Below are 57,671 nucleotides of genomic sequence, written 5' to 3'. Positions count from 1 at the left end.
TAAACGTACTTCTTCATCAATCTCATAGGCTGTTTGTTCTGAAATTGATTTTTGAGGACTTTGTGCACCAAACATAGCATGATTACCTTCGTATTGAACTGGTCCTAGTTTTTCACTCATACCGTATTCAGTGACCATTGCACGGGCCATCTGAGTAGCTTGTTCAAAGTCATTTGAGGCCCCTGTAGTTTGAACATTAAAGATAATCTCTTCAGCTACACGACCACCCATCAAACCTGCCAATTGCTCTTTCATATCTTCTTTAGACAGAAGCATTTGATCTTCTTTAGGAAGTGCAATCATGTATCCGCCTGCACGTCCACGTGGTACGATGGTAACTTTATGAACAACACGGGCATTTGACAAGACTAAACCAACAATGGTATGTCCAGCCTCGTGGTAGGCAACCAATTCACGTTCCCTTTGTGATACTGTTTTATCCTTCTTAGATGGTCCAGCAATCACTCTGTCCTCTGCCTCATCAATATCTGAAGCATCAATGATTGATTTGTTGCGACGGGCTGCAACCAAGGCTGCCTCGTTTAGAACATTTTCTAAGTCAGCTCCCACAAAGCCTGGGGTTTGTTGGGCAACTAGTTTCAAATCAACATCGTCTGCCAGAGGTTTATTTTTAGCGTGAACTTTCAAGATTGCTTCACGACCTTTAACATCAGGGCGACCAACTAAAACTTTTCTATCAAAACGTCCTGGACGGAGAAGAGCTGGATCTAGAACATCTGAACGGTTCGTCGCAGCGATAACGATGATTCCTTCATTTCCCTCAAAACCATCCATTTCAATCAAGAGTTGGTTCAAGGTTTGTTCACGTTCATCATTTCCTCCACCAAGACCAACACCACGTTGGCGACCAACAGCATCAATTTCATCGATAAAGATGATGGCTGGCGCTGCTTTTTTTGCATCCTCAAAAAGAGAACGAACGCGGCTTGCACCAACTCCGACAAACATTTCTACAAAGTCAGAACCTGAGATACTAAAGAATGGAACACCTGCTTCCCCAGCAACTGCCTTAGCAAGTAAGGTCTTACCTGTTCCCGGAGGTCCCTCCAAAAGAACACCTGCAGGAATACGCGCACCAAGTTTGGTAAAGCGTTTTGGATCTTTTAGGAATTCAACAACTTCTACTAATTCTTGTTTTTCTTCCTCAGCACCTGCAACATCCGAGAAACGAACCTTAATATCTTCCTTGTTAGCAGCCTTGGCCTTGCTACGTCCAAAACTCATTGGATTTCTACTATTATTTCCTCCCATATTTCCCATCATAGAGAATAAGAAGAAGAAAAGAATAGCAAATGGCACAACAGAGACAAGGATATTGATCCACATACCGCTTGAACTCTCATGTTTGACTGCAACCTGTGTTTTATGATCTGCGGCTAATTTTTGCAAATCTGCTACTGTTGTATCAGATGGGAGGATAATACTTGAGAATCTCTCGACTTTTGTTGTAGCAGGTGAGAAAAACTGAATACCTGTTTCTTCTTTGGTATCTTTTGCTGTGTTATAAACACCTGAAACCTCAATCACACTACCATTTGGTTGATAAGTCAGTTCTTTTACATTATCATCTGTGATTTCTTTGACCAATTCCGTATAATTAATTTGCTGACTTCTCCCAGCAGTATTTCCAGAGTAAAAATACTGGAATCCTGTCACTAGGAAGAAGATAATTAACAAGTATAGAAATGGATTTCTAACTAAACCATTATTTTGTTTTTTCATTAAAGATAGATCTTTCTAATTTGAATAAACTTCTTCTTTCAATACTCCGACATAAGGAAGGTTACGATAATTTTCCTTATAATCCAGACCATAACCTACTACAAACTCATTTGGAATAGTAAAACAAGTATAATCCGCTTCAATTTCAACAACGCGTCCATCTGGTTTGTCCAACAAAGTCGCGATTTTAACAGAAGCTGCTTCTCTTGCAATAAACATATCTCTCAAACTCTTCAAAGTTTGACCTGTATCGATGATATCCTCTACAAATAAAACATGTCTTCCTTTGATATCTTGAGTCACATCTTGCTTAATATTGATAACACCACTACTTGCTGTTCCACCATGGTAACTAGATACCATCATGAAGTCCATCTCAATATGCGTATCAATATGTTTGACCAATTCAGCCATAAAAGGAATCGATCCTTTCAGAATTCCAATAAGAATTGGATTTTTCCCCTCATATTCTTTTGTTAGTTGTGCACCTAGCTTTTTAGCTGCTTCTGTAATTTCATCATGTGAAACGAGGATTTTTTTAATATCGTGTTCTAACATCTTTTTACCTATCTATTTTTTCTATATAAATTACAGTGTTCATTATATCATTTTTCGTGTTTTTACTCAAATCACTGGTCGCAATTCCTAAAATTGAGACAATTTCTCCAAATTGCTCAATAATAGGGGTTGTTTTTCGTTTTTCCATAGGAATTTTCAAATCTATAAATAAACGTCTCAGTTTCTTTCGATGCCCATTCAGGATAAGAACATCGCCAGGTTTTCGACATCTAATATGTACAGATGTTTCCCGTGAAACCGTTACTTTTTGAACAAAATCCCCTTCAATAGGAATACCAAAGGAAAATAAATAACCCATATATCGAACTTGATTTTGATAGTGTAACACAAGTTCATCTTCCTTTTCATCGGCCTGAGGACTGATTTTACAAATTTGAAACTGTTGATACTCTTTTATCAATTCGTAACCATTTTTAAGAGAATGACGATACTGGCTTTTCGTTGCTAAAATCTGTCGAACTTCATCAAACTGAGCCTTCGTCAGATTTAAGTCTGGAAATTGATTGAGATAGTTCTGAAGTAAGACCCCTTGAGTTTGTTGAGAGTATGAAAATAGCTCATTCAAATCTTCCACATCAATTTGTTTAGAAAGTTCCGTTATTGTTGCTTGGTAATCTGAAATTTCCCTTCCTAAATCTAAAAGGGCGGATTTAAGACGAGGATTTTCTTTTTCAAGTTCTGGTAAATACCTATTCCGAATGCGATTGCGAAAATAGGTATTTTCCTGATTTGTTTGATCTTCGAAATGAAAAATTTGTGGAAAAATTTTTTTATGAAAAGGCAGCAAGGGACGGATAATTTCAATATCATCAACTACTTGACTTTCTTTTATTCCTGTTAAATGGCGTAGCCGACTTCCTCGAATCAAGCGCATCAAAATCGTTTCAACCTGATCATCTGCATGGTGGGCAGTAACCAAGGCAGTCGCTCCAACCTCTTTCATGATTTTCCTAAAAAAATCATAACGAAACTCTCGAGCACGCGCTTCTGAAAAGTCTCCTGAAAAGCTTGTGACATAAATAGGAAGTTCAGCTGCATCAGCTAACTTCCTTAGTTCATTTTCCTCCCAGTCAGACTCACTTCTCTGCTTGTGATTTACATGTGCTAAAATCAATTCAATTCCCAACTCTTTTTGGTAAGTAGACAATAGCTGGAATAAAAACATTGAATCCAGTCCACCAGACAGAGCCAATAAAACTTTAGAATGTTCTTTGAAATACTCCTTTCGGAGAAAATGATTTAAAAAATCCTGTTCCCTCATTTTAGAACCTCATAGACATCCTTGGCTATCTTAGCAATAGTATCATAATCAGAATTTTTGGTAAAAATAGAAAGAACAAAAGGAGAATCCGTATAAACAATGGCAGTGTCATGTTTAAACTCGTCGGCATCTCCAATTTTATGAGCTACCTTAACCGAAACACCTTTTGCAATTCGTTGGTTGTCAAAATCGGTCTTACCTAGAGACTCTAAGACAAAACCATTCTGATTATAAATAGCTTCCATGACCTTTCCAGCCATTTTTGAAGAAGTCAATTTATCATTCACATCCCAATCTTCACCCATAATGATGGACATTTTTTCTTTGAAAGCCCCGTCAGATTGATTGGTCACGTAATAACCTAAAATATTATGAGCAACATTGTCAGACTCTTTTGTTACCTTGGTAATTAACTGTTGAAGACTGTATTCTTTGTTATCTTCTTTTTTAGGCAAGCTACCACTACCTTCTGGTTTATAGGACCCAGGAAAACTATTTACTTCTGGGATATACTTGAAGCTACTGTCTAGCGTATATTCCCCTTGATTTATCTTATCTTGAGCATAATAAAGGTAGGCTAGTTTCAAGATGCTAGCTGCATAGAGTTTGCTGTCTTCATTCACCCCAGCCTCTTTACCTGTACTCAGTTGTTTAACATAAATAGAATAATTTTCATTCTGATAGTTGTTTGATAAAACTTCTTGAACCTTCTGGATGCGATTGTCTTCTTCTGAGGTGAACTCTTTTGATACCCACCCAACTTGATCAATATGAAGAAATTCTTGTCCCTCAGCAAAGAGAGTTCTATCCACTGTTACGCGTTGATAGGGAGAGAGGGATGAAGAAATTTCTTTGGAGTCATAAGGGCTGTTATAGATAACAAACCCCGGCTCCAACCATACTTGTCTATTTTGAGTTTGAACTTGACTTTGATCATAGACCAAACGCTTATCTGCAAGGATAAACTGGTGATTATCTAATTTAAAAACAGGAACACCTTGTTTATTCAAACGCCATTCTACTATTTTAAAGGTGGTTCCAGAAGTTAATTTACCAGACTCCTTGACAAGGTCCTCATTAGCATAGACAGCTGTTTCTCCGTAAACCATTGGGGTTTCCAGAGTTTCTTTATAGTAGAATCCATAATCAGACTCGGTTAGATAATAAATTTCTTGCGAAGAGTAAGGAAGCTGTTTTTCTGTGCTAACTACTCTTGAGGTTATGATAAAAGCAGGTAGCAGTAAAACTACTAAGAACTTACGCATTCTTCTCTTCCCTTTCTTCTTGTAATCGTAATAAATGGTTTTTAGCTGCCAATTCCTCTAATTTTTCATCTGATAAACTTAAAAATTGCTCAACAACTTCCAATAAATTTTCCATGACATTACCTCGGAAGCAAATCTGGAATTGTGTAAATTGCTTCTCGTTTCTTTGAGTAATAGTACTTGGCGCGTGCATATTTTGCTACATAGTCTTCATCTTTCAACTTTGCAGCAAAGGCGGATTCCTTATCCTTTTCGTCACTAAGAGTTTGGTACTGCTCTTTCAACTCTGTCAATTGCTGACGGCGTTGCAGTAACTGATCATAGCTTTGGGCCAAGTTATAAGTTGGTAAAATAAACAACAAGATCATCAAAATAAGGATCCAACCCATAAAACGATTTCTTTTTTGTCTCTCCTTCATCAGGTAACGACGACGTTGATGTTCATTTTGAATAAAAGAATTATTCATCTGTACAATATTTTTAGACATTTTCTTCTACCCGTGTTTCACTGAGAATTTCATACATGCCTGCTGCATCTTCTTTTTTTGTACTATCTTTCATCTCCAGTACTTTTACAAGTAGCAACTTATTACCAAAACGAATTTCAACTTGGTCATCAACTTTCAAATCCGTTGAACTTTTGGCCAAGATTCCGTTCACCTTGATTCTACCTTTATCTGCTACTTCCTTTGCGACTGTGCGGCGCTTAATAATTCGTGATACTTTTAAATACTTGTCTAATCTCATTTTTATTACCTCAAATTATTATTGTACCATTTTTATCCTTTTTATAGAAGAAAAATGTTATAGGGAATTACCGTCTTTCAACTCTTTTATCTCTAATAAACTTTCTCCAAAAATCAGCAGACCTTCTAAAATTTCATAATCCTTCTTGTTTCGAACATCAAATACGACTTCCATTACTCCCTTATTCTCAGCTATGGCTGCTTTTAAGTTCGTTGCGGATAAGGCTTTAAAATAATCTTGAGCCAAGAATAGTCGTTGAGTGACTTTTTCAAATTGAACTGTAATCTTATTTTCTTTTCTTTCCACACGTTCCACAAAGACCTGATCCAAATATGACTTGACCAAACCAATTTCTAAAAGATAGGCTACTACATCTGGGTATTCTCCAAAGCGATCCATCAATTCTTCTTGTAGTTCTTCATAGTTGACACGGTTGTCAATTTGACGAATTTTCTTGTAAATTTCAATCTTATGTCGTTGATCAGAAATATAAGTATCAGGAAGATAAGCATCGATTTGTAAAATCAACTCAGCATTTCCTTTTGTTCTTGTGTTCCCATTGCCATTACGTTTAGCAATAGCTTCCTCTAGTAACTGAGAATACAATTCAAAACCAACAGAATCAATGAAACCTGATTGGGATTTTCCTAGGAGATTTCCTGCTCCACGAATCGAAAGATCTCGCATCGCAATCTTAAATCCTGAGCCTAATTCTGTAAATCCCTTAATCGCTTCTAATCTCTTTTCAGAGACTTCACTGATTGATTTTTCTGGACGATACATGAGATAAGCATAAGCAATACGATTGCTACGACCAACTCTTCCTCTTAATTGATACAAGGTTGACAAGCCCATATGATCTGCATTTTCAATAAATAAGGTATTGGCGTTTGGAATATCTACCCCTGTCTCAATAATAGTAGTTGTCACCAAAATATCATATTGTCCTTCAATAAAGTCCAGTAGAGTATTTTCTAACTGAATTTCACTCATTTGTCCGTGAACATACCCAATTGAAGCCTCTGGAATCAACTCCTGTAATTCTGAAACCTTCTGGTCAATCGTGTCAACTTTGTTGTAAAGATAGTAAACTTGACCTCCACGCTCCATTTCACGCAAGACAGCATCACGAATGACACTATCATTCTTCTCTAATACATAGGTTTGAACAGGATAGCGATTGGTTGGAGGAGTTTCAATAACAGACAAATCTCGGATTCCCAGCATAGACATGTGGAGAGTACGAGGGATTGGCGTTGCTGTCAAGGTTAGAACATCTACTTGTTTTTTCAGTTCTTTCAAAGTTTCCTTATGCTTGACACCAAATCGTTGTTCCTCATCAATAATCATCAATCCCAAATCTGAAAACACAACATCTTTTGATAAAACACGATGCGTTCCAATCAAAATATCGACTTGACCATTCTTTAGTTTTTCAAGTGTCTCTGCCTGCTCTTTTTTACTTCTAAAGCGACTCAACACATCAATATTAACTGCAAAATTTTGGAATCGTTCCTTAAAATTCGTATAGTGCTGTTGCGCTAAAACCGTCGTTGGAACTAGAACGACTACCTGTTTGTGATCATTGACCGCCTTAAAGGCAGCACGCATTGCAACCTCAGTCTTCCCAAAACCAACATCTCCAACCAGAAGTCGATCCATGGGATGAGAATCTTGCATATCTCTCTTGATTTCCTCAATACTACGAAGTTGATCATCCGTTTCAACATAAGGGAAGGTATCATCAAAAGCATGTTGATCTTCATCATCAGCTGAGAAAGCAAAACCCTTCAACTGACTACGCTCAGAATAGAGTTTTATTAAATCGTCAGCTATATCCTCTACCTGGTTCTTAACTTTTTGCTTGGCCTTTTTGAAATGACCGTCATTTAATTTATTGAGTTTTGGAGGTTTCCCATCACTTGAAACATATTTAGACAGTAACTGAATCTGCTCTACTGGGATAGAGATTTGGTCACCATTTTGATACTGTACACTGACATAATCACGATGAATACCTTGGATTTCAATTGTTTCGATTCCTAAATATTGACCAATTCCATGGATATGGTGAACAACGTAGTCCCCTTTTTCAAGTTCATTATAATCTTTTAATCGCTCTGCATTTGAAGCATGTTGTCTTCTAAACCGACGTTTTAATTTCTTTTGAAAAATCTCATGTTCAGTAATCAAGAGAATTTTTTCATCTACAAAATGAAAACCATGTCTTAGATTACCCTCAATCAAGTTTACAGATTCTTTACAGATACTTGACTTATCTCTGGAATCCAATTTGATCTGATATTCCTCTAAAACATCCTCCAATGTTTTACTTCCCATTGAATTGCTAGACTGCAAAACAATGGTGTAGTCCATTTTTTTGTATCGCTCTATTTCTTCTTTAAGAAAAGAAAACTGATTGAAGAATTCTTGCATGGGATATTGATTAAATTGATAAATGTGATCAAACTTGAAATTTCCTAAGCCCTTTTGCAGATTGGAGAAAAAGGTAACTGGACTTTGTTTTTTATAGGTTTGCTCTGTATCTGCAAAATACTGCATCCCAGAAAATGATTTACCATTCTGTAAATCTTCTGTAAAGTATTGTGCTAATTCTCTTTCAAAGGATTCATACTGATTCATCAATTTTTGATAGTCATCAAAAAATACTGGTGTATCTTTTTCAATATAATCAAATACAGTCCATGTTTTATCATAACATAAGGACAAAAACTTTCGACTATCTGAATGTACTTGTTTTTGATGAAAACTTGACAAAATTTCTTCTAGATAGGATTTCAAAATCGGCGATAGAGTCTTCGAAATTTGCTTTTCTAAAGCTAACTGTCCTCGTTGATAATCTTTTTCTCTCAAAAGTATGTCGCTAGCTGGAAAGATAGTGAGGTTTGTCTGATTTTCTTTTGATAATTGTGTTTCGACTTCAAAAGTACGAATACCATCTACTTCATCACCAAAAAACTCGATTCGGAAAGGTTCTAACTGAGACATCTCAAAAATATCTAAAATATCTCCTCGAATACTAAACTCACCTTGGGTCTGTACTTGTGTAACTTTGCGATAGCCTATTTCCTTTAATTTGTGAAGAAGGTCATGTTGATCATATTCTTCACCAACTGCAATTTTTATAGTACTTTCTTTAAATCTAGTCGGAGAGGGTAAAATTAACCGACTCGCTGCGATATTACAAACTAAAATCCCTTTCTTAGACGGATCACTCAAAAAACGCAAGGCCTCAACCCGCGAAATGATTTTTTCTTGTGAAGACATCAAAAACTCTACCATAGGAGAGTCATCAACCAAAAATGGATAGACAAGTTCCTCTCCTAAGAGAGAAAGAAGATCACTGATAATTCGTTCTGCTTCTCCATAAGTTGAAGTCAGTAACACAATCTTATTTTCTTTTTCTAGACTGCTTGCAATTGCAATAGCCTTGGTAGACGTTGATAAACCAAGTATTAGTTGTCTTTTCTTATCTATCAGATTTTGATGCCATTTTTTTATCTGGTCATTTTCTGAGAATAAATCTAATAAAGTTACCATTTAACCATTATACCTCTGCATTGTTTTCTCAAAGTTTTTCTCTTGTAAATAGTAGTTTACAGCATCGTCAACCTTGTCAATAGACTGTAAAATACCCACATAGTCATCCTGATCAAACTTACTTAAAACATGATGAACAACTGACATGCCTTTTTTAGGTCTTCCAATACCTATTTTAACACGGTTAAATACCTGAGTCCCTATATGTTGAATAATAGACTTGATACCATTATGACCACCTGCTGAGCCCTTTGCTCTTAAACGAAGTTTCCCAACTTCCATGTCAAGATCGTCGTAAATAACGAGTAAATCTTCAATATCCAAACCATAGTAAGTCAATAAAGCATGAACCGCTTTTCCACTTTCATTCATAAATGTTGTTGGTTTGACGAGATAAATTTTTTCTCCATTGAGGAAAAAAGATGCTAGGTCAGCTTGAAATATCTTGTCATGTGTAAAAGTGACGTTTTGCTTTTTAGCTAGTTGGTCAATCAACATAAATCCAACATTGTGTTTGGTTTCAAAATATTTATCCCCTGGATTTCCTAATCCAACAAGTAATTTAGTCATTTATTTTTCCTTTCAAAAGCCAAAAGGGTTGGAATTTTTTTCCAACCTAATTGACACTATTTATTAAATGTTATTAAACGTTAAAGCGGAATTCCATGATATCGCCATCTTGAACGATATATTCTTTTCCTTCTTCACGCAAACGTCCAGCTTCTTTTACAGCCTTTTCAGATCCATATTTCACTAAATCATCATATGACATGGTTACTGCACGAATAAACCCTTTTTCAAAGTCTGAGTGGATAATACCAGCTGCTTGAGGAGCTTTCACCCCTCGCTTAAAGGTCCAAGCACGGACTTCTTTTTCACCAGCTGTGAAGTAAGTTCCAAGTCCAAGCAAGTGATAGGCTGCACGAGTCAACTTGTCAACGCCTGATTCAGTCAAACCAAGTGCTTCAAGAAACTCTTGCTTATCCTCGTCGTCTAACTCAGAAATTTCTTCCTCAGCACGCGCAGAAATAACGACTACTTCAGCATTTTCTGTCGCTGCAAATTCTCGAATTTGTTTAACATAGTCGATAGAGTCTGGATCTGAAACTACATCCTCATCCACATTAGCAACATAAAGAACTGGTTTAGTGGTCAAAAGGAAGAGACCTTTGACAACCTTTTGTTCCTCATCTGTGAATTCAATGGTACGAGCTGATTTTCCATCTTCAAGGACTGGTTTAATCTTTTGAAGAACGTTAAACTCTGCTACTGATTCTTTATCTTTTTGCGTACGTGCCATCTTTTCTACACGCGCATAGCGTTTATTAACTGATTCTAAGTCAGCAAGAATCAACTCTAGGTTAATGGTATCAATATCTGCAAGTGGATCCACAAAGGCGTCTTCACGTCCTTGCTCGCGCATAACATTTTCGTCATCAAAAGCACGAACTACGTGAACAATCGCGTCTACTTCACGAATATTGGCCAAGAATTTATTCCCTAGCCCTTCTCCTTTTGAAGCTCCTTTTACAATCCCTGCAATATCTGTAAATTCAAATGTTGTTGGAACTGTCTTTTTAGGTGTAATCATTTCCGTTAGTTTTTGTAGGCGTTCATCTGGAACTTCAACCATTCCAACGTTTGGATCAATAGTCGCAAATGGGTAGTTTGCTGCCTCTGCTCCTGCTTTTGTAATTGCATTAAAAAGGGTTGATTTACCAACGTTTGGCAAACCAACGATACCTGCTGTTAAAGCCATAGTTTCTCATTCTCCGTTCTCATTTCAATCCCTAACATTATAACACAAAAAGGGAAAACTTGCTAACCCTCTAACTAAGGGTTCTTAGTCAATAATCTTATTCATTTTTCGTTCAAAATCATAGCGACTCATCATGACAAGGTGGTCACAATTGCTACATTTGATTTTGATATCTGCCCCTAAACGTGTAATTTCCCAACGATTGGCTTTTTTACCTGTTGATTTAATTGTGCAAGCATGTGGCTTTTTCATCTCAACAAAATTTCCAACTTGATACATACTACTCTCCTTTTCTTTTTTGATTATATCATAAAAGAGGCGAGCCAGGCTCAACCTCTTTCACTTAATTTGTACGAACTGGTGTGATAAGCTGCATAAAATCTTCGTCAGTATCTGTTGGCACAAGAGTAAATGGACGAACTGCTGAGATAAAGCTAATAGTCACCTTTTCGCTATTTAAAGCCTTGAGGGAATCAATCAAGTAAGTTGGGTTGAAACTAATAGTCAAATCATCCCCGGTCACCTGCTCCGTATCGATTTCTTCGTTTACTTTACCAACCTCTGGAGAGTGAACATGGGCGCTAACAACTCCACCTTTAATTTCAAGCTTCACAGTACCATTTTGAGTCGCACTTGATAAGAGACGTGCACGCTCCATAGATTGACGCAAATTAACCACATCAAAAGTAATTGTAGTGTTAAAGTCTGTTGGAATCAAACGATCTGTATCAGGATAATTACCTTCTAGGAGACGAGTGTAGAAGCTAATATTTTCGCTTCTAAAGAGGATTTGATTATTTGCAAAGAAAATCTCTACAGTTTCAATATCATCTGTAAATACCGCTGAAAATTCGCGGAGAGATCGACTAGGAATTACCACATCGAAATCATCTCCATTTTTTTCAAGAGTCAATTTCTTCTGGCTAAGTCGGTGTGAGTCTGTCGCAACTGTTTTTAGTTCTTTGTTTTGGCTTAATACAAAATGAACACCTGTTAAGATAGGACGACTCTCTTGCGTACTTGCAGCAAAAGCTGTTTCATTGATAATTTTCTTGAGTAGTTTGGTTTCAAGAACCAAAGGTGTGCTTGCTGAAATTTCTTGGATTCGTGGGTACTGTTCGCTATCTTTTCCTTTTAGAGTAATTTCTGACTTGCCACTAGTTAAGACAATTTGTTTTTGTTCAATCTCTTTGAAATCTAGCGTTACATCTGGAAGACTGGATACCACATTGATAAAGAAAGAAGCTTCAAGAAGAATCGAACCCAAAGAAGTAATCAAGAGACCAGCATCTTCATTCTTTTGAGAAATGAAATTTTCAATAGAAATTTGACCGTTTGATCCAATTAAAGTAATTCCTTCATTGGTAACGTCAATTTTGATTGTTGATAAAATTGGAATAGCATTTTTAGAGCTGATTGCTCGTTTTGTGGTATTTAAGGCTTGTAGAAATAAATTTTTATTGATTGAAAAATGAATCATGGATTCTCCTTTATTTATTTTTAGTATTAGAAAGTTAATAGTAATAATAGAGTGTGTGAATTCTGTGGAAAACTGGGTACTATTTAGTAAACTTAAGCTTCTAAGCTTGTTTAAAAAATGTGGATAAAAAAGATAAGAAAAGAAAAGTTATCCACAAGCTACTTAATTTTCTTTTTGATTGCTTCTATTTCTAAACGTAAATTATCGTCTTCGTCAATCAATGATTTGATTTTAGCATGGGCATGAATAACGGTGGTGTGATCCTTTCCGCCAAATTCTTTTCCGATTTTTGGAAGACTGTTATCTGTCAGTTCTCTAGCTAGATACATAGCAACCTGACGTGCCAAAACGATGTTCTGAACTCGTCTCGTCCCCTTCATTTCTTTGACGCTCACTCCATAAAAATTACCAACTTCAGTTTGGATTTTCTCAATTGGAATAACAAGTATCTGGCGGGCGTCTTGCTTACGTGCTCTAATAGCTTCTGCAGCAATATCAATGGTGATGTCTTTAATCTTCTTCACTCTGGCAATTAAAGTGATATCGTTGATTGCTCCTTCCAATTCTCGAACATTTGAATCAAATTGGCCAGCCAAGTATTCCAGAGTATCACTTTGGAAATGGTAATCCAAGTGCTCTGTTTTACTTTGAAGAATGGCGATACGTGTCTCAAAGTCAGGAGGAGTGATATTTTGCGTCAATCCCCAGCTAAAGCGCGTGACAAGTCTCTCTTCAAGTCCTTCTAGGTGTTTAGGACTTCGATCACTGGTTAGGACAATCTGTTTCTGCTTATCATGAAGAGCATTGAAGGTATTGAAAAATTCTTCCTGGGTCGCGACTTTTTTGCCACTGAGAGATTGGATATCATCGATCAACAAGAGATCAAGACTACGGTAAGTCTTTTTGAACTTTTCCATTTCCCCAAGTCGTAAGTGTTCAAGAAAGTCATTGATAAAGCTTTCGGCAGGAATGTACTTGACACGCGCATCAGGAATATTTTTCAAAATCTCATTTCCAATCGCATTGAGCAAGTGAGTCTTTCCAAGACCAGGTCCTCCATAGATGAAAAGAGGATTATAAGTCAGAGCTAAATCTTCAGATACAGCTAGTGCAGCAGACACCGCCCAAACATTCCCATCGCCTTGAATAAAGTTATCAAAGGTATATTTTTCTTTTAATCCTGTTTCAGAATAGGGAATCGTTGGTAGTATAGGTGTATAATCGTAAGTAGAGACACTACTCGTATCATTTACTTGAGGAGATTCTGTACTCTGAGGTTTAGTAAAAATATAGTGAGGTTTGATTTCAGAATCATAAATTTCAAAACCAGCAGCAATGATAATATCTTTTAATTGCTTTTCCCACACCATTTCCATCTCTGATCTCGGTAGAAATATAGTAGCTGTATTTTCTTCTACTTTGATGAGTTCAGCAGGTGTAGCATAGAAATCATACATAGATCGAGTCAATCTTTCTTGAGCAAATTCTAAAATACGATTCCAAAATTGCTTTTCTTTCAACTAGTTTTCCTCCTTTACTATGATTTTAGTAGTTTAGTGCTAGACTTATTTTACCATAGATAGTAGGATTTTTCCACAGATTGGGGAAAAGAATCCACAATGTTAGCAGTATTTATCCACAGGTTGGGGATAAATAGCTATTTCCTTGATTCAATAGGGTTTTTGATAAAAAAATTAGTGGATAAATTTGTGGGTTAAGAAAATAAAAGAACAGCCTTATTTCAGGCTGTTAATAATTCTATCGTATTCTTCTTGACTTGAAAAGGAGATAATAATCTTTCCGGTATCTCTTTTTGAAAGTTTAATTTCTACACTTAAACCGAGTAGTTTTTTTAATTGATCTTCTTCGTATTTGATGAAAGAATCACTTTTTTTCTGCTTCTTGTTTTTTTTTCTGTAAGAAGTGTTTCCAACTTTCTAACAGAGATGTCTTCATTTTTGATTAGTTGGAAGAAATAGTCTTGCTGCTCTTTGTCCAAACCAACTAGTGAACGTGCATGCGCTTGAGAAATTTTTCCATTTTCTACTTCAGCTAAGATATATTCTGGTAGGGAAAGTAAACGAATAAAATTAGTGATATAAGGACGAGATTTCCCCATTTTATCCGCTATCTCAGTGTGAGTAAATCCTTTTTCTACTAAAGATTCGTAGGCGCGTGCTTCTTCAACAGGATTTAAATTTTCTCTCTGCAAATTCTCAATGATTGACTGGATCATCATTTCCTGATCTGAGAGGTGCTTTACAACGGCTGGAATAGAGGTCAGACCAGCCAAGAGAGAAGCTCGATATCGTCTCTCTCCTGCAAGGATTTCATAACCAATTACAGGAGATTGACGAACGATGATTGGTTGGATGAGCCCATTTTCTTTGATTGACTGAGCTAATTCCTTTATTTTATCTGCATCAAATTCTTTCCGAGGTTGGTAAGGATTCTTTTGTATTTCAGAGATAGAAATCATTTCAAATTTTTCCATGATTCTACACTAACATATCTTTTACTTTCTGTAAAGTTTTCTTTACACTTATGTCAATTAAGACTCTAAATCTCCAGAATTCTTATCTAGTTTAATTGAGGTTGTTTCCTCCTTACCATTACGGTAGTAGGTTACTTTGATAGTATCTCCGATAGCATGATTGTAAAGAGCGTGTTGTAGGTCTGTTGATGAAGCAATCTCTTTATCGTCAACTTTGGTAATGACATCGTATTTTTGAAGATGTCCATTTGCTGGCATATTGTTTTGAACAGATCGAACAACTACACCTGAAGTGAGGCCACTTGGAATGTTAAGTTTTCTAAGATCACTAGCTCCAACATTTGATAGATTGACCATTTGAATTCCAAGAGCAGGACGAGTCACTTTACCATCACTTTCAAGCTGTTTAATGATATTTTGTGCATCGTTTGAAGGAATTGCAAAACCAAGACCTTCTACAGATGTTCCACCATTACTTGCAATTTTACTTGATGTAATACCAATTACTTGTCCTTGAATGTTTACAAGTGGACCACCAGAGTTACCAGGGTTAATGGCTGTATCTGTTTGAATGGCTTTTGTTGAAATAGCTTGACCATCTTCAGATTTTAGAGAAACATTTCGATTAAGACTTGAAATAATCCCCTGTGTAACTGTGTTAGCATATTCTGAACCTAGAGGACTACCGATAGCAATCGCTGTTTCTCCAACACTAAGTTGACTTGAATCCCCAAATTCTGCTACTGTTGTAACTTTTTCTGAAGAAATTTTAACGACAGCAATATCAGAGAAGGTATCAGATCCGACAATTTCACCAGGAACCTTGGTACCATCAGCCAAGCGTATATCAACTTTTGAAGCTCCATTAATAACGTGAGTATTAGTTACAAGATAGGCATCTTTATCATCCTTTTTATAGATAACACCTGATCCCTCACTTGCGATTTGTTGATTGTCTGAATCAGAATTAGTGTCGTCAGCATTAAATACACTACTTTGTCTACTGCTAGAAGAAGAATAAGTAATGACTGAGACAACAGCATCCTTAACTTTATTTACTGCTTGAGTGGTTGAATTTTCATTCTTATAGGATGTTTGAGTGACAGTGCCAGAATTATTATTTGTAGCTTGATTTCCTTGTTTTTGATAAAGTTGTAATGTTACGAAACTTCCTAATGCACCACTTAAAAATCCTATTAGAATGATTACAAGAACTTTAACTCCTTTTTTGTAAAATTTTTGTAAGTGTTTCATAAACGCCTCCGTTTGTTATTTATTTACTCAGATTATAAACCTATTAACTTAATCCAAACTTAAAAGTTTAAAGTTTTACACAAGTTGTGGATAACTCACTTTATTCTGTGAATTCACTAGTAATTTTGAATGATTTTTTTGTGTATAAGATGTGAAATGAAGTGTGGATATGATAGAATAGAAGAATGAAAATAAAAATTGTAACAGTAGGAAAATTAAAAGAAAAATACCTTAAAGATGGAATTGCTGAATATACCAAACGAATTTCACGTTTCGCCAAATTAGAAATGATTGAGCTCACTGATGAGAAGACACCTGACAAAGCCAGTGAATTAGAAAATCAAAAAATCTTGGAAACAGAAGGTGAAAGAATTCTTTCTAAGGTTGGAGAAAGAGACTTTGTCGTTGTACTAGCCATTGAAGGAAAAACATTCTCCTCAGAGGAATTTAGTAAGCAACTAGAGCAAGCTTCTATCAAAGGATATTCAACGCTTACTTTTATTATTGGAGGAAGTTTGGGTCTAGCTCCTATTGTAAAAAATAGGGCCAATCTTTCTGTCAGTTTTGGACGTCTGACATTACCACATCAGTTAATGAGATTGGTTTTAGTTGAACAAATTTACCGTGCTTTTACAATTCAGCAGGGTTCTCCTTACCATAAATAGAAGATTGACTTAGCTCTTGTTTTTTGATAGAATGGTCATGTTAGGTCTCATAGCTCAGCTGGATAGAGCATTCGCCTTCTAAGCGAACGGTCGCAGGTTCGAATCCTGCTGGGATCAATTTTAGATGCGAAGCTGGGATGAATCCCAGCTTTTTTCTTAAAAAAGTGCGTTTCAGGTTCAAAAATGTACAGTTGGGAAGAATTTTTTCTTACATGGTCTTCATTTTGTATAATAGGTGTGTAAGTTAACTTACAAAAAGAAAAAATAATACAGGAGATTTCATTATGAAAAATACAGTAAAGTTGGAACAATTTAAAGAGGTAACAGAGGCAGAATTGCAGGAGATTCGGGGTGGAGACTTGAGAATTTCAGAATCAATTCGTAATCTTATTTTTCCAAGAAAAAAGTAATAAAACAAAGGTGAAGAGTAATGGATTTATTTGGGTTAGGGATAGCTATTTTTTATTTTTTCATTATTAGCAAAAGTTATGAATGGATTTGTAAAGTAAATAGAAAAGAACAAATTATTTTTTTGTGCTACACATGTATATCAGTTTTTTTAATTGAAGAAGTTATCAGTCTAGTATATGTGGATGGTTTTTCTTTGTCTAAATTTTTCTTTCCTGTGGTTGTGTATGGCTATTTAAGAAAGTTGAAGAAGTATGAAAAATATAAAGGAATTTTTATCAGTTTACTACTATCCTTATCATATCATAGTACCCATACTTTTATATCCGTAACATTATCTTCTATAATTGGTGATGGTCTTGTATTACAATATAAAAGTATATTCTTTTTGGTAGTATTATTGTTGACTTATTTTATTATTATAAAAATAAGTCGTTATTTCCACTTGGAAATAACATATTTTGACAAAGATTACCTCTACCCTTTTTTAAAAAAAGTAATAGTTGCTTTCTTTGGTTTGCATATCTTATTGTTTATTTCAGATATAGTAAGTACAACTCATCATTTAAATAGCTTCGGAAGTATTTTATCAACCATTGTTTTTATTTGCTTGTTATTGATTTTCTTTGCAATGAATTCTCACAAGGTTCAAATTGAAAAAGAGATTGCTCTAAAACAAAAAAAATTTGAACAAAAACATTTACAGACTTATACTGATGAAATTGTGGAGTTGTATAATGAAATTCGCGGTTTTCGTCATGACTATGCAGGGATGCTTGTCAGCATGCAAATGGCGATTGACAGTGGAAATTTACAAGAAATTAACAGGGTTTACAATGAAGTCTTAGTAAAAGCAAATCAGAAATTGAGGTCAGAAAAATATACTTACTTTGATTTAAATAATATAGAAGATTCTGCTTTACGAAGTTTAATTGCTCAATCGATTGTCTATGCACGAAAAAATGATGTAGAGTTTACATTGGAAGTAAAGGATATTATTACTAGACTGTCAATAGATTTACTTGATCTTGTTCGTATCATGAGCATTTTATTAAACAATGCTGTTGAAGGTGCTGCAGATAGTTATTTGAAACAAATGGAAGTTGCAGTCATTAAGATGGATTTTGAAACAGTTATAGTTATCCAGAATTCATGCAAAATCACTATGACTCCTTCAGAGGACCTATTTGCCTTAGGTTTCTCTACCAAGGGAAGAAATAGAGGTCTAGGGCTTAATAATGTCAAAGAAATTTTAGATAAGTATGACAACATTATTTTAGAAACAGAGATGGAAGACAACACATTTAGACAAATTATTAGATTTAAGAGGGAATTCGAATGAAAGTATTAATTTTAGAAGATGTTATTGAGCATCAAGTGAGACTAGAGAGAATATTGAATGAAATCTCTGAGGAATCGAATATTCCTATTTCATATAAGACAACAGGAAAAGTTCGTGAGTTTAAGGAATATATTGAAAATGATGAAGTAAACCAGCTTTATTTCCTAGATATCGATATTCATGGAATCGAGAAAAAAGGCTTTGAAGTGGCTCAATTTATCCGTCATCACAATCCTTATGCTATTATTGTCTTTATTACCAGTCGATCTGAATTTGCTACCTTAACGTACAAATACCAGGTATCAGCCCTAGATTTTGTAGACAAAGACATCAATGATGAATTGTTCAAAAAACGTATCGAGCAGAGTATCTTCTATACCAAAAGCATGTTGCTTGAAAACGAAGATGTTGTAGACTATTTTGATTACAACTATAAGGGAAATGATTTGAAAATTCCTTACCATGATATTCTGTATATCGAAACAACAGGTGTTTCTCATAAATTGCGAATTATTGGTAAGAATTTTGCCAAAGAGTTTTATGGAACTATGACAGATATTCAGGAAAAGGACAAACATACTCAGCGATTTTATTGCTCCCATAAATCTTTCCTTGTCAATGTGGGAAATGTGAGAGAAATTGATCGAAAGAATCTAGAAGTTGTCTTTTATGAAGATCATCGTTGTCCCATCACTCGTTTAAAAGTCCGCAAACTGAGAGATATTCTGGAGAAAAAATCTAAAAAGTGATTGACAATTAGTAAGAAATTGATATAATGGTTATATCTGCTACAGATAGATGGTCCGTTGGTCAAGGGGTTAAGACACCGCCTTTTCACGGCGGTAACACGGGTTCGAATCCCGTACGGACTATTTTATCCGCCATAGCTCAGTTGGTAGTAGCGCATGACTGTTAATCATGATGTCGTAGGTTCGAGTCCTACTGGCGGAGTCAGATAAAAAGAACACCATTGGTGTTCTTTTTCTTTTAGTTGACATCACCTAACATTTTCATAAGGAAGTCTGTCATTTCTTGCGGACTTTCTTTTTTTCCGTGAGCAATCCAAGTCTGGCAAACACCAAATAGGGCATTTGTTAGATAAATGCTACTATATTCGAGTTCAATTGGATTTAGTTGTAGTTGCATAAAACGTTTCTGAAGATCAGTGCTAAGCATAATATGCAGTTTATTTCTTAAGAAATTTTGGATTTCTTTGGTACCATTTTCAGATAAAAGAGCAGCTAATAATGGTTCAGATTCTAAATAGTCAAATACTTCTAAAATGGCATCTTTTTTATGATGAGCATGTTTTTGGAAGATATATTCAAATGTATGAAATAACTTACTTTGATAGTGTTCAATCATATCATACTTATCCTTGTAATGGGTATAGAAGCTAGAACGACTAATTCCAGCTTTTTCTGCTAATTTAATTGTAGTAATTTGATCGAAGGGGTGATCCATCAATAATTGAACCATGGCATTTTCAATATTTCTCTTTGTTTTTAATCGTTTGTTACTTTCTTTCATAGTTTCTCCTTATGAACAATTTAGACTATATGTCTAAAAAAATATTTTTTATCTTGTAATTTAGATTTTTTAATGTATAATCTATTATATCAAAAATTTAGACAATATGTTTAAAAAAGGAGGAAATATGTTTAAAGAATGGAAAGCAATTTTAAAAAAACCGACCTTTATCATTGTAATGATAGGGATTTCTCTCATTCCAGCTTTATACAATATCATTTTTTTATCATCCATGTGGGATCCGTATGGTAAATTATCAGAGTTACCTGTGGCAGTTGTAAATAAAGATAAGGAAGCTTCTTATAATGGAAATACAATGGCTATAGGAAAAGACATGGTGTCTAATTTAAAAGAAAATAAAACTTTAGATTTTCATTTTGTCAATGAAGAAGAGGGGAAAAAGGGGCTAGAGGATGGCGAATACTATATGGTAGTGACTTTACCAAGTGATCTATCTGAAAAAGCTACTTCGATTCTAACAAATCACCCTGAACAGATGCAAATTGATTATCAAACTTCAAGCGGTCGTAGCTTTATTGCAAGTAAGATGAGTGATTCTGCAATGACACAATTAAAACAAACCGTCTCTACGAATGTAACTGAAACATATACCAAGGCACTATTTCAAAAAGTGAGTGACTTGAAGTCTGGGATAAATAAAGCAGCTGAAGGAAGTGAGCAATTGGCTAATGGAGCCGATCAGTTGGTGACGGGAAGTCAAACGTTGACGACAAATCTTAATACTCTAGCTAACTCCAGTGTAACTTTTTCAAATGGAGCGGATCAATTTACAAAAGGCTTATCTAGCTATGTGTCTGCTATAGAGCAATTACATATTGGTTTAGGAACTTTTAATAGTGGTTTACAAAGTTATACAAATTCTGTCTCACAAGTTGACACTGGACTTGGTCAATTAGCTTTAAAAACTCCTGAGTTGGTGACAGGTGTAAATCAGCTAAATACAGGTATAAAGTCCTATACAGGTGGCGTTTCACAACTGGATACAGGCCTCAATCAATTTTCAGTTGGTGTAAATACTTATACAAGTAGTGTGAAAGAACTTTCTAACGGAACAAGTCAATTATCCAATCAATCAGATACACTAAGAGATGGAATGGAGCAATTAAATACTGGTATTAAAGAAATTTCAAGCCAATTAGAGTCCTCATCTCAACAAAGTGAAGAAATAGCGCAATTGGCAACAAGCTTAGGAGAACTAAATAAAACACTACAAGCTCTTACAATATCAGATAATACTCAACTGAAAAGTACATTGTCAGAAGCTTTACCAAATCTAACAACTCTTGCTCAGGATATTGTGACCAAAAGTCAGACAGAACAAGAGAAAACTCTTGCAAACCTTCAATCAACAGCTACTTATCAATCTCTTACAGAGGAACAAAAGAAAGAACTGACAGAAGCTATTTCTAAAAATTCTAATTCTACTATTGAGTCAGCAAAAACAATTTTAACGACAGTAGGAGGATTAAAAGAAAGTATAGAGAATTCAGAACAACAAGTATCTAATCTATCTGATGTACAGACGAAAGCAAATCAACTCTTACCTATAGCATCTAGATCCTTGACAACATTGTCAAATGGATTTACAAAATTGCAAACTACTGTAGACAATCAGTTAGTTCCTGGAAGTCAGTCAATTGAAAAAGGAGTTGTAAACTACACTAAGGGACTGGATACTATTTCTATAGGTGCTAATCAACTAAGTGAAAAGAATGCAAGTTTAACAACTAGTCTAGATCAATTAGTTTCTGGATCAAGTAAGTTGACAGAAAACACATCAACCTTGACAGCTGGAGTAGATGCGTTAGCTGGAAAAACTCCAGAATTAGTATCAGGTATAGAAAGTTTGTCATCTGGTTCTGCTCAATTGAATAATAAGAGTTCAGAGCTGATAGCAGGTATTACTACATTACAATTTGGCTCTGGTCAATTAACAGATAAATCAACACAGTTACTTTCTGCAGCATCTCAACTAGGAAGTGGCGCTATGAAGATTGCAGATGGTGCTGGAAAACTAGCAGATGGTGGAACAACCTTAACCTCTAGTCTTGAAGATTTACAAACAGGAGTTGATTCATTAGGACAAGGATTAGGCAATGCTAATAATCAACTCAAATCAGCTTCGACAGAATCTAAAAATGCAGAAACATTATCTGATCCTCTAGTTCTCTCAAAAACAGACAATGACCAAGTTCCTGTGAATGGGATTGCCATGGCTCCTTATATGATATCAGTTGCTCTTTTTGTTGCTGCTATATCTACCAATATGATTTTTGCTAAGTTGCCTTCTGGACGTCATCCAGAGAGCCGTTGGGCTTGGTTGAAGTCTCGTTCTGAAATAAATGGGATTATAGCTGTCTTAGCAGGTGTTTTAGTTTATGGAGGTGTCCATCTTATTGGATTGACTGCGAACCATGAGATGAGGACCTTGATTCTAATTATAATCACAAGTTTAGCTTTCATGTCTATGGTGACAGCTTTAACAACTTGGAATAGCCGTATAGGAGCTTTCTTCTCTCTTATTTTACTTTTATTACAGTTAGCATCAAGTGCAGGGACCTATCCACTTGCTTTGACAAATGATTTCTTTAAGGGTGTCAATCCTTGGTTACCAATGAGTTACTCTGTATCAGGTTTACGGCAAACAATCTCTATGACAGGAAATATTCATCACCAAGTGATTTTCCTTATTATAACACTAGCTTTATTTACTGCTTTAGGTATGCTAGCTTATCAACCTAAGAAAATGGAAGAAGATTAAAAAGATTGACCAAGGAATTGGTCAATCTTTTTCTGTCTTAGATAAATTTCGTCTGTGATTATAGATCCCAAAAAGAAGAAGGGCAGTTAGTGAGCAGGCTGCTCCAATAACAAAACCATTGGGAATAAAGGAAAGTGTAATGGTGCCTTTTCCTTTTGGAACATCAACTTTCATAAAACCAGTTTGAGCCTGCTTGATTTCAAGTTTTTTCCCATCCTGGTATGCGGACCAACCTTTGTCATAAGGAATAGTGAAGAAAATAGAGGTATCTTGTTTTACTTCATATGTAGCAAAGACTTTATTTTTAGAGGTGGATACTTCTACAGGTTGTTCTTTAATCTTTTGAATTGCCTCAGTAAGAGCCTGAGTATCTAAACGATAGAAGGTTGGAGATTCAAATGACACCTGAGAATTTCCAGGGAAACTAACACTGATATTGAAAGTTTTTTGTTCTTCAGTATAACCTAAATTAAAGAAATTAAATGCATTGTCAGTTGTAAAAGTCTTTTTTTCTCCATTGACAATGATGTCAACTTTCTTTTGCTTATCATTTGTAAAATGAAGATTTGAAAAAGAGAGATAGACTTGGCTATTTTGAGGAACCTCAATTTGATAATCAATCTTTGCATCTTCATTCGCAGAACCTGTGATGCTCGTTAAACCATCTGAAGTATCTGTTTTATCATATGCTATTTGGGAGAAGTAATCTAAGTTGAGATTAGCAAGCTGGTTTATAAATAAGGCCTGATTATCCAGAGTATGATTGTTAAAGTTTACATCTTTGTAAATAGATTGAGTGGCAAAGGCAATGGGGAGGGAAAGTTGATTTTTATATAAGGTTAAATGATCCTTTTGATAAATATCTTGAAATCCATATTTATCAAGTGAAGTTTCAGAAATATTGTACTGGATTCCAAATAAACTGTCTGCTAAAAGACTGTTATTTGCATAACGGAGATTGAGGTTGGTTCCAGAGGATTTGAATCCCAGTTTATCTAAACTAGTGCTAGCTGAACGATTTCGTACAGACGAAAATTGAGAGATTCCATTGTAGTTAAATTTCATACTGTCATTTCCAGTCTGAATTTGCAGTTTTTCAGTACGTGTAAATGGATTGTCAACTTGGTTTAGAATGGATTCCATAGCGGTGATATCTCTATTATAGGCGCTACGAGAAGCAAAGGCCCATTCTTTAGCTATTCCTTCCATTTGAGATGAAGCATTTAAGCTTATCTCAAATGTTATAAATAAAGACAAAAGAATTGCAAATAGATTTATAGAGATAAATTTTCTAATGACTGCAAGAAGTAAAAGAGCATAAACTAGTAGAAATTCAAGAGTGAGTAGGATATTCAAATCAGTTAAAAAAGAATAGTGCGATTTAAAATAGATAGTAGCCAAAAATCCTGTTAGTACAAGAAAAAGTGAGACAAATAGATTCCAGAGCTTCAGTTCTTTCAGACGATTTAAGACTTCTGCTGCAGTATAAATTAACAGAGTGGAAAAAATCCAAGCATAGCGATGCAAAAACATATTTGGGGTATGCATCCCTTGCCAAAATAAATCAAGTGCTTCTATGTAAAAGCTTGTTATTAAAAAAATAAAGAAAATTGCATAGGTAAGTTTCACGTGAAACCTTATGGATTTTATTGTGAAAAATAGAATGGTCAAAATAAAAGGAAGCAATCCAACAAAAATCATTGGTATAGATCCATATTTAGTTGTATCAAAAGATCCAATGAATTGTTTTGCTAAAATATCCAGATACCAGCTACTGTCTGTTTTCAATTTTGTGATGGCAGTCAACTTCTCTCCATGAGTTTGTAAATCAAACAGTGTAGGAAGAGTCATAATCAAACTAGCCATTCCAGCTAAAAAGGAGATAACAACAAAATCAAGAAAAGATGATTTTCGAGTTTTAAAGTTCCAAGAAATTTGGCAGAGATACCAGAAAATAAGAAACAATACTGTCATATAGCCAAAATAATAATTTTGAATAAATAAGATTGACAAACTTGTAAAGTATAGTAGGCGCTTCTTTTGTGTTATAAGTAGGTGTAAACCAGTAATAATTAAAGGAATCAAGATAAAAACATCTAGCCAGGTTTTAATCTCTAACTGACTGACAGTGAAGCTCATTAAAGCATAGGAAGTAGATAAGGCAAGTTTTAAAAATTTTGGGATATCTTTAAATAATCTATTTAGACTAAAGAAGGTTGACAGACCAATCAATCCAAATTTTAAGATAGTGGTTAGATAGACAGCATCTGGCATATTCGACAGATTAAAAAAGTAAACTAGGGGTGAAAGAAAACTACCCAAGTAATAACTAGATAGAGCATAGAAATTCAGTCCGAGGCCACTTGTAAAGGTGTAAAACAAACTGCCATTTCCATGTAAAATATTTCGTAAAGCTACATCAAAAATAACGTATTGATGGAAACCATCTCCTAATAGTGGAGATGTATCGCTATTCCAGTAGATACCTTGAGTTAGGTATACTCCGGTCATAATTACTAAAGGAATGATGAAAGAAACAAAATAGGTCCAATATGTTTTAAAAAATGATTTCATGTTACCTCATAGAATGATAGAAAACTCAGTTGGTTACCCCAACTGAGTTTTGAAGTCTTATTTAATCTTTCCAAAGTTCTTTAACTTTTACTTGTACTTCTGCATTTTCTAGGAATTCATCATAGGTTTCATCGATACGATCAATGACGCCATTCTTAGACAAAACAATGATATGGTTTGCCAAAGTTTGGATAAACTCATGGTCATGACTAGCAAAGATGATTGATTCTTTAAAGTTTTTCAATCCATCGTTCAAGCTTGAGATAGATTCCAAGTCCAAGTGATTTGTTGGATCATCAAGTACAAGGACATTTGATTTCAAGAGCATGAGTTTTGAAAGCATGACACGTACTTTTTCTCCCCCTGACAAGACGTTTACAGGTTTGTTAACCTCATCTCCAGAAAAGAGCATACGACCAAGGAAACCACGTAGGAAGGTATTGTCATCTTCTTCTTTACTTGCAAATTGACGCAACCAGTCAAGGATTGATTCTCCTCCTGCAAAATCAGCCGAGTTGTCTTTTGGCAAGTAAGAACGGCTAGTAGTAACTCCCCACTTGACAGTTCCTTCATAGTCGATGTCACCCATAATTGCACGAATTAATGCAGTCGTTTGGATGTCATTTTGTCCAATAAGAGCTGTCTTATCACCTGGACGCAAGATGAAACTAATATTGTCTAGGATAGTTTCGCCATCAATCTTTACAGTTAGATTTTCTACTGTCAAGAGATCATTACCAATCTCACGTTCTGCTTTAAAGTTGATAAATGGATATTTACGACTAGATGGCACAATCTCTTCTAATTCAATCTTGTCCAGCATTTTTTTACGAGACGTTGCTTGTCTTGACTTAGAAGCGTTGGCAGAGAAGCGAGCAACGAATTCTTGCAATTGCTTAATTTTTTCTTCTGCCTTGGCATTACGGTCTGCTAGCAATTTAGCAGCAAGCTCAGAAGATTCCTTCCAGAAGTCGTAGTTTCCGACATAGAGTTTGATTTTTCCAAAGTCAAGGTCGGCCATATGAGTACACACTTTGTTTAAGAAGTGACGGTCGTGGGATACTACGATAACGGTGTTATCAAAGTCAATCAAGAAGTCTTCTAGCCAAGTAATAGATTGGATGTCCAACCCGTTGGTCGGCTCATCCAAGAGAAGAACGTCTGGTTTACCAAAAAGTGCTTTGGCAAGGAGAACCTTCACTTTTTCACCATTGGCTAATTCGCTCATGTTTTGATAGTGCAATTCTTCTGGAATGTTTAGGTTTTGAAGTAATTGGGATGCTTCACTTTCTGCTTCCCAACCTCCAAGTTCAGCAAATTCACCTTCAAGTTCAGCTGCACGAACACCATCTTCATCGGAAAAATCTTCCTTCATGTAAATAGCATCTTTTTCTTTCATGATGTTGTAAAGTTTTTCATTTCCCATTATGACAACATCAATAACTCGCTCATCTTCATAGTCAAAATGATTTTGACGGAGAACAGAGAGACGTTCATCTGGACCAAGAGAGATGTGACCAGTTGTAGGCTCGATATCACCAGCTAGGATTTTTAAGAATGTAGACTTCCCAGCACCATTAGCACCAATTAATCCGTAGGTATTTCCTTCTGTAAATTTGATATTGACATCATCAAAAAGTTTGCGATCACTAAAACGTAGTGAAACATCAGATACTGTAAGCAATGTTTTTCTCCTATAATATGTAATACATTTATTCTACTAGAAAAGAGAGAAATATTCAAATTTTTGTTTGTCAATTTTATGTCAATTAAGTTTACAGGTTCATTTACAAAGAGTTAGTTGTTTGATTTAAATAATTTTCTGTTATTTTAACAAAAAAATGCTATAATTAAAGAGACCATTTCGAAGGAGAAAAAAATGACGAAACCCATTATTTTAACAGGAGATCGCCCAACAGGAAAACTGCATATTGGACATTATGTTGGGAGTCTAAAAAATAGAGTATTACTGCAGGAAGAAGACAAGTATGAGATGTTTGTTTTTTTGGCGGACCAACAAGCATTGACAGATCACGCCAAAGACCCTCAAACGATTGTAGAATCGATTGGGAATGTTGCCTTGGATTACCTAGCAGTTGGATTAGATCCAAGTAAATCAACTATCTTTATTCAAAGTCAGATTCCAGAGTTGGCTGAATTATCTATGTACTATATGAATTTGGTGTCACTAGCTCGTTTGGAACGAAATCCGACAGTAAAAACAGAGATTGCTCAAAAAGGGTTTGGAGAAAGTATTCCGACAGGATTTTTGGTTTATCCAATTGCGCAAGCAGCAGATATTACTGCCTTCAAGGCTAATTATGTTCCTGTTGGGACAGATCAGAAACCAATGATTGAGCAAACTCGCGAGATTGTTCGTTCCTTTAATCATGCTTATAATTGTGAGGTATTGGTGGAGCCAGAAGGTATTTATCCAGAAAATGAGAGAGCAGGGCGTTTGCCTGGTTTAGATGGAAATGCTAAAATGTCTAAATCCCTTAATAATGGTATTTATCTAGCAGATGATGCGGATACGTTGCGTAAAAAAGTCATGAGTATGTATACTGATCCGGATCATATTCGCGTTGAGGATCCAGGTAAAATTGAAGGAAATATGGTCTTTCATTATCTAGATGTCTTTGGACGCCCAGAAGATGCGGCTGAAATTGCGGAAATGAAAGAAAACTACCAACGTGGTGGTCTTGGTGATGTAAAGACGAAACGTTATCTACTTGAAATATTAGAACGGGAACTTGGCCCTATTCGTGAGCGCCGTATCGAATTTGCTAAGGATATGGGAGAAGTGTACAATATGCTTCAAAAAGGTAGTGAAAAAGCTCGTGAGGTTGCAGGGCAAACTCTATCTGAAGTTAAGGGAGCAATGGGACTAAATTATTTTAAATAATAGATAAAATATGAATTGTAAAACTATCTCTTCCATAGAATCACAGGGATAGTTTTTTTATGTTTTCTGTTATAAATATAATTGACAAATTTTCATAGAATGGTATGATAGATACAATACAAAAAGAGTCAAGCTCAAAAAGAAAGAAAAGAGGAAACTTCAATGTCTAATTGGGATACTAAATTTTTGAAAAAAGGTTTTACCTTTGATGATGTATTGCTCATTCCAGCAGAAAGTCATGTGTTGCCGAATGATGCTGATTTAACAACAAAATTGGCAGATAATCTGACTTTAAATATCCCAATTATAACAGCCGCCATGGATACAGTCACAGAAAGTCAAATGGCTATTGCCATTGCTCGTGCAGGTGGTCTTGGAGTAATCCATAAAAATATGTCTATTGCGCAACAAGCAGATGAAGTTCGCAAGGTAAAACGTTCTGAAAATGGTGTTATTATTGATCCATTCTTCTTGACTCCAGAACACACTATTGCTGAAGCAGATGAACTGATGGGACGTTACCGTATCAGTGGTGTTCCAGTTGTGGAGACACTTGAAAATCGTAAATTGGTTGGTATTTTGACAAACCGAGATTTACGTTTCATTTCTGATTACAATCAACCGATTTCAAATCATATGACTAGTGAGAATCTAGTGACGGCTCCTGTTGGTACAGATCTTGCAACAGCTGAAAGCATTCTTCAAGAACACCGTATTGAAAAACTTCCTTTGGTTGATGAAGAAGGTCGTCTTTCTGGCTTGATTACTATCAAAGACATTGAAAAAGTGATTGAGTTTCCAAATGCTGCAAAAGATGAGTTTGGTCGTCTTCTAGTTGCTGGTGCGGTAGGTGTCACTTCAGATACATTTGAACGTGCTGAAGCCCTTTTTGAAGCAGGAGCTGACGCAATTGTTATTGATACTGCCCATGGTCACTCTGCTGGGGTTCTACGTAAAATTGCTGAAATTCGTGCTCACTTCCCAGACCGCACTTTGATTGCAGGTAATATTGCAACTGCAGAAGGTGCGCGTGCTCTTTATGATGCAGGTGTAGATGTTGTCAAAGTCGGTATCGGACCAGGTTCTATCTGTACCACTCGCGTGATTGCAGGGGTTGGTGTCCCACAAGTGACAGCAATCTATGATGCAGCAGCAGTTGCGCGTGAATATGGAAAAACAATCATTGCCGATGGTGGAATCAAGTACTCTGGAGATATTGTCAAAGCTCTTGCTGCAGGTGGAAATGCTGTTATGCTTGGGTCTATGTTTGCTGGAACAGATGAAGCACCAGGTGAAACAGAAATCTTCCAAGGACGTAAGTTTAAGACTTACCGTGGTATGGGCTCAATCGCTGCAATGAAGAAAGGTTCAAGTGACCGTTACTTCCAAGGTTCTGTCAATGAAGCAAACAAACTTGTTCCAGAAGGAATTGAAGGCCGTGTTGCCTATAAAGGAGCAGCGGCTGATATTGTCTTCCAAATGATTGGTGGTATTCGCTCTGGTATGGGTTACTGTGGTGCAGCTAACCTTAAAGAACTGCATGACAACGCTCAATTTATTGAAATGTCTGGTGCAGGTTTGAAAGAAAGCCATCCTCATGATGTACAAATCACTAATGAAGCACCAAACTACTCCATGTAAGTAGTAAAAAAGAACTCCTGAATTTCAGGAGTTCTTTTTGTTTACAAAGTTGTCAATTTTAATTTACAGAAATTTTACCGTTTTGAATATTGAAAATACTAAGGTTTTCTGGTAAGTTTTGTAAGTGATCTAAACTTGTTGTTGTAATAAAGGTTTGGATAGAGTGAGAAATGGTTTCTAGTAATTTTAATTGTCGTGTGTTGTCAAGTTCACTCATAACATCGTCAAGTAAGAGTATCGGAGACTCATTAGTAATACTTTCCATTAGTTCAATCTCTGCTAGTTTGATAGAAAGTACAAGACTACGATGTTGACCTTGACTCCCAAAACTAGCGTCTATTCCATTGATATAAAAAGTAATGTCATCTCGATGAGGGCCGACACCAGTATTCTTTTTAAATAAGTCTCTGGATCTGCTTTTCTCCAAAGCAATTTTAAAGGAACTTGTTAGCTGTTCTTCATTAGTGAAGTTGACAGATGATTGATAAGATATTGACAGCTCTTCTAATTTATTTGAAATTTCTAAGTGTTTTTTTTGACCAAATTTCTCTAAGTCTTTAATGAATTTTATCCGATGCTTTATAACACGACACCCATACTCTACTAACTGATCATCTAAGACTGACAGAAATGTTTCATCAATCTTCTGGCTGGATTTTAGGTAAGTATTTCTTTGCTTGAGTATATGATTGTAGTTTGACAAGTCTGACAAGTAGATTGGTTTAATTTGTCCCAGTTCGATGTCGATAAATTTTCGACGGACAGAAGGTGCTCCCTTAATTAGCTGGAGATCTTCAGGTGCGAAGAGGATAACATTCATATGTCCGATGTAGTCTGATAGGCGAGCTTGTTTTAAGTGATTGACTTTAGTCACACGCCCTTTTGGTGTTAAATCAATTTCTAGAGGAATAGAGCTTGTTTTTTTCTGTAGCAAGCCAGAAAGATGAAGTTGCTCGTTATCAAAATGAATGAGATTTTTATCTGTACGAGTCCGATGACTACGTGTCAAGGCTAAGAAATAGATTGCTTCTAGAATATTGGTTTTTCCTTGTGCATTTTGACCTAGAAAGACATTTAATTTTGGATTGAAATCAATTTTTGCCTCTTTGTAGTTTCGAAAGGTTTTAATTGTTAAATGTTGGAGCCACATGGTTATCTTCCTGGAAAACGTGGAGCTTGTTTGGTCTTAGGTGACGAAGAAGTTTTTTGTTTTTCTTTCTTGATACCTTTATTCATCTCTTTGACAAGTTTAGCAATTCGCTCTTTCTCAATCTTATCTGCTTGATACTCTTCTTGCTCTTTTAAACTTGGTTGTGTCAAGTTGATGTCAATCTTTAAATCAGGAATGTCAATTGTATCTCCAATACGGATTTTTTTCCCACGTCTACTTTCTAATTCACCATTAAAGTAAACTTGATGCTCCATTAGAAAGGATTTGATAGCGCCACCGCTGTGTATAATTCCAAGCTCTTTTAGGAGGGCTTGGAGCGTAATAAATTCTTCAAATAATTTGTATTCCATAATTCACCTCAATCTTTGGTATTATACCATATTTTCCTTGAAATAGCTGAAGGAAAGTTAGCTGAAATGAAAACGGTTTTACTCTTTAAAGCTATGAAGAGAACAAGAAAAATTTTGATTTTCGTGATATAATAGAACTCTATATGTAAGGAGGTAAGGTATGGAATTAGTGCCTGGAATTTCAGCACATTTTGTTCAATCCAAAAAGTTTAAAACAAATAAAATCACTATTCGTTTTACTGCTTCCTTATCTCTTGAGACAATAGCAGGACGCATGTTAAGTGCAAGTATGTTGGAGAAGGCAAATCAAGCTTATCCCACATCACAAGCATTTCGCAGATACTTGGCAAGTTTATATGGAACAGATATTTCCACAAGTGCTTATCGTAGGGGACAGGCACATATTCTTGATCTAACATTTACCTATGTGAGGGATGATTTTTTAAGTAAAAAGAATGTCTTGACTTCTCAAATTTTGGAATTGGTGAAACAGACTTTATTTGCCCCCTTAGCTCAAGATGGTGCTTTTGAGCCAGCTTTATTTGAAATTGAAAGAAAACAGTTATTGGCTAGTTTAGCTACTGATATGGATGATTCATTTTATTTTGCTCATAAGGAGTTGGATAGCTTGTTCTTTCATGATGAGCGTCTTCAATTGAGATACAGTGATTTACGAAATAGTATTTCAAATGAGTCTCCGGAAAGTAGCTACACGTGCTTTCAAAATGCTCTGAAAAATGATCGTATTGATTTCTTTTTCTTAGGTGATTTCAACGAAGTAGAAATTACAGAATCACTGAAGTCATTACCCTTTACAGCTAGAGAGAACGGCGTCACTATCCAGTACCATCAATCTTATTCGAATGTTCTACGAGAAGGAATGGTTCAGAGGAATGTTGGGCAATCTATTTTGGAAATGGGCTATCATTCTCCTGTAAAATATGGCGATGATGAGTATTTGCCCATGCTTGTCATGAATGGTCTGTTGGGTGAATTTGCACATTCGAAACTCTTTACAAATGTTCGTGAAAATGCTGGAATAGCCTATACAGTATCTAGTCAATTGGATTTGTTTAGTGGTCTGTTAAGGATGTATGCGGGTATTGATAGAGAAAATCGAAATCAGGCTAGAAAAATGATGAACCATCAATTGCTAGATCTGAAAAAGGGCAACTTTACAGATTTTGAACTTGAACAAACCAAGGAGATGATTCGACGATCTTTGTTGATGGCTCAAGATAATCAACAGACTCTGGTTGAAAGAGCCTATTTGAATGCTCTATTGGGGAAATCAAGCTTTGATATTGATCGATTGGTGGCAAAATTAGAGAGTGTCGATAAAGAAGCTGTATGTAAAGCTGCCAACAGTTTGAAGTTACAAGCGATTTACTTTATGGAAGGAGTAGAATGACAAAGGTTACTTTTGAAGAAAAATACTATCCTGCTGTAAAGGAAACAGTCTACAAAACACAATTGTCAAATGGGTTGACAGTTTCTTTACTCCCTAAACAAGATTTCAATGAGGTTTATGGGATTGTAACGGTTCAATTTGGTTCTGTAGATGCAACTTATACAAGCTTGGAAAACGGTTTACGTCATCATCCAGCAGGAATTGCACATTTTCTTGAACATAAATTGTTTGAAAGAGAAAATTCTGAGGATATAATGGCTGCGTTTACTCGATTAGGTGCGGACAGTAATGCCTTTACAAGTTTTACTAAGACCAGCTATCTTTTTTCAACAATTAACCATCTATTAGAGAATTTAGATTTGCTAAATGAGTTAGTCGGAGATGTTCATTTTACAGAAGAGTCTGTTTTGAGGGAACAGGCTATTATCCAGCAAGAACGAGAGATGTACCAAGACGATCCAGACTCACGTTTATTTTTTGCAACATTAGCCAACCTTTATCCAGATACTCCTTTAGCAACAGATATTGTTGGAAGTGAAAAATCAATTTCTGAGATTCAAGTTTCAAATTTAAAAGAGAACTTTACAGACTTTTACAAACCTGTCAACATGTCACTGTTTTTAGTTGGAAATATTGATGTAACAGTTGTTGAGGAATACTTTTCGAAAAAGGAAAAGAAGACTTTAGAACAGTTTACAGTTACAAAAGAGAAACTACCCTTGCAGCCTGTGAAGCAAACAGATAATCTTAGGATGGAAGTTTCTTCACCCAAACTTGCTGTTGCGATTAGAGGTAATGGGCAAATAACAGAAGCTGAGTCTTATCGTTACAATGTTTTATTGAAATTGCTATTTACGATGATGTTTGGTTGGACTTCTGATCGTTTTCAAAGGTTATATGAGACTGGGAAGTTAGATGCGTCATTGTCACTTGAGGTTGAAGTCAACAGTCGCTTTCATTTTGTGATATTGACGATGGATACCAAAGAACCTGTTTCTCTGTCGCATCAATTTCGGAAAGCGATTCGTCAGTTTAGTAGTGATACGGATATTACCGAGGAACATTTAGATCTTGTTAAGAGTGAGATGTTTGGGGAGTTTTTCAGTAGCATGAACTCTTTGGAATTTATTGCAACTCAATACGATCCGATGGATCGCGGAGAAACAATTTTTGATTTTCCGAAAATTTTACAGGAAATTACTTTGGAGGATGTTCTCGAAGCTGGACATCGTTTGATTGATAATGGTGATCTAGTTGATTTTACAATCTTTCCAGCTTAAAAGATGACTAATACTAGAAAGAAGGAATGGTACGTATGAGAAAAAAAACAATTGGCGAGGTTCTACGTTTAGCTAGAATTAACCAGGGATTGAGTTTAGAAGAATTGCAGGAAAAAACTGAAATTCAGTTGCATTTTCTAGAAGCTATGGAGGCAGATGATTTTGATCAACTTCCTAGTACCTTCTATGCTCGTTCTTTTTTAAGAAAATATGCCTGGGCAGTGGAGTTAGATGAAAGAATTGTTTTGGATGCATATGATTCAGGTAGTATGATTGCTTATGAGGAGGTAGATGTCGATGAAGATGACTTGTCTGGTCGCAGACGATCAAATAAGAAAAAAACGTCTTATCTCCCCTTGTTTTATTTCGTTCTATTTGCTTTGTCAATTTTAATTTTTGTGACTTACTATGTTTGGAACTACATCCAAACTCAGCCAAGTCCTTCTTCGGCTAATTATAGCGTTGTGAACTCAACTAGTTCAACAACCTCATCTAGTTCATCTTCTAGTAGTCAGACGTCTAGCTCGTCTTCTACTACGGAATCAACTATTACAGTGTCAGGCGAAGGAAACCGCATTGAAGCTCGGTATAAAACGAGTAAGGAAATCGCTGCTGTTCAACTGGCAGTATCAGATGCAACTAGTTGGGTAAGTGTTTCAGGAAGTGAGCTGGAGGGTGGTGTGACACTATCCGCAGACAATAAGAATGCAAAAACAACAGTTTCAACTAAGAATCCCGTTACCATTACTTTAGGTGTAGTGAAGGGAGTTACTGTGACTGTGGACAATCAAACGATTGATACTTCGAAGCTGACAACTCAGACTGGAACTGTAACACTTACATTTACTACAGATTAAGGAAAAATCAATGAAAAAAGAACAAATTCCTAATGTATTAACTATTGGTAGAATTCTCTTCATACCTCTCTTTATTCTTATTTTGACTTTGGGACATTCACAAGGCAGCCATTTGCTAGCGGCGATCATCTTTGCAGTTGCTAGTATAACAGATTATCTCGATGGCTACCTTGCTCGTAAATGGAATGTAGTCAGCAACTTTGGAAAGTTTGCAGATCCGATGGCCGATAAGCTGTTGGTTATGTCAGCTTTTATCATGTTGATTGAGTTAGGTATGGCTCCAGCTTGGGTTGTTGCTATTATCATCTGTCGTGAACTTGCGGTGACAGGCTTGCGTTTGTTACTTGTTGAGACGGGAGGGACAGTTCTAGCAGCAGCGATGCCAGGGAAAATCAAGACCTTTAGTCAGATGTTTGCTATTATCTTTTTGCTCTTACATTGGAATTTAATTGGTCAGCTGTTGCTTTATATCGCTTTGTTTTTCACTATCTACTCTGGCTATGATTATTTCAAGGGTAGCGCTCATGTATTCAAAGGGACATTTGATTCGAAATGAAATCGATTATTGAAGTAAAAAATCTGTCTTTTCGTTACAAGGAAGACCAGGAACATTATGACGTTAATAATGTCTCGTTTCACGTGAAACGGGGAGAATGGCTTTCGATTGTAGGTCATAATGGGAGTGGAAAATCGACAACTATCCGTTTGATTGATGGCTTGCTTGAAGCAGAGTCTGGAGAAATCTGTATAGATGGGCAATTGTTGTCCTCTGAGAATGTTTGGGACTTACGCCGTCAAATTGGTATGGTTTTTCAAAATCCAGATAACCAATTTGTGGGGGCGACTGTTGAAGATGATGTTGCCTTTGGTTTAGAAAATCAGGGACTTCCTCGTGAAGAAATGAAAAAGAGAGTGGCTGAATCTTTGGAGTTGGTAGGGATGCTGGACTTTAAGAAGAGAGAACCAGCTCGTTTATCTGGTGGACAAAAACAGCGGGTGGCTATTGCAGGAGTTGTTGCCTTGAGGCCAGCTATTTTAATTCTGGATGAGGCTACAAGTATGTTGGATCCTGAGGGACGACGAGAACTGATTCAGACAGTTCAAGAGATTCGAAAAGATCACCAGATGACAGTCGTCTCCATTACACATGACTTAGAAGAAGTTGCGATGAGTGATCGTGTCTTGGTCATGAAAAAAGGCCAAGTGGAGTCAACCAGCAGCCCAAGAGAACTTTTTTCTCGGACTGACCTTGACCAGATAGGGTTAGATGAGCCTTTTACTAATCAATTGAGAGAATCTTTGAGAGAGACTGGTTATCAGTTGCCGGATGGCTATTTGACAGAAGGAGAGCTAGAGGACAAGTTATGGGAATTACTCTAGAAAATGTGAGCTTTACCTATCAAGAGGGGACTCCCCTATCTTCATCAGCCTTGACTGATGTTTCCTTGACGATTGAGGATGGTTCCTATACGGCTTTGGTAGGGCACACAGGTAGTGGGAAATCAACGATTTTACAGCTTTTAAATGGCCTATTGGTACCAAGTAAAGGTTCTGTTCGAGTTTTCGATACCGTCATTACCCCTACATCAACCAATAAAGAAATTCGCCAGATTCGAAAGCAGGTTGGTCTAGTGTTTCAATTTGCTGAAAATCAGATTTTCGAAGAGACTGTTTTGAAAGATGTTGCATTTGGACCGCAAAATTTTGGAGTTTCTGAGGAAGAGGCCAAGAAAATTGCGCGTGAAAAGTTAGCCTTGGTAGGCATCGATGAGTCACTCTTTGAGCGCAGTCCTTTTGAACTTTCGGGTGGTCAGATGAGACGTGTGGCTATAGCAGGTATGCTAGCCATGGAGCCAACTGTCTTGGTTTTGGATGAGCCAACAGCTGGACTAGATCCTCTGGGCAGAAAAGAATTGATGACCTTGTTTAAAGAACTCCACCTTTCTGGAATGACAATCGTTCTGGTAACGCATTTGATGGATGACGTAGCTACGTATGCTGATCAGGTCTATGTTATGGAAAAGGGACGTTTAGTCAAAAGTGGTAAACCGAGCGAAGTTTTCCAAGATGTAGCCTCTATGGAAAAAGTGCAGTTAGGTGTGCCTAAAATTACAGCTTTTTGTAAGCGTTTGGCAGATAGAGGTGTAGCTTTTAAAAAACTGCCAATCAAGATAGAGGAGTTTAAGGAGTCGCTAAATGGATAGTATGATTTTAGGGCGTTATATACCGGGGGATTCCATCATTCATCGCTTGGATCCACGTAGTAAATTGCTCGCTATGATCCTGCTGATTTTGATTGTATTTTGGGCCAATAATCCCCTCACCAATGTCATTCTGTTTGTAGCGACAGGTATATTTATCGCATTATCGGGCGTTTCCCTCTCATTTTTCGTTCAGGGATTAAAGTCCATGTTCTTCCTGATTGCTTTTACGACTCTTTTTCAGCTCTTTTTCATTTCAAGTGGAAATGTCCTATTTGAGTTTTCTTTTATAAGAATAACGGATTATGCTTTGCAACAAGCTGGAATTATTTTCTGTCGTTTTGTGTTGATTATTTTCTTTTCAACCTTGCTGACATTAACGACCATGCCTTTGAGTCTGGCAGCTGCAGTTGAAGCTCTTTTAGCACCGCTGAAACGCGTGAAAGTGCCCGTTCATGAAATTGGTCTCATGTTATCAATGAGTTTGCGTTTTGTTCCAACCTTGATGGATGACACGACGAGAATTATGAATGCTCAAAAAGCTCGTGGAGTTGACTTTGGCGAAGGTAGCATCGTTCAAAAAGTAAAGGCTATGATTCCAATTTTAATTCCTCTTTTTGCGACGAGCTTAAAGCGTGCAGATTCATTGGCAATAGCCATGGAAGCGCGTGGTTATCAGGGAGGAAAGGGTAGAAGTCAGTATAGACAATTGAGATGGAGTCAAAAGGATACACTGGCAATTCTTGTGATTTTGGTACTGGGATGTTTCTTATTTTTCTTAAAATCTTAGCAGGTTTGTAGGATTGATAAGAAGCTCACAGTAGCAGGTTTTTAGTATAAAGGTAGGAATATGAACCGTTTTAAAAAATCAAAATATCTAATCATCGTTTTTGTCACAGTTCTGGCAGTTTCTGTTCTATTAGTGACAACCTATTCAAGCGCTATTGTGACGAAACTAGGAGATGGGATTTCCTTAGTAGATAGAATTGTTCAAAAACCCTTTCAGTGGTTTGATACTTTCAAATCAGATTTGGGACATTTGACGCAGACTTACAATGAAAACGAGAGTCTAAAGAAACAGCTCTATCAACTAGAGGTGGAGTCTAATCAATCAGAAAGTTTAAAAAATGAAAATGAACAACTACGTCAGTTGCTGGATATGAAGTCAAAATTACAGGCTACAAAAACCATTGCAGCAGATGTGATTATGCGAGCTCCAGTATCTTGGAAACAAGAGTTAACAATTGATGCGGGAAGTTCAAAAGGAGCTTCTGAAAATATGTTGGCCATTGCAAACGGGGGCTTGATTGGTAGTGTTTCAAAGGTGGAGGATCATTCAACAACTGTCAATCTATTGACAAACACCGAAAATTCAGACAAAATTTCTGTTAAAATCCTGCATGGTTCTACTGAAATTTACGGGATTATCGTTGGTTATGATAAGGAGTCTGAACTGCTTAAAATTAGTCAATTAAACAGCAACAGCGACATTAGCGCGGGAGACAAGGTAACTACAGGGGGGCTCGGAAACTTTAATGTTAAGGATATCCCTGTTGGAGAAGTTGTTGCTACAACACACAGCAGTGATTATCTAACAAAGGAAGTAACAGTAAAGTTAAGTGCTGATACCAAAAATCTTCATGTGGTAGAGTTAGTGGGGAATTAGCAATGAGACTGTTAAAACAAGTTGGTATTTTCTTTTTACTTCCTTTTCTTGTGCTAATTGATGCACATATTGGTCAATTAGTAGAATCCTTTTATCCACATTTTCACTTAGCAAGTCATTTCCTGTTTTTATTTCTCTTGTTTGAGACAATTGAGGTATCAGAATACTTCTATTTAGCTTATTGCTGTATAGTGGGTTTGGTGTACGATATCTATTTTTTCCACTTGATAGGAATTGCGACACTTCTATTTATCTTGATAGGAGCTTCGATCCATAAATTTAATAGTGTAATCTTGCTAAACCGTTGGACAAGAATGTTAACAATAGTTGTGATGAGTTTCCTATTTGATATAGGGAGCTATCTCCTTGCTCTTGCTATGGGATTGACAGTAGAATCGATGCCAGTTTTCATCGTATACAGCCTTGTCCCATCAATGATTTTGAACTTTTTATGGATGCTTATTTTCCAATATATTTTTGAAAAATGTTATCTATAAGAAAGAAATAAAAATGTAACAAAGGCGTAATATTTATTATGTCTTTTTTTGGTATACTAGTAATGTCTTAAATAGAAGGAGTATCTACACAATATGAAGAAAAAAATCTTAGCGTCACTTTTATTAAGTACAGTATTAGTGTCACAAGCGGCGGTATTGACAACTGTCCACGCTGAAACAACTGATGAAAAGATTGCTGCTCAAGATAGTAAGATTAGTAATTTGACAGCTCAACAAAAAGAAGCTCAAAAACAAGTAGATGAAATCCAAACGCAAGTTACAGCTATCCAAACTCAACAAACGAACTTGGAAGCTGAGAATGAAACTCTACAAGCTGAATCTAAAAAACTTGAAGGAGAAATTACAGAGCTTTCTAAGAACATTGTTGCTCGTAATGAATCTTTGGAGAAACAAGCACGTAGCGCACAAACAAACGGTGCTGCAACTAGCTACATCAATACAATTGTAAACTCAAAATCAATTACGGAAGCTATTTCACGTGTTGCAGCCATGAGCGAGATTGTATCAGCTAACAACAAAATGTTGGAACAACAGAAAGCTGATAAGAAATCTATCGCTGAAAAACAGGTTGCAAATAATGAAGCAATCAACACTGTCATTGCGAACCAACAAACGCTTGCTGACGATGCACAAGCATTGACAACAAAACAAGCAGAGTTGAAAGTTGCTGAGTTAAACCTTGCTGCAGAGAAAGCTACTGCAGAAAGTGATAAAGCTACTTTATTGGAACAAAAAGCAGCAGCTGAAGCAGAAGCAAAAGCAGCAGCTGAAGCAGAAGCAGCTTATAAAGCACGTCAAACAAGCCAACAACAATCAGTTGTTGCTTCTGGAAATACAACACTTTCAGATCAAGTGCAAGCAACTTCAAGCTCTTCATCAGATGATGATTCAAGCTACACTCCAGCGCCTGCACCAACTCCAACTAGACAGCGTCCAACATACAGTACAAATGCTTCAAGTTATCCAACTGGGGAATGTACTTGGGGAGCTAAAACATTAGCACCTTGGGCTGGAGATTACTGGGGTAACGGAGCGCAGTGGGCTACAAGTGCAGCAGCTGCAGGATTCCGTACAGGATCAACTCCACAAGTTGGTGCGATTGCATGTTGGAATGACGGTGGATATGGACACGTAGCGGTTGTTACAGCAGTTTCATCATCAACTAGCATTCAAGTATCAGAATCAAACTATGGTGGAGATCGTACAATCGGTAACAAGCGTGGATGGTTCAACCCAACTACAACTTCTGAAGGTTATGTTACTTACATCTATCCAAACTAATGAATGAAATAAAGAGGCTCGATTTGAGTCTCTTTTATTATTTTTTATCGAAAGCAAGGCCGAAATCTATTAAAACCACTTGAAAATATCGTTAAAATGTGGTAGAATGAAACTTGTCGTGTAAACGATAATACTCATTCTTGATGAATTGTGAAACTGTTGCCCTCGGGTCGTTTTGCAAGTTGAAGTCGAGGAGAGGAAAAAAACAAAAAGGAGAAATACTCATGGCAGTAATTTCAATGAAACAACTTCTTGAGGCTGGTGTACACTTTGGTCACCAAACTCGTCGCTGGAACCCTAAGATGGCTAAGTACATCTTCACTGAGCGTAACGGAATCCACGTTATCGACTTGCAACAAACTGTAAAATACGCTGACCAAGCATACGACTTTATGCGTGATGCGGCAGCTAACGATGCAGTTGTATTGTTTGTTGGTACTAAAAAACAAGCTGCTGACGCTGTTAAAGAAGAAGCAGAACGTTCAGGTCAATACTACATCAACCACCGTTGGTTGGGTGGAACTCTTACTAACTGGGGAACTATCCAAAAACGTATTGCTCGTTTGAAAGAAATCAAACGTATGGAAGAAGAAGGAATCTTCGACGTTCTTCCTAAGAAAGAAGTTGCACTTCTTAACAAACAACGTGCACGTCTTGAAAAATTCTTGGGTGGTATCGAAGACATGCCTCGTATCCCTGATGTAATGTACGTAGTTGACCCACATAAAGAACAAATCGCTGTTAAAGAAGCTAAAAAATTGGGTATCCCAGTTGTAGCGATGGTTGACACAAATACTGACCCAGACGATATCGATGTAATCATCCCAGCTAACGATGACGCTATCCGAGCTGTTAAATTGATCACAGCTAAATTAGCTGATGCTATCATCGAAGGACGTCAAGGTGAAGATGCAGTTGAAGCAGAATTTGTAGCTTCAGAAGCTCAAGCTGACTCAATCGAAGAAATCGTTGAAGTTGTAGAAGGCGACAACGCTTAATTCATATAAGTAATCATTACCTAGGAGGGCGGGGCTTAGCCCGGCTCTCCTATTTTAAAAAATATAGGAGAATCAAAATGGCAGAAATTACAGCTAAACTTGTTAAAGAGTTGCGTGAAAAATCTGGTGCCGGTGTTATGGACGCTAAAAAAGCGCTTGTAGAAACAGACGGTGACATCGAAAAAGCGATCGAATTGCTTCGCGAAAAAGGTATGGCTAAGGCAGCTAAGAAAGCTGACCGTGTTGCAGCTGAAGGTTTGACTGGTGTATTTGTTAACGGTAACGTTGCAGCAGTAGTTGAAGTAAATGCTGAAACTGACTTCGTTGCGAAAAACGCTCAATTCGTTGACTTGGTAAATGCTACAGCTAAAGTAATTGCTGAAGGAAAACCAGCTAACAACGAAGAAGCACTTGCTTTGACAATGCCTTCAGGTGAAACTCTTGAAGCTGCATATGTATCTGCAACAGCTACAATCGGTGAAAAAATCTCATTCCGTCGTTTTGCTTTGCTTGAAAAAACAGATGCACAACACTTCGGAGCATACCAACACAATGGTGGACGTATCGGTGTTATCTCTGTAATCGAAGGTGGAGATGAAGCGCTTGCTAAACAAATCTCAATGCACATCGCAGCGATGAAACCAACAGTTCTTTCTTACAAAGAATTGGATGAGCAATTTGTTAAAGATGAGTTGGCACAATTGAACCACGTAATCGATCAAGATAACGAAAGCCGTGCAATGGTTGGTAAACCAGCTCTTCCACACTTGAAGTATGGATCAAAAGCACAATTGTCTGATGAAGTGATTGCTCAAGCTGAAGCTGACATCAAAGCTGAGTTGGCTGCAGAAGGCAAACCAGAAAAAATCTGGGACAAAATCATCCCAGGTAAAATGGACCGCTTCATGCTTGACAACACCAAAGTTGACCAAGCATACACACTTCTTGCACAAGTATACATCATGGATGACAGCAAGACAGTTGAAGCTTACCTTGAATCAGTAAATGCTTCAGTAGTTGAGTTCGCTCGCTTTGAAGTTGGTGAAGGTATCGAGAAAGCTGCAAACGACTTTGAAGCAGAAGTTGCAGCTACAATGGCAGCAGCCTTGAATAACTAATAGAAAAGGAAGCAAATTGCTTCCTTTTTCTTTTGGTCTAGAGAGTAGGCTCTATATGAGTAAACAAAAAGCCCTTTAATAAGGGCTAAGTGCATTTAGGAGGCTACACTTCAAATTCATAGAGTGCTGTAGACAAATAACGTTCGCCGTTATCTGGTGCTAAAGCAAGGACTTTCTTACCTGTACCTAATTTCTTGGCAACCTCAATTGCCCCGTAAATCGCTGCAGCTGAAGAAATCCCAACAAGGAAGCCTTCTTTTCCACCAATTTCACGGCCAAGAGCTAGAGCATCATCTGACGTTACACGGACAATACCATCATAGGCCTTTGTATCAAGTGTTTCAGGAATAAATCCAGCTGAGATACCTTGAATTTTGTGAGGTCCTGGTTTTTCACCAGACAAGATAGCTGACTCGTCTGCCTCAACTGCATAAACTTGAATGTTTGAATTTGCTGCTTTAAGAGCGTGAGAAACACCTGAGATCGTTCCACCGGTGCCAACACCACCTACAAAAGCATCTAGTCCATCAGAACCGAAAGAAGCCAGTATTTCAGCTCCTGTTGTTCTTTCGTGTACTTCTGGATTAGCTGGATTATTAAATTGGAGTGGAAGGAAGCCGTCACGTTCAGCAGCGATTTCCTGAGCTTTAGCAATAGCCCCTTTCATTCCTTCGCTACCAGGAGTAAGGACGAGTTCAGCACCATAGGCTTGGATAATCTTACGTCGTTCCACACTCATCGTTTCAGGCATGACGATAACAACTTTATATCCTTTAGCGGCACCAACCCATGAAAGACCGATACCAGTGTTTCCACTCGTTGCTTCAACAATGGTAGCACCCGGTTTTAGAATACCATCTTGTTCCGCTTTTTCAATCATGCTAAGGGCAATACGGTCTTTTACTGACGAACCAGGGTTAAAAGCTTCTAGTTTAACATAGACATCTGCAGCACCCTCTGGAACAATGTTGTTAAGTTTAACAATCGGTGTTTGTCCAATAAGTTCAGTGATATTGTTATAAATAGCCATAGATATACCTCTTTGTATAAGATGATACTAGTATAACGCGCTTAGGGCTATTTGTAAAATATAGAAATCCTATCAAAGTGATAGGATTTTTTTATATCAAAGGTCTAAGCCATTAATTTTTAATCGATTGTGATAAGCCAATTCTAATAAATAGGTGTAAAGAGGGAGGATGTTCGTTTTTTTAGGGAATTCAAATTTATGGAAACTCAGATGCTCATTATGTGCTTTTAGAAAGACATTTTCTAAATAAGTGATCGTAATCTCACTATCATCTATACCTGCTCCAGCAGTTTCCATTTCAACGTTTACAATATTCATCAAAAAGAGTGACTTAACAGACACCTTGCGACCAGTGGCACCTTGCTTATCTGTAAAAATAATACGGATATTTGTAAAGATGATTGAATCCCGAATAAGTTTATACCCACTTTGAATTTCTTCATTCTCTAGTAGATATTGACCATATTATTTGATAAGAGTCTCTTTGTTTTCCTCGTTAAAGTTTCCAGCAAGTCCTTGAATAAATTTCCCAAAAGCCATAATTTCTCCTTCGTTTACACTAAGTTTACAGAAACTTCAACTTCTCGTAAACCTTGATCAGTTAAAGTGATTTTTCCATTAAAGAACTCCACAAGAGCAGCTTTGATCTTTTCTTTCTCTTCCTTATCAACATAGATCATTGTAGCGATTTGATCTGTAAAGTTCGTCTCGAGTTCCATGAGTTGATGCTCTCTAAGGAAATTGCCATATTCTTGATACTGAGCGTAAGACATCTGAATGGCTATGCCAGCCTGTTCTTTGATTTCAATAATACCAATTTCTTTGACAGCCAAGGCCACACTACCTGCATAAGCACGGATCAAACCACCAGCTCCTAGTTTGATGCCACCAAAGTAGCGTGTCACTACCACACAGAGATTGGTTAGATTATGATTTTCTAAGACGCTCAGCATAGGGACTCCAGCAGTACCACTAGGCTCCCCGTCATCACTCGTACGTTTGATTTCACTGCGTTCCCCTATAATAAAAGCAGAGCAGTTATGGGTGGCTTTATAGTGTTCTTTTTTGATGGTAGTGATGAAGTCACGAGCCTCTTCTTCGCTATAAACACGCTTGACATGACAGATAAAGCGGGATTTTTTGATTTCTTCTTGGACCTGACCATCCTCTTTAATTGTTCTAAATTCCATGATTCAATTGTACTAAAAAAATATCTAAAGTGCTAGATTTTTACGAATATTAAAGTATGAAAGTAAATCCAAATTATCTCGGTCGCTTGTTTACTGAGAAAGAATTAACGGAAGAAGAACGACAGGTAGCAGTGAGACTGCCAGCAATGAGAAAAGAGAAGGGGAAACTGTTTTGTCAACGTTGTAATAGTTTGATTCTAGAAGGATGGTATTTGCCTATTGGCGCCTACTATTGCAGGGAGTGTTTGCTGATGAAGCGAGTTAGGAGTGATCAAGCTTTATACTATTTTCCGCAGGAAGATTTTCCTAAGCAAGATGTTCTCAAATGGCGTGGTCAGTTAACCCCTTTTCAGGAAAAGGTATCAGAGGGGTTGATGCGAGCAGTCGAAAAGAAAGAACCGACCTTAGTTCATGCTGTGACAGGAGCTGGAAAGACAGAGATGATTTATCAAGTTGTGGCCAAAGTGATTGATGATGGTGGTGCAGTATGTTTGGCCAGCCCTCGCATAGACGTTTGTTTAGAACTGTATAAGCGACTGCAGAATGACTTTGCTTGCGATATAGCGCTACTCCATGGCGAATCAGAGCCCTATTTTCGAACTCCCTTAGTAGTTGCGACAACTCATCAGTTATTAAAATTTTATCATGCTTTTGATTTGTTGATAGTGGATGAGGTAGATGCCTTTCCTTATGTTGACAACACTATGCTTTACTATGCTGTAAAGAATAGTGTAAAGGAGGAAGGATTAAGGATATTCCTTACAGCAACTTCTACAGATAAGTTAGATAGGAAGGTTCGTACAGGAGAATTGAAACGCTTAAGCTTGCCGAGACGGTTTCATGGGAATCCTTTGATTATTCCTAAACCAGTCTGGTTATCGAATTTTAATCGCTGTTTAGAGAAAAGCCAGTTGTCATCTAAGTTAAAGATCTACATTGAGAAACAGAGAAGAACAGGTTATCCTCTGCTGATTTTTGCATCAGAGATTAAGAAAGGCGAAAAACTAAAAGAAATACTACAGGCGCATTTCCCAGATGAGAATATCGGTTTTGTATCTTCTGTCACAGAAGACCGATTAGAGCAAGTGCAAGCTTTTCGAGATGGAGAACTAACAATACTGATCAGTACGACAATCTTGGAACGTGGAGTTACTTTCCCTTGTGTGGATGTTTTCGTAGTAGAAGCTAATCATAGGCTTTTTACCAAGTCTAGCTTGATTCAGATTGGTGGGCGAGTTGGGCGTAGTATGGACAGACCAACTGGTGAGTTGCTCTTCTTTCATGATGGATTAAATGCTTCCATCAAGAAGGCAATCAAGGAAATCAAGCAGATGAACAAGGAGGCGGGGTTATGAACTGTTTACTATGTGGCCAGACCATAAAGAGTGAGTTAACTTTTAGTAGCCTCTTCCTTTTGAAGCACGACTGCAGTTATCTATGCTTAGCTTGTGCTTCGAGTTTTGAGAAGATTGGTGAGAAATATTGTCCAAACTGTATGAAAATAGGTTTGTCAACTCAGTGTCAAGATTGTAAACTTTGGTGTAAAAAAGGAGTTCACGTCGATCATAAGGCAATTTTTACCTATAATCAAGCTATGAAAGACTTTTTCAGTCGATATAAGTTTGATGGCGATTTTTTGCTTAGAAAAGTTTTTGCTTCCGTTCTTGTTGAGGAGCTGAAAAAGTATAAAGGTTATCAATTTGTTGTAATTCCCCTAAGTCCTGAAAGATTGCTTGAGAGGGGGTTTAATCAAGTCGAGGGTTTGGTTGAGGCAGCAGGCTTTTCTTTTAAAGATATATTAGGGAAAAGAGAAGAGAGTGCTAGTTCTTCTAAAAGCCGTTTGGAAAGGTTGGCTACTGAAATTCCATTTTTTATTAAAGATGGGATCTCACTTCCTAAGAAGATTTTGCTGATTGATGACATCTATACAACAGGGGCAACTGTGAATCGAGTGAAACGACTTTTGGAAGAAGCAGGTGCTTTGGAAGTTAAAACTTTTTCCCTTGTAAGATGAGGAAAAAATTTGCAAAATGAAAATGAAAGCGTTATAATATAGTTAGAAAAACAAAAATGTTTAGAAAGAAGGTACTTATATGATTAAATATAGTATCCGTGGTGAAAACCTAGAAGTAACAGAAGCAATTCGTGATTATGTAGTTTCTAAACTCGAAAAGATTGAAAAGTATTTTCAACCTGAGCAGGAGTTGGATGCACGTGTGAACTTGAAAGTTTACCGTGAAAAAACAGCAAAGGTTGAAGTAACAATTCCGCTTGGATCTATCACTCTTCGTGCTGAAGATATTTCTCAAGATATGTATGGTTCTATCGATCTTGTAACAGATAAAATTGAACGTCAGATTCGTAAAAATAAAACTAAAATCGAACGTAAGAATAAAAATAAAGTTGCGACAAGTCAACTCTTTACAGATGCTCTAGTAGAAGATGTAAATGTTGTGCAACCAAAAGTTGTTCGTTCAAAACAAATTGATTTGAAGCCAATGGATTTAGAAGAAGCCCTTCTCCAAATGGATTTATTGGGACATGATTTCTTTATCTATGTAGATGTAGAAGATCAAACGACGAATGTTTTGTATCGCCGTGAAGATGGTGAGATTGGTCTTCTAGAAGTCAAATAAGCCCTTCTCCAAATAGTTTTATCAAGTGGTTTACACCTATGTAAACCACTCTTTTTATTTTAATTGACTTGATTTATTAACAAAATATTTATAAACTTATAAAAGTAGAATAAAACGAGAAGAATAGATACTAGTGGAGGTAGTCGTGAAAGATGTAGTGATTGTTTCAGCAGTGCGAACTCCTATAGGTTCCTTTGGAGGAAGCTTGAGGAATGTTTCTGTTGTTGATTTGGGTTCTTTGGTTATTAAGACTGCTTTGGAGAGAGCCAATGTCAAACCAGAGCAAGTAGATGAAGTGATTATGGGGAATGTCCTAGGCGCAGGTTTAGGTCAAAACCTAGCTCGTCAAATGAGCATTCACGCAGGAATCCCTGAATTTACACCAGCCTTTACTATCAACAAGGTTTGTGGTTCCGGTTTGAAGGCCGTGCAGTTGGCTGCTCAAGCGATTCGATGTGGCGATGCAGATATTATCGTAGCTGGTGGTGCAGAAAACATGAGTCAGGCTCCATACGTTTTGCCAAGCTTCCGTTGGGGCGGCCGTATGGGCGATTCGAAAGTGGTAGATACCATGATTAAGGACGGTTTGTCTGATGCCTTTAACGAATACCATATGGGAATTACAGCTGAGAATGTTGCTGAAGAATATGGAATCAGTCGAGAAGAGCAAGATGCTCTTGCTTTAGAGTCACAAAAACGAGCAGTGGCGGCTATAGAATCTGGACGCTTTAAAGAAGAGATTGTGTCAGTTGTCATTCCTCAACGCAAAGGCGATCCTATCGTTTTCGATACAGATGAATATCCTAGAAAAGATGCTAGCTTAGAGAGCCTGTCTAAGCTAGGTCCGGTTTTCAAAAAAGACGGTTCTGTCACAGCGGGAAATGCTTCAGGAATCAATGACGGGGCAGCAGCAGTCCTAATCATGAGTGCTGAAAAAGCGGAAGAATTAGGACTTTCAGTGATTGCTCGCATTCGTTCGTATGCAAGTGCAGGTTTGGATCCTAAGATGATGGGATGTGGACCGATTTATGCGACTCGCAAAGCTCTTGAAAAAGGCAATTTGACAGTTGAAGATCTCGACTTGATTGAGTCAAATGAAGCCTTTGCTGCCCAGGCTTGTGCAGTTGGTAAAACACTTGGTTTCAACACAGATATTGTCAACGTCAATGGTGGCGCCATTGCTCTTGGTCACCCAATTGGGGCTTCCGGTTGCCGTATCCTAGTAACGCTGGTACATGAGATGATGAAACGTAATGCTAAAACTGGTTTAGCAACTCTCTGTATCGGAGGAGGGATGGGGACTGCCCTTATCGTGGAACGCTAGGTGTTAGTGATCTGAACACGTGGGTAGGAGGGTGATGATTCCCTCCTCTTTTTGTGTCTGAAGTTAGAGAAATCAATCATGAAAGAAGGGCTTGCATCTTTTAAAAGGTCGCTTTTTAAGGTTTTTTGTGATATAATAATGCGCAAGAGGTTTAGAATGAAAAAAAATAATTTAATCCCGTTTTCTGCGGTCTTGCTAGGACTTGCAACTTTCGGAATCTTAACTTTGCTGATTATTTTTTCACATAATCTTGCTGTAACAATCACTGTTTTGTTTTTATTTGTACTGCTTTATTTGCTTTTATTCGTTTGGCAAAAAAAACAGTATGAAAAGAGCGAAATTGAACAAATCCAATATGTAAATCACCAAGCTGAAGATAGCTTAAACACGCTGCTCGAACAAATGCCGGTTGGTGTTCTGAAATTAGACCTATCTACTGGCGAAGTGGAATGGTTTAATCCTTATGCTGAGTTGATTTTGACTACTGAAGAAGGCGAAATTGATGTTGAGTTAATTCAAACCATCATCAAGGCTTCCGTTGGAAATCCAGGTTCGTATGCTACCTTGGGCGAAACACGGTATGCTGTCCATATGGACAAGGCTTCGGGTGTTTTGTATTTCTTTGATGTTTCTGGGGAGTACGAAGCAACTGTCGAATTGGTAACTAGCCGTCCAGTCATTGGGGTCATCTCAGTGGATAATTACGATGATTTGGAGGATGCGACGTCTGACTCTGATATCAGCCATATCAATAGCTTTGTAGCTAATTTTGTTTCAGAATTTGCTAGTAAGTATGCTATGTTTTCTCGCCGTGTGGGGATGGATCGTTTTTATGTATTCACAGATTACACGGTACTAGAGGAATTGATGAATGATAAATTCTCTGTTATTGATACTTTCCGAGAAGAATCAAAACAGAGGCATCTACCCCTAACTTTAAGTATGGGATTTTCTTATGGTGATGGAAACCATGAAGAGATTGGGAAAATTGCCTTGCTCAACTTGAACTTAGCAGAAGTTCGCGGTGGTGACCAGGTGGTGGTCAAGGAAAATAACGAAACCAAGAATCCAGTCTACTTCGGTGGAGGAACTGCTGCGTCTATTAAACGTACTCGCACACGTACGAGAGCCATGATGACAGCCATTTCTGATAAGATTCGAAGTGTTGACCAGGTTTTTGTAGTCGGTCATAAAAATCTAGACATGGATGCTTTGGGCTCTGCTGTCGGTATGCAGTTGTTTGCAAGTAATATTATCGAGAACAGTTATGCTGTCTACGATGCAGACCATATGCCAGCAGATATCGAACGTGCTATTCAGTTCTTGAAGAAGGAAGATGTCACGAAACTTTTATCTCTTACAGATGCGATGAAGTTAGTTACAAACCATTCATTATTGATTCTAGTGGATCATTCCAAGACGGCTTTGACCTTGTCAAAAGATTTTTATGATTTGTTCACTCAAACTATTGTTATTGACCATCATAGACGTGATCAGGATTTCCCTGAGAATGCAGTCATCACCTATATTGAAAGTGGGGCAAGTAGTGCCAGTGAGTTGGTCACAGAATTGATTCAGTTCCAAAATTCTAAGAAGAATCGTTTGAGTCGTATGCAGGCCAGTGTTTTGATGGCTGGTATGATGCTGGATACCAAGAATTTCACATCTCGCGTGACGAGTCGAACCTTTGATGTGGCTAGCTATCTGAGAACACGGGGAAGTGACAGTATTGCTATCCAGGAGATTGCTGCGACAGATTTTGAAGAGTATCGTGAGGTAAATGAACTCATTTTACAAGGTCGTAAGCTAGGTTCGGATATCTTGATTGCCCAAGCTAAGGACTCAACGACTTATGATACCGTTGTTATCAGTAAGGCTGCCGATGCTATGTTGGCTATGTCCGGCATTGAAGCCAGCTTCGTTCTGGCAAAAAATACACAAGGATTTATCTCCATCTCGGCTCGAAGTCGTAGTAAAATCAATGTGCAACGTATTATGGAAGAGCTGGGTGGTGGTGGTCACTTTAATCTAGCAGCTGCGCAAATCGAGGATATGAGTTTAACAGAAGTTGGAGACAAATTGATTCAACTTGTCTTAGATGAACTAAAGGAAAAGGAGAAAGAAGAATGAAAGTAATCTTTTTAGCAGATGTTAAAGGAAAAGGGAAGAAAGGCGAAATTAAGGAAGTACCAACTGGCTACGCTCAAAACTTCCTGATTAAAAAGAATTTGGCCAAGGAAGCAACTGCTCAAGCAGTGGGTGAGTTGCGTGGAAAACAAAAATCAGAAGAAAAGGCTCATGCTGAAATGATTGCTGAAGCAAAAGCCATCAAGGCTAAGCTTGAAGCAGAAGAAACAGTTGTAGAGTTTGTTGAAAAGGTTGGACCAGATGGCCGTACATTTGGCTCCATCACTAACAAGAAAATCGCAGAAGAATTGCAAAAGCAGTTTGGTATTAAGATTGACAAACGCAATATTCAAGTGCAAGCACCAATTCGAGCAGTAGGTTTGATTGATGTACCAGTGAAGATCTATCAAGATGTTACAAGTGTCATCAATCTTCGTGTAAAAGAAGGTTAAGTTTACAACTTCTTGACAAGATTGTAAAAGGAAGGAAAGTCGGATGGCAGAAGTAGAGGAACTGCGAGTTCAACCTCAGGATATTTTAGCAGAACAATCTGTTTTGGGGGCTATTTTTATAGATGAGAGTAAGCTCGTTTTTGTCCGAGAATACATTGATTCTCGTGACTTCTTTAAGTATGCTCATCGATTGATTTTCCAAGCGATGGTAGATTTGTCGGATCGTGGGGAAGCGATCGATGCGACGACAGTTCGGACGATTTTGGATAGCAAAGGCGATCTCCAAAATATTGGTGGCTTGTCTTATCTTGTTGAGATTGTCAACTCTGTACCAACTTCAGCTAATGCAGAGTATTATGCTAAAATTGTAGCTGAAAAGGCTATGCTACGTCGCTTGATTTCCAAGTTGACAGAGTCTGTCAACCAAGCCTATGAGGCTTCTAAGCCTGCAGATGAAATCATTGCTCAAGCTGAAAAGGGGCTCATTGATGTTAGCGAAAACGCCAATCGTAGTGGGTTCAAGAACATCCGAGATATTCTAAATATAAACTTTGGGAACCTAGAAGTTCGGTCACAACAAACAACGGATATCACTGGTATTGCAACGGGCTACCGTGATTTGGACCATATGACGACAGGTCTCCATGAGGAGGAATTAATTATTCTAGCGGCGCGACCAGCAGTTGGTAAGACGGCCTTTGCCTTGAATATTGCTCAGAACATTGGGACTAAATTAGACAAGACAGTTGCTATCTTTTCACTGGAAATGGGTGCGGAAAGTCTAGTAGACCGTATGTTGGCTGCCGAAGGATTAGTGGAGTCCCATTCTATCCGTACAGGTCAATTGACTGATGAGGAGTGGCAAAAGTATACCATTGCTCAAGGGAACCTAGCTAACGCGAGTATCTATATCGATGATACGCCAGGGATTCGGATCACGGAAATTCGTTCGCGCTCACGCAAACTAGCTCAAGAAACGGGCAATCTAGGCTTGATTTTGATCGACTACCTACAGCTTATTACAGGGACTGGTCGTGAGAACCGTCAACAAGAAGTTTCTGAAATTTCTCGTCAGCTAAAAATTCTAGCCAAGGAATTGAAAGTTCCAGTCATTGCTCTCAGCCAGTTATCCCGTGGAGTGGAACAGCGTCAGGATAAGAGACCAGTCTTGTCTGATATTCGTGAATCGGGTTCTATCGAGCAGGATGCGGATATCGTAGCCTTTCTATACCGTGACGACTACTACGATCGTGCGGGTGAAGAAGAGGAAGGAATTCCAAATAACAAGGTTGAGGTTATCATCGAGAAAAACCGTAGTGGAGCTCGTGGAACGGTGGAATTGATTTTCCAAAAAGAATACAATAAATTTTCAAGTATCTCAAAGAGGGAGGCATAAGATGTCAGATGCATTTACAGATGTAGCCAAGATGAAAAAAATCAAAGAAGAGATCAAGGCACATGAGGGACAAGTCGTTGAAATGACTTTGGAGAATGGCCGTAAGCGCCAAAAAAATAGATTGGGTAAGCTAATTGAGGTTTATCCATCTCTATTTATCGTTGAATTTGGGGATGTTGAAGGAGATAAACAAGCTAATGTTTACGTTGAATCCTTTACTTACTCAGATATCCTTACTGAAAAGAATTTGATTCGCTATCTAGACTAAGAATCTTAAAATGAAGTGAGCTTTGCTCACTTTTTTCTTTTTCTCCCGAATAGTATAAAGGAGGGTAACCTCAGGAATTTATATTATTAAGGAGAATGAATGACGTTTTTAAAATCAGGAGTTAAGAAGAGTAGATGTACTCAGTTGGGTGTAGGGCTGGCTACTTTGTTCGTTACAAGTACCTTTTTATTTGGTGGAGAATCGGTTCAGGCCGATAGTGTAGCGCGTGGAGATGACTATCCGCTTCACTACAAAAATGGTAGTGTTGAAATCGATCAGTGGCGGATGTATTCTCGCCAGTGTACCTCTTTTGCGGCCTTTCGTTTGAGTAGTGTAAATGGCTTTGAGATTCCTCCTGCCTATGGAAATGCGAATGAATGGGGACATCGTGCAAGGCGAGAAGGCTACCGTGTGGATACTAAGCCAGAAGTCGGGGCGATTGCTTGGTCGACAGAAGGGTACTACGGGCACGTGGCCTGGGTATCAGAAGTTTCAGGGGATATGATTGAGATTGAGGAATATAATTATGGAGTTCGAGAAAAGTATAACCGTCGAAAAGTCAAAGCTAGTACAATGACAGGTTTCATTCATTTTAAAGACGTGGTTGGAGGTTATGGTGGCAGTGGAGGTTCAGGGAGCTCTGAACTACCTTTTGGAGGTCATCATCTGTTTACTCAAAAGGTTGCAATTAGGAACTTACCTTCAATGGATAGTGTAGTTATTGATTATTATTACCCTGGTGAGGGGGTTACTTACGATCAGGTTGTTGAAAAGAATGGTTCTAAATGGCTTAGTTATATTGCTCGAAGTGGGAATCGTCGCTATATTCAGCATACGGATACGATAGTATCTGAAAATGGTTGGAAGCAGCAAGGAAAGATTTGGAATTACCGTGAAAATGGCGTTTTAGTAGTTGGTTGGAAGAAAATAAATGGTAGTTGGTATCATTTCAAAGAAAATGGATCCATGTCAATAGGTTGGGTAAAGGATAAGGGCATCTGGTACTATTTGAAAAAGTCTGGTGAAATGCAGACCGGGTGGTTGAAAGATAGTGGTATCTGGTATTATCTGGAGAGTTCAGGGGCTATGAAGTCTAGCCAGTGGTTCCAAGTAGGAGGAAAGTATTACTACGTTAATGCTTCGGGGGCTTTAGCAGTGAATACCACTGTGGATGGCTATAGGGTGAATCAAGATGGCGAGAGAATCTAAAGAGGAACTTTTCAAGTCGAAACATATTGTTTTACACTTTGCTATTTTAGACCGAGTTAAAATTTAGAAAAGAAAGAGCCGTTTATACGGTTTTTTCTTTATACTTGTTCTAAGTTTTAATTATAGATAGATATATTAAAAAATTAACATCTAAATAATTGACAAAATGTAAAATAGATAATATAATAACTTATATTAAATATTTTTTACTGGGGGAAGTCTCAATGGATAAGAAAAAGGTCATTTTGACCAGTTTGGCAAGTGCAGCAGTGTTGGGTGCGGGAGTCTTTGCATCTCAACCGTCAGTGGTGAAGGCGGATGGAGTGCAACCTGTTACATCTGAAAAGTCAGACGTAGAGAAGGCTCAAAATAAAGCAGAGGCAACAAGAGCAAAGATTGCTGAGCTAGAAAAAAAAGTCAGTGAAGCTAAATCTGAGGTTGAAACTAAGAAAGCAGAGGCGACTAAGGAAGAACAAGAAGCTGCTTCTAAAAAAGCAGAATTGGCAGAGTCTGAAACTAAAAAATCAGAAGCTGAAAAGGAATTAGCTAAAGCTAGAGAGGCACAAGTAGAAGCTGAGGCAGAATTGCAAGATGCTAAGGAAAAAGCAATTGAAGAAAAAGCTAAGCAAGATAAGGAAGAACTAGTTAAAGCCTTTGAAACTTTCGAGAAGGAAGCTGAAGAAGAAATAAATAGCAATGAAAAAATCAAGAATAAGAAACAGGCTATTGAAGAGGCTAAAAAAGCTATTGGTAAAGACGATTTACTAGCTGCGCTGGCATCAGGAGCTATTAAACTTGATGAAGTTCTTGCCGATTTACCTACGGAGGATTCAACGGGAGATAATGGATTTAAAATTTATAGTAAAATTACTGATCTTCCACAAGATTTAAAAACTAAAATTGATGAAGCGGAAGCCGCAGAGGCTGCTCGTCCTGCTTCTGAAAAAGCGCAGGATAAGGCGAATGATTTAGAAGGTCGTGTTGAAGCTTTAACCAAGTTAGCAAATGAGTACAAGGCTGAAGTTGAGAAACAAGCAAAAGTTGCTCAATTGGCTAAGGATGCGTTAGCGAAAGCGGAAGAAAGCTTGAAAGCAGTGACAGACAACCAAAATAAGGATGAGGAAGGAAATTCTCAAACTGCTGTAGAGGCATTGAAAAAAGTTGCTGAAAAAACTAAGGAAAATTTAGCAGGTCTTTACGAAAAATTGGCTCCAGTTGTAGAAGAGCTGAATCAGCTAACTGATGAGTACAATGCAGCTTTGAAAGAAGTTGAAACCGAAAAGGCTAAAGAAGAACAATCTAAAGCAGAAAAAGCTGAAAAAGAAGCTGCTAAACTTAAGGAAGAATTAGTAAAAGCCCTTGAAGAACTCGAAGAAGCTGCAGTAGAAGAAATTAACAAAAATGCTTCTATTGAGGATGCAGATAAGGCAGATGCCATTGAGGCGGTTAAAGATTTTATTGGCAAAGAAGACCTGTTAAAAGCACTTGAGTCAGGTGAATTGGATGTGGATAGTGCTATTGCGGAATTGCCAGATGGAACAGAGGGAACAACAACTCAATCAATTAAACAACCTTCTGAAGAAGAAAAAACAAAATTAGTTCAGGCTGAAAAAGAAGCAAAAGAAGAAGCTACACGAACTAAAGCAGAGTTAATCGCAGCCTTGGAAAACCTTGAAAAAGAAGCCGAAGAAGCTATTAACAAAGATGACTCTATCAAGGATAAAGCAACCGCTCTTGCAGAAGCTAAGGCAGAAATTGGTAAGGCTGATTTACTTGCTGCTCTCGAAGCTGGTGACATTAGCTTAGATGATATCGTTGATGAATGGCCAAGAGGTGAGGAAGACACTATCGAAGTATCTGATGATACGCCGAGACTCACTGAAAAAGAGCAAACGATATTAGATCAAATTGAAAAAGAAGCGAGAGCTGAAGACGAGCAAACTAAAGCAGAGTTAATCGCGGCCTTGGAAAACCTTGAAAAAGAAGCTGAAGAAGCTATTAACAAAGATGACTCTATCAAGGATAAAGCAACCGCTCTTGCAGAAGCTAAGGCAGAAATTGGTAAGGCTGATTTACTTGCTGCTCTCGAAGCTGGTGACATTAGTTTAGATGATATTGTTGATGAATGGCCTACAAGTGAAGCAGGAACAGTGGTTGTATCTGATAAGACGCAGCCCCTCACTGCAGAGGAACAGGCTATACTTGACCAAATTGAAAAGGATGCTAGAGCAGAAGATGCTCAATTGCAAGCAGACTTGGAAAAAGCTTTGGAATTGCTTGAAAAAGAAGCTGAAGAAGCTATCAACAAAAATGATTCTATCAAGGATAAAGCAGCCGCTCTTAAAGAGATTAAAGAATATATAGGTAGAGCAGATATCTTGAAACTGGTAGAAGAAGGTCAAGCTACACCGGAACAAGTTTTAGAAGAGTTACTTGATACAGTTGAAGCTGAAGGCCATGATGATGTTATAACACCACAAGATGCCCTCTCCTATAATCAGTTGCCAGCAGATGTAAAAGAAACAGTTGCTAAACAAAATGAAATAGATAGTAGTAAATCTGACGTTAAAAAAGTTGAGGAAAAAATCGCAGATTTGAATGATCGTATTGCGAATTTGGAAGCGAAGGCTGATGCGATTGAGGGTGATTTTGATCAGAGAGCAGTAGAGATTGAAAAATTAAAATCAGATCTTGAAGTTGCTAAATCTTCAGATGTGGAAGATTATATTGTGGAAGGACTTCAATCAACCCTTGAAAAAGCAATCAAAGATTTCCAAACGGACTATACCAAGGCAGAGGCAATCGCTTCAGAATTGGAATCTGTTAAAGAAGAACTGGAAGAGGCTAAGCAAGAATTACTCCAAGCTAAGGCGGCAGAAGCTATCAAAGCTCAAGAATCAGCTATTAAGAAGTTAGAAGATGACATAAAGACGGCTGAAGAATCTGATGCAGAACCTTATATTGTAGAAGGTCTTCGTAAGGAACTTGAACAGTTAAAAACTCATGCAGTAGGATTTAATCCTCTGGATGCAGCAGTAGCCGAAGAGTTACCAGAGTTTAACGGAGGCGTCAACGGCTCAGATGCAGCAGTGGCAGAGTTACCAGAGTTTAACGGAGGCGTCAACGGCTCAGATGCAGCAGTAGCCGAAGAGTTACCAGAGTTTAACGGAGGCGTCAACGGCTCAGATGCAGCAGTGG

50 protein-coding genes, 3 tRNA genes and 2 pseudogenes (1 of these 55 only partly in view) are annotated in these 57,671 nt (G+C 37.5%); 32 read left to right on the top strand and 23 right to left on the bottom strand.

The annotated features are described in order from the left end of the window. The 15 genes and pseudogenes from ftsH to SORDD15_RS08650 form a co-directional block, all read right to left on the bottom strand. A protein-coding gene (ftsH, locus tag SORDD15_RS08720; protein WP_061416403.1) for an ATP-dependent zinc metalloprotease FtsH crosses the window boundary here: on the bottom strand, window positions 1-1,743 show its 5' portion. The gene continues 216 nt to the left of window position 1, outside the view; 1,743 of the gene's 1,959 nt are visible here — the first part of the coding sequence; its start codon is at window positions 1,741-1,743; its stop codon lies beyond the left edge, outside the window. 15 nt (window positions 1,744-1,758) lie between these two features. After that, window positions 1,759-2,301, bottom strand: coding sequence for a hypoxanthine phosphoribosyltransferase (hpt, locus tag SORDD15_RS08715; protein WP_061416400.1), 543 nt, complete (start codon window positions 2,299-2,301; stop codon window positions 1,759-1,761). Window positions 2,302-2,305: 4 nt separating this feature from the next. Beyond that, window positions 2,306-3,583 carry a tRNA lysidine(34) synthetase TilS gene (gene tilS / locus SORDD15_RS08710; protein ID WP_061416399.1) on the bottom strand — a complete coding sequence of 426 codons (1,278 nt, stop codon included), beginning with the start codon at window positions 3,581-3,583 and terminating at the stop codon, window positions 2,306-2,308. Continuing rightward, window positions 3,580-4,848: a serine hydrolase gene (locus SORDD15_RS08705; RefSeq protein WP_061416396.1), complete on the bottom strand. Its 1,269-nt coding sequence runs from the start codon at window positions 4,846-4,848 to the stop codon at window positions 3,580-3,582. Before SORDD15_RS08705 ends, tilS begins: the two co-directional genes overlap by 4 nt. After that, on the bottom strand, window positions 4,841-4,963 hold the full coding sequence (locus SORDD15_RS10620) for an SP_0009 family protein (protein ID WP_000429343.1): 123 nt from the start codon (window positions 4,961-4,963) through the stop codon (window positions 4,841-4,843). The genes SORDD15_RS08705 and SORDD15_RS10620 overlap by 8 nt, the downstream gene beginning before the upstream one ends. 4 nt (window positions 4,964-4,967) lie before the next feature. Next, window positions 4,968-5,336: a septum formation initiator family protein gene (locus SORDD15_RS08695; RefSeq protein WP_061416393.1), complete on the bottom strand. Its 369-nt coding sequence runs from the start codon at window positions 5,334-5,336 to the stop codon at window positions 4,968-4,970. Further along, complete coding sequence (locus SORDD15_RS08690; protein WP_001234975.1) at window positions 5,329-5,595, bottom strand: RNA-binding S4 domain-containing protein; 267 nt, start codon at window positions 5,593-5,595, stop codon at window positions 5,329-5,331. Before SORDD15_RS08690 ends, SORDD15_RS08695 begins: the two co-directional genes overlap by 8 nt. 57 nt (window positions 5,596-5,652) lie before the next feature. Continuing rightward, complete coding sequence (gene mfd, locus SORDD15_RS08685; RefSeq protein ID WP_061416390.1) at window positions 5,653-9,156, bottom strand: transcription-repair coupling factor; 3,504 nt, start codon at window positions 9,154-9,156, stop codon at window positions 5,653-5,655. Continuing rightward, window positions 9,157-9,726, bottom strand: coding sequence for an aminoacyl-tRNA hydrolase (gene pth / locus SORDD15_RS08680; protein ID WP_061416387.1), 570 nt, complete (start codon window positions 9,724-9,726; stop codon window positions 9,157-9,159). Between the two features lie 73 nt (window positions 9,727-9,799). Further along, window positions 9,800-10,915, bottom strand: coding sequence for a redox-regulated ATPase YchF (gene ychF / locus SORDD15_RS08675; RefSeq protein WP_061416384.1), 1,116 nt, complete (start codon window positions 10,913-10,915; stop codon window positions 9,800-9,802). Between the two features lie 84 nt (window positions 10,916-10,999). Further along, window positions 11,000-11,194 carry a DUF951 domain-containing protein gene (locus tag SORDD15_RS08670; protein WP_061416381.1) on the bottom strand — a complete coding sequence of 65 codons (195 nt, stop codon included), beginning with the start codon at window positions 11,192-11,194 and terminating at the stop codon, window positions 11,000-11,002. Between the two features lie 64 nt (window positions 11,195-11,258). Further along, on the bottom strand, window positions 11,259-12,395 hold the full coding sequence (gene dnaN, locus SORDD15_RS08665) for a DNA polymerase III subunit beta (RefSeq protein WP_061416378.1): 1,137 nt from the start codon (window positions 12,393-12,395) through the stop codon (window positions 11,259-11,261). 158 nt (window positions 12,396-12,553) lie between these two features. Then, the gene (gene dnaA, locus SORDD15_RS08660) at window positions 12,554-13,915 is read right to left on the bottom strand and encodes a chromosomal replication initiator protein DnaA (RefSeq protein WP_061416375.1); all 1,362 of its coding nucleotides are present in this window, start codon (window positions 13,913-13,915) and stop codon (window positions 12,554-12,556) included. Window positions 13,916-14,131: 216 nt separating this feature from the next. After that, window positions 14,132-14,889 (bottom strand): annotated as a pseudogene (locus SORDD15_RS08655) (ParB/RepB/Spo0J family partition protein). A gap of 57 nt (window positions 14,890-14,946) precedes the next feature. Continuing rightward, window positions 14,947-16,143: a serine protease HtrA gene (locus SORDD15_RS08650; protein WP_061416372.1), complete on the bottom strand. Its 1,197-nt coding sequence runs from the start codon at window positions 16,141-16,143 to the stop codon at window positions 14,947-14,949. Window positions 16,144-16,328: 185 nt separating this feature from the next. Here SORDD15_RS08650 and rlmH point away from each other — a divergent pair, with 185 nt between their 5' ends. The 7 genes from rlmH to SORDD15_RS08615 all read left to right on the top strand — a co-directional run bounded on the left by rlmH (window position 16,329) and on the right by SORDD15_RS08615 (window position 19,509). Beyond that, window positions 16,329-16,808, top strand: a complete 480-nt coding sequence (gene rlmH / locus SORDD15_RS08645; RefSeq protein ID WP_061416369.1) for a 23S rRNA (pseudouridine(1915)-N(3))-methyltransferase RlmH — start codon at window positions 16,329-16,331, stop codon at window positions 16,806-16,808. 43 nt (window positions 16,809-16,851) lie between these two features. Further along, window positions 16,852-16,925, top strand: a tRNA-Arg gene (locus SORDD15_RS08640). Window positions 16,926-17,092: 167 nt separating this feature from the next. Further along, the gene (gene comC, locus SORDD15_RS08635) at window positions 17,093-17,218 is read left to right on the top strand and encodes a competence-stimulating peptide ComC (protein ID WP_061416367.1); all 126 of its coding nucleotides are present in this window, start codon (window positions 17,093-17,095) and stop codon (window positions 17,216-17,218) included. A 20-nt stretch (window positions 17,219-17,238) separates the two neighbouring features. Beyond that, window positions 17,239-18,558, top strand: coding sequence for a competence system sensor histidine kinase ComD (gene comD, locus SORDD15_RS08630; RefSeq protein ID WP_061416365.1), 1,320 nt, complete (start codon window positions 17,239-17,241; stop codon window positions 18,556-18,558). After that, complete coding sequence (comE, locus tag SORDD15_RS08625; protein WP_061416362.1) at window positions 18,555-19,307, top strand: competence system response regulator transcription factor ComE; 753 nt, start codon at window positions 18,555-18,557, stop codon at window positions 19,305-19,307. Before comD ends, comE begins: the two co-directional genes overlap by 4 nt. Before the next feature lie 51 nt (window positions 19,308-19,358). Beyond that, a tRNA-Glu gene (locus tag SORDD15_RS08620) sits at window positions 19,359-19,430 on the top strand. A 5-nt stretch (window positions 19,431-19,435) separates the two neighbouring features. Then, window positions 19,436-19,509 (top strand) — tRNA-Asn (locus tag SORDD15_RS08615). A 36-nt stretch (window positions 19,510-19,545) separates the two neighbouring features. Here the strand turns inward: SORDD15_RS08615 and SORDD15_RS08610 are convergent. Continuing rightward, the gene (locus SORDD15_RS08610; RefSeq protein WP_061416360.1) at window positions 19,546-20,088 is read right to left on the bottom strand and encodes a TetR/AcrR family transcriptional regulator; all 543 of its coding nucleotides are present in this window, start codon (window positions 20,086-20,088) and stop codon (window positions 19,546-19,548) included. 127 nt (window positions 20,089-20,215) lie between these two features. Here SORDD15_RS08610 and SORDD15_RS08605 point away from each other — a divergent pair, with 127 nt between their 5' ends. Next, a complete protein-coding gene (locus tag SORDD15_RS08605) occupies window positions 20,216-22,870 on the top strand; it encodes a YhgE/Pip domain-containing protein (RefSeq protein ID WP_061416358.1) in 2,655 nt (884 codons plus the stop codon). A 21-nt stretch (window positions 22,871-22,891) separates the two neighbouring features. Here SORDD15_RS08605 and SORDD15_RS08600 read toward each other — a convergent pair whose 3' ends face one another. Continuing rightward, window positions 22,892-25,444, bottom strand: a complete 2,553-nt coding sequence (locus tag SORDD15_RS08600) for a YfhO family protein (RefSeq protein WP_061416356.1) — start codon at window positions 25,442-25,444, stop codon at window positions 22,892-22,894. A gap of 61 nt (window positions 25,445-25,505) precedes the next feature. Beyond that, complete coding sequence (locus SORDD15_RS08595; RefSeq protein ID WP_061416354.1) at window positions 25,506-27,128, bottom strand: ATP-binding cassette domain-containing protein; 1,623 nt, start codon at window positions 27,126-27,128, stop codon at window positions 25,506-25,508. A 195-nt stretch (window positions 27,129-27,323) separates the two neighbouring features. On the opposite strand from SORDD15_RS08595, the gene trpS reads away from it, so the two are divergent. After that, window positions 27,324-28,349, top strand: a complete 1,026-nt coding sequence (trpS, locus tag SORDD15_RS08590; RefSeq protein ID WP_061416352.1) for a tryptophan--tRNA ligase — start codon at window positions 27,324-27,326, stop codon at window positions 28,347-28,349. 162 nt (window positions 28,350-28,511) lie between these two features. Next, window positions 28,512-29,990 carry an IMP dehydrogenase gene (gene guaB / locus SORDD15_RS08585; RefSeq protein ID WP_000073416.1) on the top strand — a complete coding sequence of 493 codons (1,479 nt, stop codon included), beginning with the start codon at window positions 28,512-28,514 and terminating at the stop codon, window positions 29,988-29,990. A 58-nt stretch (window positions 29,991-30,048) separates the two neighbouring features. Here the strand turns inward: guaB and recF are convergent, their stop codons facing one another. Both recF and yaaA read right to left on the bottom strand, forming a co-directional pair. Beyond that, complete coding sequence (gene recF / locus SORDD15_RS08580) at window positions 30,049-31,140, bottom strand: DNA replication/repair protein RecF (RefSeq protein ID WP_061416350.1); 1,092 nt, start codon at window positions 31,138-31,140, stop codon at window positions 30,049-30,051. A gap of 2 nt (window positions 31,141-31,142) precedes the next feature. Continuing rightward, window positions 31,143-31,511 carry a S4 domain-containing protein YaaA gene (gene yaaA, locus SORDD15_RS08575; RefSeq protein ID WP_061416348.1) on the bottom strand — a complete coding sequence of 123 codons (369 nt, stop codon included), beginning with the start codon at window positions 31,509-31,511 and terminating at the stop codon, window positions 31,143-31,145. A 160-nt stretch (window positions 31,512-31,671) separates the two neighbouring features. On the opposite strand from yaaA, the gene yfmF reads away from it, so the two are divergent. The 12 genes from yfmF to tsf all read left to right on the top strand — a co-directional run bounded on the left by yfmF (window position 31,672) and on the right by tsf (window position 42,841). Beyond that, window positions 31,672-32,922: an EF-P 5-aminopentanol modification-associated protein YfmF gene (gene yfmF, locus SORDD15_RS08570; RefSeq protein ID WP_061416347.1), complete on the top strand. Its 1,251-nt coding sequence runs from the start codon at window positions 31,672-31,674 to the stop codon at window positions 32,920-32,922. After that, window positions 32,919-34,202: an EF-P 5-aminopentanol modification-associated protein YfmH gene (gene yfmH / locus SORDD15_RS08565; RefSeq protein WP_061416345.1), complete on the top strand. Its 1,284-nt coding sequence runs from the start codon at window positions 32,919-32,921 to the stop codon at window positions 34,200-34,202. The genes yfmF and yfmH overlap by 4 nt, the downstream gene beginning before the upstream one ends. Window positions 34,203-34,237: 35 nt before the next feature. Further along, on the top strand, window positions 34,238-35,059 hold the full coding sequence (gene rodZ / locus SORDD15_RS08560; RefSeq protein ID WP_061416343.1) for a cytoskeleton protein RodZ: 822 nt from the start codon (window positions 34,238-34,240) through the stop codon (window positions 35,057-35,059). A 10-nt stretch (window positions 35,060-35,069) separates the two neighbouring features. Next, a complete protein-coding gene (gene pgsA, locus SORDD15_RS08555) occupies window positions 35,070-35,615 on the top strand; it encodes a CDP-diacylglycerol--glycerol-3-phosphate 3-phosphatidyltransferase (protein ID WP_061416341.1) in 546 nt (181 codons plus the stop codon). Then, entirely contained in the window at window positions 35,612-36,439 is an 828-nt protein-coding gene (locus SORDD15_RS08550; protein ID WP_061416340.1) for an energy-coupling factor ABC transporter ATP-binding protein, read from the top strand. The genes pgsA and SORDD15_RS08550 overlap by 4 nt, the downstream gene beginning before the upstream one ends. Beyond that, entirely contained in the window at window positions 36,424-37,263 is an 840-nt protein-coding gene (locus SORDD15_RS08545; protein WP_061416338.1) for an energy-coupling factor transporter ATPase, read from the top strand. Before SORDD15_RS08550 ends, SORDD15_RS08545 begins: the two co-directional genes overlap by 16 nt. After that, window positions 37,256-38,050 carry an energy-coupling factor transporter transmembrane component T family protein gene (locus SORDD15_RS08540; RefSeq protein WP_061416336.1) on the top strand — a complete coding sequence of 265 codons (795 nt, stop codon included), beginning with the start codon at window positions 37,256-37,258 and terminating at the stop codon, window positions 38,048-38,050. Before SORDD15_RS08545 ends, SORDD15_RS08540 begins: the two co-directional genes overlap by 8 nt. Before the next feature lie 60 nt (window positions 38,051-38,110). Next, window positions 38,111-38,926: a rod shape-determining protein MreC gene (gene mreC, locus SORDD15_RS08535; RefSeq protein ID WP_001078971.1), complete on the top strand. Its 816-nt coding sequence runs from the start codon at window positions 38,111-38,113 to the stop codon at window positions 38,924-38,926. 2 nt (window positions 38,927-38,928) lie between these two features. Then, window positions 38,929-39,423, top strand: a complete 495-nt coding sequence (gene mreD / locus SORDD15_RS08530) for a rod shape-determining protein MreD (protein ID WP_061416334.1) — start codon at window positions 38,929-38,931, stop codon at window positions 39,421-39,423. Window positions 39,424-39,516: 93 nt separating this feature from the next. Continuing rightward, window positions 39,517-40,725, top strand: a complete 1,209-nt coding sequence (gene pcsB / locus SORDD15_RS08525) for a peptidoglycan hydrolase PcsB (protein WP_000726988.1) — start codon at window positions 39,517-39,519, stop codon at window positions 40,723-40,725. Window positions 40,726-40,949: 224 nt separating this feature from the next. Further along, complete coding sequence (gene rpsB, locus SORDD15_RS08520) at window positions 40,950-41,723, top strand: 30S ribosomal protein S2 (protein WP_061416332.1); 774 nt, start codon at window positions 40,950-40,952, stop codon at window positions 41,721-41,723. A 77-nt stretch (window positions 41,724-41,800) separates the two neighbouring features. Beyond that, the gene (gene tsf, locus SORDD15_RS08515; protein ID WP_000808056.1) at window positions 41,801-42,841 is read left to right on the top strand and encodes a translation elongation factor Ts; all 1,041 of its coding nucleotides are present in this window, start codon (window positions 41,801-41,803) and stop codon (window positions 42,839-42,841) included. Window positions 42,842-42,944: 103 nt separating this feature from the next. Here tsf and cysK read toward each other — a convergent pair whose 3' ends face one another. The 3 genes and pseudogenes from cysK to SORDD15_RS08500 form a co-directional block, all read right to left on the bottom strand. Next, on the bottom strand, window positions 42,945-43,871 hold the full coding sequence (cysK, locus tag SORDD15_RS08510) for a cysteine synthase A (protein ID WP_061416330.1): 927 nt from the start codon (window positions 43,869-43,871) through the stop codon (window positions 42,945-42,947). 96 nt (window positions 43,872-43,967) lie between these two features. Then, window positions 43,968-44,411: pseudogene (locus tag SORDD15_RS08505) on the bottom strand (PH domain-containing protein). A 14-nt stretch (window positions 44,412-44,425) separates the two neighbouring features. Beyond that, the gene (locus tag SORDD15_RS08500; RefSeq protein WP_061416329.1) at window positions 44,426-45,061 is read right to left on the bottom strand and encodes a YigZ family protein; all 636 of its coding nucleotides are present in this window, start codon (window positions 45,059-45,061) and stop codon (window positions 44,426-44,428) included. Window positions 45,062-45,117: 56 nt separating this feature from the next. On the opposite strand from SORDD15_RS08500, the gene SORDD15_RS08495 reads away from it, so the two are divergent. From SORDD15_RS08495 to SORDD15_RS10305, 10 genes are all read left to right on the top strand, one after another. Further along, window positions 45,118-46,416: an ATP-dependent helicase ComFA gene (locus SORDD15_RS08495; RefSeq protein ID WP_061416326.1), complete on the top strand. Its 1,299-nt coding sequence runs from the start codon at window positions 45,118-45,120 to the stop codon at window positions 46,414-46,416. Then, window positions 46,413-47,075 carry a ComF family protein gene (locus SORDD15_RS08490; protein ID WP_061416324.1) on the top strand — a complete coding sequence of 221 codons (663 nt, stop codon included), beginning with the start codon at window positions 46,413-46,415 and terminating at the stop codon, window positions 47,073-47,075. Before SORDD15_RS08495 ends, SORDD15_RS08490 begins: the two co-directional genes overlap by 4 nt. A 79-nt stretch (window positions 47,076-47,154) precedes the next feature. Then, complete coding sequence (gene hpf, locus SORDD15_RS08485) at window positions 47,155-47,697, top strand: ribosome hibernation-promoting factor, HPF/YfiA family (RefSeq protein ID WP_061416322.1); 543 nt, start codon at window positions 47,155-47,157, stop codon at window positions 47,695-47,697. Between the two features lie 145 nt (window positions 47,698-47,842). Continuing rightward, window positions 47,843-49,021: an acetyl-CoA C-acetyltransferase gene (locus SORDD15_RS08480; RefSeq protein ID WP_061416320.1), complete on the top strand. Its 1,179-nt coding sequence runs from the start codon at window positions 47,843-47,845 to the stop codon at window positions 49,019-49,021. Window positions 49,022-49,177: 156 nt separating this feature from the next. Beyond that, entirely contained in the window at window positions 49,178-51,151 is a 1,974-nt protein-coding gene (locus tag SORDD15_RS08475) for a DHH family phosphoesterase (protein ID WP_061416318.1), read from the top strand. Further along, complete coding sequence (rplI, locus tag SORDD15_RS08470) at window positions 51,148-51,600, top strand: 50S ribosomal protein L9 (protein ID WP_000864211.1); 453 nt, start codon at window positions 51,148-51,150, stop codon at window positions 51,598-51,600. Before SORDD15_RS08475 ends, rplI begins: the two co-directional genes overlap by 4 nt. Window positions 51,601-51,643: 43 nt before the next feature. Then, window positions 51,644-52,996 (top strand): replicative DNA helicase, encoded by a 1,353-nt coding sequence (gene dnaB, locus SORDD15_RS08465; RefSeq protein ID WP_061416316.1) that lies wholly within the window; start codon window positions 51,644-51,646, stop codon window positions 52,994-52,996. A 1-nt stretch (window position 52,997) separates the two neighbouring features. Further along, a complete protein-coding gene (locus tag SORDD15_RS08460; RefSeq protein WP_001278165.1) occupies window positions 52,998-53,264 on the top strand; it encodes a Veg family protein in 267 nt (88 codons plus the stop codon). Window positions 53,265-53,363: 99 nt separating this feature from the next. Beyond that, entirely contained in the window at window positions 53,364-54,473 is a 1,110-nt protein-coding gene (locus SORDD15_RS08455) for a CHAP domain-containing protein (RefSeq protein ID WP_061416314.1), read from the top strand. 224 nt (window positions 54,474-54,697) lie between these two features. Beyond that, window positions 54,698-57,671, top strand: a 2,974-nt coding sequence (locus tag SORDD15_RS10305) for an SIALI-17 repeat-containing surface protein (RefSeq protein WP_061416312.1), incomplete at its 3' end; no start/stop codon positions are given.

The organism is Streptococcus oralis (genome assembly GCF_001578935.1).
Lineage (GTDB): Bacteria > Bacillota > Bacilli > Lactobacillales > Streptococcaceae > Streptococcus > Streptococcus oralis_R.
The sequence above is the reverse complement of the archived record's forward strand: the minus strand, read 5'-3'. Positions and strand labels throughout refer to the sequence as shown.

Bases quoted from the DNA above. Each gene is read 5' to 3' on its own strand.
- comE (WP_061416362.1), top strand. From the start codon at position 18,555: ATGAAAGTATTAATTTTAGAAGATGTTATTGAGCATCAAGTGAGACTA.
- cysK (WP_061416330.1), bottom strand. From the start codon at position 43,871: ATGGCTATTTATAACAATATCACTGAACTTATTGGACAAACACCGATT.
- dnaN (WP_061416378.1), bottom strand. From the start codon at position 12,395: ATGATTCATTTTTCAATCAATAAAAATTTATTTCTACAAGCCTTAAAT.
- SORDD15_RS08540 (WP_061416336.1), top strand. From the start codon at position 37,256: ATGGATAGTATGATTTTAGGGCGTTATATACCGGGGGATTCCATCATT.
- guaB (WP_000073416.1), top strand. From the start codon at position 28,512: ATGTCTAATTGGGATACTAAATTTTTGAAAAAAGGTTTTACCTTTGAT.
- SORDD15_RS08690 (WP_001234975.1), bottom strand. From the start codon at position 5,595: ATGAGATTAGACAAGTATTTAAAAGTATCACGAATTATTAAGCGCCGC.
- mreD (WP_061416334.1), top strand. From the start codon at position 38,929: ATGAGACTGTTAAAACAAGTTGGTATTTTCTTTTTACTTCCTTTTCTT.
- pcsB (WP_000726988.1), top strand. From the start codon at position 39,517: ATGAAGAAAAAAATCTTAGCGTCACTTTTATTAAGTACAGTATTAGTG.
- SORDD15_RS08455 (WP_061416314.1), top strand. From the start codon at position 53,364: ATGACGTTTTTAAAATCAGGAGTTAAGAAGAGTAGATGTACTCAGTTG.
- SORDD15_RS08545 (WP_061416338.1), top strand. From the start codon at position 36,424: ATGGGAATTACTCTAGAAAATGTGAGCTTTACCTATCAAGAGGGGACT.
- pgsA (WP_061416341.1), top strand. From the start codon at position 35,070: ATGAAAAAAGAACAAATTCCTAATGTATTAACTATTGGTAGAATTCTC.
- rlmH (WP_061416369.1), top strand. From the start codon at position 16,329: ATGAAAATAAAAATTGTAACAGTAGGAAAATTAAAAGAAAAATACCTT.
- SORDD15_RS08500 (WP_061416329.1), bottom strand. From the start codon at position 45,061: ATGGAATTTAGAACAATTAAAGAGGATGGTCAGGTCCAAGAAGAAATC.
- rpsB (WP_061416332.1), top strand. From the start codon at position 40,950: ATGGCAGTAATTTCAATGAAACAACTTCTTGAGGCTGGTGTACACTTT.
- tsf (WP_000808056.1), top strand. From the start codon at position 41,801: ATGGCAGAAATTACAGCTAAACTTGTTAAAGAGTTGCGTGAAAAATCT.
- mfd (WP_061416390.1), bottom strand. From the start codon at position 9,156: ATGGTAACTTTATTAGATTTATTCTCAGAAAATGACCAGATAAAAAAA.
- SORDD15_RS08460 (WP_001278165.1), top strand. From the start codon at position 52,998: ATGTCAGATGCATTTACAGATGTAGCCAAGATGAAAAAAATCAAAGAA.
- yaaA (WP_061416348.1), bottom strand. From the start codon at position 31,511: ATGGAATACAAATTATTTGAAGAATTTATTACGCTCCAAGCCCTCCTA.
- ychF (WP_061416384.1), bottom strand. From the start codon at position 10,915: ATGGCTTTAACAGCAGGTATCGTTGGTTTGCCAAACGTTGGTAAATCA.
- rplI (WP_000864211.1), top strand. From the start codon at position 51,148: ATGAAAGTAATCTTTTTAGCAGATGTTAAAGGAAAAGGGAAGAAAGGC.
- comD (WP_061416365.1), top strand. From the start codon at position 17,239: ATGGATTTATTTGGGTTAGGGATAGCTATTTTTTATTTTTTCATTATT.
- tilS (WP_061416399.1), bottom strand. From the start codon at position 3,583: ATGAGGGAACAGGATTTTTTAAATCATTTTCTCCGAAAGGAGTATTTC.
- recF (WP_061416350.1), bottom strand. From the start codon at position 31,140: ATGTGGCTCCAACATTTAACAATTAAAACCTTTCGAAACTACAAAGAG.
- SORDD15_RS08600 (WP_061416356.1), bottom strand. From the start codon at position 25,444: ATGAAATCATTTTTTAAAACATATTGGACCTATTTTGTTTCTTTCATC.
- hpf (WP_061416322.1), top strand. From the start codon at position 47,155: ATGATTAAATATAGTATCCGTGGTGAAAACCTAGAAGTAACAGAAGCA.
- SORDD15_RS08705 (WP_061416396.1), bottom strand. From the start codon at position 4,848: ATGCGTAAGTTCTTAGTAGTTTTACTGCTACCTGCTTTTATCATAACC.
- pth (WP_061416387.1), bottom strand. From the start codon at position 9,726: ATGACTAAATTACTTGTTGGATTAGGAAATCCAGGGGATAAATATTTT.
- SORDD15_RS08695 (WP_061416393.1), bottom strand. From the start codon at position 5,336: ATGTCTAAAAATATTGTACAGATGAATAATTCTTTTATTCAAAATGAA.
- mreC (WP_001078971.1), top strand. From the start codon at position 38,111: ATGAACCGTTTTAAAAAATCAAAATATCTAATCATCGTTTTTGTCACA.
- SORDD15_RS10620 (WP_000429343.1), bottom strand. From the start codon at position 4,963: ATGGAAAATTTATTGGAAGTTGTTGAGCAATTTTTAAGTTTATCAGAT.
- rodZ (WP_061416343.1), top strand. From the start codon at position 34,238: ATGAGAAAAAAAACAATTGGCGAGGTTCTACGTTTAGCTAGAATTAAC.
- yfmF (WP_061416347.1), top strand. From the start codon at position 31,672: ATGGAATTAGTGCCTGGAATTTCAGCACATTTTGTTCAATCCAAAAAG.
- SORDD15_RS08495 (WP_061416326.1), top strand. From the start codon at position 45,118: ATGAAAGTAAATCCAAATTATCTCGGTCGCTTGTTTACTGAGAAAGAA.
- SORDD15_RS08610 (WP_061416360.1), bottom strand. From the start codon at position 20,088: ATGAAAGAAAGTAACAAACGATTAAAAACAAAGAGAAATATTGAAAAT.
- SORDD15_RS08670 (WP_061416381.1), bottom strand. From the start codon at position 11,194: ATGTATCAAGTTGGAAATTTTGTTGAGATGAAAAAGCCACATGCTTGC.
- comC (WP_061416367.1), top strand. From the start codon at position 17,093: ATGAAAAATACAGTAAAGTTGGAACAATTTAAAGAGGTAACAGAGGCA.
- SORDD15_RS08475 (WP_061416318.1), top strand. From the start codon at position 49,178: ATGAAAAAAAATAATTTAATCCCGTTTTCTGCGGTCTTGCTAGGACTT.
- yfmH (WP_061416345.1), top strand. From the start codon at position 32,919: ATGACAAAGGTTACTTTTGAAGAAAAATACTATCCTGCTGTAAAGGAA.
- SORDD15_RS08650 (WP_061416372.1), bottom strand. From the start codon at position 16,143: ATGAAACACTTACAAAAATTTTACAAAAAAGGAGTTAAAGTTCTTGTA.
- trpS (WP_061416352.1), top strand. From the start codon at position 27,324: ATGACGAAACCCATTATTTTAACAGGAGATCGCCCAACAGGAAAACTG.
- SORDD15_RS08605 (WP_061416358.1), top strand. From the start codon at position 20,216: ATGTTTAAAGAATGGAAAGCAATTTTAAAAAAACCGACCTTTATCATT.
- SORDD15_RS08550 (WP_061416340.1), top strand. From the start codon at position 35,612: ATGAAATCGATTATTGAAGTAAAAAATCTGTCTTTTCGTTACAAGGAA.
- SORDD15_RS08490 (WP_061416324.1), top strand. From the start codon at position 46,413: ATGAACTGTTTACTATGTGGCCAGACCATAAAGAGTGAGTTAACTTTT.
- hpt (WP_061416400.1), bottom strand. From the start codon at position 2,301: ATGTTAGAACACGATATTAAAAAAATCCTCGTTTCACATGATGAAATT.
- dnaB (WP_061416316.1), top strand. From the start codon at position 51,644: ATGGCAGAAGTAGAGGAACTGCGAGTTCAACCTCAGGATATTTTAGCA.